The organism is Pantoea dispersa, from assembly GCF_014155765.1.
Taxonomy (GTDB): Bacteria; Pseudomonadota; Gammaproteobacteria; order Enterobacterales; family Enterobacteriaceae; genus Pantoea; species Pantoea dispersa.
In genome coordinates, this window is sequence record NZ_SCKT01000005.1 from 205,075 (window position 1) to 262,745 (window position 57,671).

Here is a 57,671-nt window from a genome sequence, read left to right on the forward strand (position 1 = left end):
AAACAAAAATTATTTACCAGAATTACGAGACAACGTGGCTGAATCGGTGGAGCGCTTGTTACAGGGCGGCGCAAAGCATCAATTTGCTGTAGATGTGCACTGGATGCAGCTAATGCAGCGTGGTCGCTGGCTGGGTATGTATCCCGTTGTGGGTCATCAGCTGCCGGGCAATTCAGATATTGAAGGCCAGTTTAGAAATTATAAATCCCTATTTTATAAGGATATTACTGAAATAAGAGCGGAGCCGCAGCAATGAAAATGCCCAAAATCATGCACATCGTGTGGGTAGGAAATGAATCCCGCATGCCACGTGAAATGATTGAAAGCTGGAGAAGCTTTAATCCGGACTGGAAGGTAAAAGTCTGGGGTAATTCAGAAGTTAAAAGTACACGCTGGATTAACCACAAGCATCTCCACACTATGCTTAAAGCCCGCTATTACTGCGGCGCAGCAGATATCATGCGCTATGAGATTTTGTTCCGGCAGGGCGGTTTTGCTCTTGATGCGGACAGCTTTTGTCTGCGGCCGCTTGAAGATTGGCTATTTGATAGTCAGATATGTGCCAGTATGGAAAACGAACGCGCCAGGCCTGGCATGATCGCTAATGGCTATCTGGCGGCAGAAGCACAAGCGGCGTTACTGGCCGAAATCATCATGGCTATCGGGGCAAAAGAAGATGTTCTTGCCGACCAGCCGTGGAAAATGACCGGGCCGCAACTGCTAACCGATACTATCAACCGTCTGCGTTATAACAATCTCACGTTATGGCCAAGCCACTATTTTATCCCGCGCCATTTCTCCGGCGAAGAGTATTTAGGCAGCGGCCATGTTTTTGGTCACCAGGTGTGGGGAACCACTTACAAAATTAATGATGTACTTTCTGCAACTTACGCGCAGCACCAGGCCATAATTCAGGAAAAAGAATGGTACCGCAAGTTAACCGGCTTCCCTGTGACTAAATCCCGCGAATAAGGTACTATCCTCGCCAAATGACCGCCGGATGACCCGCCGTTGCGGGCCACGAAGTGAGGATGCCAGCTTAATGAGTGAAATGACACAGGATGGCGCAGAGCGTCTTGCCCTGCACAAGTTTACTGAAAACGCGTACCTGAACTACTCCATGTACGTGATCATGGACCGTGCGCTGCCGTACATCGGTGACGGTCTCAAGCCGGTGCAGCGCCGCATTGTTTATGCCATGTCCGAGCTGGGGCTTAACGCCAGCGCAAAATTCAAGAAATCGGCGCGTACCGTGGGTGACGTGCTGGGTAAATACCATCCGCACGGCGACAGCGCCTGCTATGAAGCCATGGTGCTGATGGCGCAGCCGTTCTCCTACCGTTATCCGCTGGTGGATGGTCAGGGCAACTGGGGTGCGCCGGACGATCCAAAATCCTTTGCCGCGATGCGTTACACCGAATCGCGCCTGTCGAAATATGCCGAAGTGCTGCTCAGCGAACTGGGGCAGGGCACGGTGGATTACATCCCGAACTTCGACGGCACGCTGCAGGAGCCGAAAATGCTGCCGGCGCGCCTGCCGAACATTCTGCTCAACGGCACCACCGGCATCGCCGTGGGTATGGCGACCGACATTCCGCCGCACAACCTGCGCGAAGTGGCCGAAGCCGCGGTGCGCCTGATCGACAAACCCAACACCACGCTGGATGAGCTGCTGGAGATCGTGCAGGGGCCGGACTTCCCGACCGAAGCCGAGATCATCACGCCACGCGACGAGATCCGCAAGATCTACCAGAACGGCCGTGGTTCAATCCGCCAGCGTGCGGTGTGGAAAAAAGAGGATGGCGAGGTGGTGATCACCGCGCTGCCGCACCAGGTGTCAGGCGCGCGCGTGCTGGAGCAGATCGCCAGCCAGATGCGCAATAAAAAGCTGCCGATGGTGGAGGATCTGCGCGATGAATCGGATCACGAAAACCCGACGCGGCTGGTGATTGTGCCGCGCTCCAATCGGGTGGATCTCGATCAGGTAATGAACCACCTGTTTGCCACCACCGATCTGGAGAAGAGCTACCGCGTTAACCTCAACATGATCGGGCTGGATAACCGTCCGGCGGTGAAAAACCTGCTGGAGATCCTCTCGGAATGGCTGGTGTACCGCCGCGATACCGTGACACGCCGTCTCAATCATCGCCTGGAACGCGTGCTGCGTCGTCTGCATATCCTCGAAGGTTTGCTGGTGGCGTTCCTTAATATTGATGAGGTGATTCACATCATCCGCAGCGAGGATGAGCCGAAGCCGGTACTGATGTCGCGCTTTGACATCAGCGAAACCCAGGCCGAAGCGATTCTGGAACTGAAACTGCGCCATCTCGCCAAACTGGAAGAGATGAAGATTCGCGGTGAACAGGCCGAGCTGGAAAAAGAGCGCGATCAGCTGCAGGCGATCCTCGCCTCCGATCGCAAAATGAGTAACCTGCTGAAGAAAGAACTGCTGGCCGATAGCCAGACCTACGGCGACGATCGCCGTTCACCGCTGCACGAACGTGAAGAAGCGAAAGCGCTGAGCGAGAACGAGCTGGTGAGCGCTGAGCCGGTCACCATTGTGCTGTCGCAGATGGGCTGGGTGCGCAGCGCCAAAGGTCACGATATCGATCCGGCAGGATTAAGCTACAAAGCGGGCGACAGCTACCGTGCCGCCGCGCGCGGCAAGAGCAACCAGCCGGTGGCGTTTATTGACTCCACCGGCCGCAGCTATACGCTGGATCCGACCTCGCTGCCGTCGGCACGCGGGCAGGGTGAGCCGCTCACCGGCAAGCTGACGCCACCGCCAGGTGCGGTGATTGAGCAGGTGCTGATGGAAGCGGACGATCAGAAGCTGCTGATGGCCTCCGATGCCGGCTACGGCTTCATCTGTACCTTTGCCGATCTGGTGTCGCGCAACCGCGCCGGTAAAGCGCTGCTGACGTTGCCTGAAAACGCCAAAGTGATGACGCCGCTGGCGGTGCACTCTGGCGACGACATGCTGCTGGCCATCACCCAGGCGGGGCGGATGCTGATGTTCCCGGTGGCCGATCTGCCGCAGATGTCGAAAGGCAAGGGCAACAAGATTATCTCGATTCCGTCCGCGGACGCCGCCGCGGGCGTGGACAAGCTGCAGTGGCTGCTGATTCTGCCGCCGGGCAGTTCCATCACTATCTATGTCGGCAAGCGTAAGCTGATCATGCGTGATGAAGATCTGCAGAAAGTGCGTGCTGAGCGCGGCCGTCGCGGTAGCGTATCGCGCGGACTGCAGCGGATCGATAGCGTGGAAGTGAATGCGCCAGCGCGGCCAAAAAGTGACGCGAATAGCGAAGAGTAAGACTGAAAAGGCGAAGGACTGCCACATTTGAGGAAGCTATGTTACTAATTTTACGCACGTTGATCGTTGTGATTTATTCGATTCTGGTTTGTATATTTGGCAGCATCTGGTGTCTGTTTTCACCGCGTAATCCGCGCCACGTGGCGACCTTTGGTCACATGTTTGGTCGTCTGTCGACGGTGTTTGGCGTCAAAGTCGAACTGCGTAAACCGGCGGATGCCGAAAGCTACGGTAACGCGATTTACATCGCTAACCATCAGAACAACTACGACATGATCACCGCCGCCAATATCGTGCAGCCGACCACGGTCACGGTTGGCAAGAAAAGCCTGCTGTGGATCCCGTTCTTTGGCCAGCTCTACTGGCTGACCGGTAACCTGCTGATCGACCGCGATAACCGCGCCAAAGCGCACGGCACCATCGGCGAGCTGGTGGCGCAGTTTAAAAAGAAGAAAATTTCCTTCTGGATGTTCCCGGAAGGGACGCGCAGCCGCGGACGCGGTCTGCTGCCGTTCAAGACCGGCGCGTTCCATGCGGCGGTGGCGGCGGGCGTGCCGATCATCCCGGTGGTGGTCTCTAACACCCACGGCAAAATCAAACTGAATCGCTGGAACAATGGCTTAGTGATCGTGGAAATGCTGCCGCCAGTGGATACCACGCAGTTTGAAACCACGTCGGTACGTAAGCTGGCGACCCACTGCCGTGAATTAATGTCTGCTAAGCTGGAAGAGTTGAACGCTGAAGTCGCCGAACGCGAAAAAAACGGTAAAATCTAGCCGGCAAAAAATGGCTCACCCGCAGCGCGCAATGGCTCGATCTGTCGGGTGCATTGATTTGCTGCGGATCCCGCCATTTGTAGGGTGCGCATTCATGCGCACCGGGTCCCGGATGCGCATTTACCTGACCCGGACACACAGCCGCGCCTTTCGTGCGCTTCACAACACGATTAAAAATAACAACATGGACACGGCGTCTTCACGCCACGCTCAAAAGGTCTGAAGTTTTATGTCTTGCAGCAGACGTCAGTTTATTCAGCTTTCTGCCGGTATGGCGCTGGCTTCCAGCGTTATGCCTTACGCCGCCCGCGCCGCCGCGCCATTGGGCGATGTACCTTTGCCGGTGCCGCCGCTGATCGAATCACGCCGCGGTCAGCCGCTGTTCCTCACGCTGCAGCGCAGCCACTGGTCCTTCAACGGCAACAGCAACAAAGTGCCGGTGTGGGGCATTAACGGCCTGTACCTTGGCCCGACAGTGCGCGTTTACAGCGGCGATGATGTCAAACTGATCTACAGCAACCGCCTCAATGAACCGGTAGCAATGACCGTCAGCGGTTTGCAGGTGCCGGGCGCGCTGATGGGCGGTGCGCCGCGCATGATGTCCGCCGGCGTAGACTGGGCGCCGGTGCTGCCGATTCGTCAGGGCGCAGCCACGCTGTGGTATCACGCCAACACGCCGAATCGCATGGCGCCGCATGTCTATAACGGCCTGGCAGGCATGTGGCTGATCGAAGATGACATCAGCAAAGCGCTGCCACTACCGAAGCATTACGGCGTCGATGATTTCCCGCTGATTATTCAGGACAAGCGCCTCGATAACTTTGCCACGCCGGTTTATAACCCACCGTCGGACGGCGGGTTCCTCGGCGATACGCTGCTGGTTAACGGCGTGCAAAATCCGTATGTCGAAGTGTCGCGCGGCTGGGTGCGTTTGCGCCTGCTGAATGCGGCCAATGCGCGCCGTTTCGATCTCAGCTTTAGCGACAACCGGCCGTTTACGGTGATCGCCAGCGATCAGGGCTTCCTGCCCGCGCCGGTAGCGGTGCAAACGCTGTCGCTCGCACCGGGCGAACGCCGCGAAGTGCTGGTGGACATGTCGCAGGGCGATGAAGTGTCGATCACCGCAGGCACGGCGGCAGGCATTATGGATCGTCTGCGCGGGCTGTTTGAGCCGTCATCGATTCTGACCAATACGCTGGTGCTGACGCTGCGTCCAACCGGCCTGCTGCCGCTGGTGACCGACAACCTGCCGATGCGCCTGCTGGCGGATCAGATTCTGGATGGCGTGGCGGTGCGCACGCGTGAATTCCGCCTCGGCGACGGTACGCCGGGGATTAACGGTGTGCTGTGGGACATGAATCGCATCGATACAACGGTGCAGCAGGGCACCTTTGAGCGCTGGATCATACACGCCGACCGTCCGCAGTCGCTGCATATTCAGGGCGTGATGTTCCTGATTAAAAGCGTCAACGGCGCGCAGTCGATGGGAGAAGATCGCGGCTGGAAAGATACGGTCTGGGTGGATGGCGATGTCGAACTGCTGGTGAGTTTCCCGCAGAGTTCGTCAGAGCATTTCCCGTTTGTCTATTACAGCCAGACGCTGGAGCTCGCCGACCGCGGCACGGCAGGGCAGATGGTGGTGAATCCGGTTGGGTGAGGAGCGTTGCTGTTCCCTCACCCTAACCCTCTCCCGCGCGCGGGAGAGGGAACCGTTTTGAGCCAACTGTAAATTAAGAGATAAACTTAACTTATTAGTTTAAAGGGATTTTAAAGCCATTTAATTGTTTCAGTCTCGCCCGGACAACTCCCTCTCCCGCGTGCGGGAGAGGGTCGGGGTGAGGGGGCAAACCGCACCTTTCACCCATCGCATCCTTAACCCACGTCACCCATTAAACTCTTCCGGATCCGGTCCCAGTCGCTTGCCTTTATCCAGCTTCGCGATCTCGCTCACTTCTGACTTATCCAGCCGGAAATCAAACACCTGGAAGTTCTCCTGAATGCGTGCCGGCGTTACCGACTTCGGAATCACCACCAGGCCGCTGTCCAGATGCCAGCGAATCACAATCTGTGCCGGCGTCTTACTGTACTTCTTCGCCAGCTCGCGAATGATCTCCTGATCAAACACGCCTTCGCCGCCCTGCGCCAGCGGGCTCCACGACTCGGTCTGAATCTGATGCAGCGCGTTCCATGCATGCAGCGTGCGTTGCTGCAGCATCGGATGCAGTTCAATCTGATTTACCACCGGCGACACGCCGGTTTCATCAATCAGCCGCTTGAGGTGCGCTTCATGGAAGTTACACACGCCGATGCTTTTCGCCAGGCCCTGCTGTTGCAGTTCCACCATTTTCTTCCACGCATCGACGTAGTGATCTTTCTGCGGGCACGGCCAGTGCATCAGATAGAGATCCACCTGCTCCAGCTGCAGCTTCTTCAGGCTGGTTTCCATCGCCTGCTCAACGTTCTGCTGGTCATCATTCCACAGTTTGGTGGTGATAAAGATCTCATCGCGCGCCACGTCAGTTTCCTGCAGCGCCTGGCCAATCGCCTCTTCATTTTTATACGCGGCGGCGGTATCAATGGAACGATAGCCGACCTTCAGCGCTTCCAGCACGGCATTGCGCGCTTCATCAATGCTGGCCTGCCAGACGCCAAGGCCGAGTTGCGGCATCATGTTGCCGTCGTGCAGTTTAATCCGGGGTTGCTCTGCCATAGTGACTCCTTATCGGTTGCAGTGACTTACCGTAGAAACGATGTGCTTAAGTCTAGTCAACAAACCTGACCTGAGGATCATTGTGGCAACCGAACGGCACTTTCGCCCGGTGCAATCCTGCAAAAATCTTGCCTGATTCTCCAGCCATCTGGAGCTTTATGCAGCAATGCGGCACACTGCGCTTTTTTGCTGCCCGAGAGAGTGCCATGCCGAACGATGCCCTTTGCCGCCAGCTGGCGCAGCGCGTGATCACGCTGATGCGCGAGCCACAAAAGCCGCTGTGTGCGGTGGAAAACGTACGGTTGATCTACGCGGAGGAACCGCTGCCGCGCACGCCGATGTTGTATCCGGCGGGCATCGTGATCCTGTTTCAGGGACACAAAACCGGCTACCTCGGCAGTACGGTGTTTCGCTACGACGCCACCAAATATCTGATGCTCACCGTCACGCTGCCGGTGGAGTGCGAAACTGACGCCACGCCGCAGCAGCCGCTGGCCGGCATGAGCCTCACCGTGGATCCGGCCAGTTTGCAGGATCTGCTGTTAAGCATTGGCGATGACGAGCAGTTTCAGCCGCAGCCGCAAACCTCCGGCATTCACTCTGCGTTTCTTAGCGAGGAGATGCTGTGCGCCGCGGAAAGGCTGCTGGATGTGATGGATAAACCGCGTGACGCCCGCGTGCTCGGCCCGCAGCTGGTGCGTGAAATCATCTATTACGTACTGACCGGACCGATTGGCGGCGCGCTGCTGTCGCTGGTCAATCGCCAGACGCAGTTCAGCCAGGTGGCCCGGGCGCTGCGCCGCATCGAGAACCACTTTGCCGAAAGCCTGAGCGTGGAAATGCTGGCGGCAGAGGTCAACATGAGCGTCTCGGCGTTTCACCATAACTTTAAGGCGGTGACCCAGACCTCGCCGCTGCAGTATCTCAAGCGTTACCGGCTGCATCAGGCGCGGTTAATGATGCTGCAGGATGGGCTGAAGGCCAGCGCCGCCGCCGTGCGTGTTGGCTATGAAAGCCCGTCACAGTTTTCGCGGGAGTTTAAACGGTACTTTGGCGTGACGCCGGGAGAAGAGGCGAGCCGCGCGCGCCAGACCGGGGCGCTGCAGCCGTTTGACGCCGCCTGAAACGGCGGCGCTTCACAGAGGTCAGGCTTTCTGGCGCCGCTTTTTCCAGATCACCACAATGCTGCCGCCGAGGCCGAGAAACAGCAGCACAATAGGCAGCACCATCAGGATCGCCATCACCTGATCTTCGTGGCGCTTGATAAACGGCACTTGGCTGATGCCGTAGCCCATCGCCACCACAATCCCGACCCACAGTGCGCCGCTCAGCCAGTTGAAGAACTGAAAACGCCCGTTCTGCAAACCCGAAATGCCCGCCATGGTCGGCAGCAGCGTGCGCACGAAGGCCAGAAAGCGGCCAACCAGCAGTGCCATCAGGCCGTGGCGATTGAACAGGTGCCAGGCGCGCTGATGGTACTGCGCTGGCAAATGCATCAGCCAGCTTTTGACGATTTTAGTATTACCAAGCCAGCGCCCCTGCAGATAGCTCAGCCAGCAGCCGAGACTGGCGGCGGTGGTCAGAATCACCATGGTCGGCACAAAATCCATCACGCCTTTGGCGATCATCGCCCCTGCCAGCAGCAGCAGGCTGTCGCCGGGCAGGAACGAGGCAGGCAGCAAACCGTTTTCCAGGAACAGCGTCAGAAACATCACGCCGTAGACAATCCACACCACATCCGGATTGGCCAGCGCGGCAAAATCCTGATGCCACAGCGCCTGGACAATCTCATGTAAAACACCCATCAGCTATCCCATCGAGTCACAAGGCTTGTATTTTAACCGTCCGGGACGGCGTAATCGTTGATCTCCGCTACGCCGCACCGGATGGTTTAAGTTTGGTTTATCTTTTTACGCATGCAGGCGGGCAAAGCCGGCTTTCAGGTCATCCAGCAGATCGTCAACGTGCTCGAGACCGATATGCAGACGCACCAGCGTGCCGTCAAAATCCACGCCGCCCGCCGGACGAATTGCCGCCAGTTCTTCCGGCTGGTTCGCCAGAATCAGCGATTCAAAGCCGCCCCACGAGTAGGCCATACTGAAATGGTGGAAGCGATCGAGATAATTTGCCAGCTGCGCCGGGGTGAGTTTTTCATGCAGGATGAATGAGAACAGCCCGCTGCTGCCGCTGAAGTCGCGTCGCCAGAACTCGTGGCCTTTGCACTGCGCCAGCGCCGGATGGTTGACGCGCGCCACTTCCGGTTGCGCCGCCAGCCATTCGGCCACGCGCAGACCGCTTTCTTCGTGCTGACGCAGACGCGTAGCCAGCGTGCGCAGGCCGCGGCTGGCCATGTACGCGGTGTCTGCATCCACCATCTGACCCATCAGGTAGGAGTTTTCGCGCAGCTGCGCCCAGCAGCGTTCGTTGGCGACCGCAGTGCCGATCATCGCATCGCTGTGGCCGATGATGTATTTAGTGCCGGCCTGGATAGAAATGTCGATACCATGCTCCAGCGCGTTAAACAGCACGCCCGCCGCCCAGGTATTATCAATCATGATCACCGCGTCTGGTGCTTTGGCGCGCACCGCCGCGACAATTGCCGGAATGTCCTGCACTTCCATGGTGATGGACGCCGGCGATTCGAGGAACACCACGCGGGTGTTTGGCTGCACCAGCTCGCCGATTTCACTGCCGATGCAGTGATCAAACCAGGTGGTGGTGACGTTAAGCTTCGCGAGAATTTTGGTGCAGAAATCCTGGGTGGGTTCGTACACCGCGCCGCTGACCAGAATGTGATCGCCGCTGGTGACAAACGCGAGGATGGCATTGGCGACCGCGGCCGCACCGCACGGATAGAGCACGCAGCCGGCGCCGCCTTCCAGTTCGGTCATCGCATCCTGGAAGGAAAAATGGGTGAGGGTGCCGCGCCGGCCATAAAACAGTTCACCGCTGGCGCGTCCGGCGGTGGCGCGTTGTTTGTCCGCGACGGAGTCAAAAACCAGTGAGGATGCGCGCTGAATGACGCTGTTAACCGAGCCCTGAGTGTAACGTTTGCTGCGTCCCGCGGTGACAAGCCGGGTATCAATTTTTTTCGTTGCCATCACTGCCTTTCCTGACACGTCTCACAAAGCATCCAACTTACCACGAATCGCGGCGCGGGGTTGAGCCCGTTTGCCGAATATCAGAGTGACGCCAGCACAATCGCGGAAAGAGGCTGGATGCGGCTTTTATTACGCGGCGTAAAAACAAAGCGCAATAAATTGCGCCGCTACGACCCGTGCGGTGTTTTTGCTCAATGCCACAAGCCGCACCCAACCATAGCGGCGCGATTCATCGCGCAACTATGCCTGTTGCTCAATTCCACAAACCGCACCCAACCGTAGCGGCGCGATTCATCGCGCAACTGTGTCTGTTGCTCCATTCCGCAAATCGCACCGAACCGTAGCGGCGCGATTTATCGCGCTAAACATTGCGCCGCATCAATTCAGCGGGTTACAGCTTTGTAAATAGTAATGAGAACCACTATCACTTCGGTCGGTTTTTTTGCTATGATCCGCGCTTCAATCGTGAACGGTGCAACAGAAGTCGGAGACGCAGCGTGGTAGCCAGTGACTTGATGCAAACGGACCTCTCCGTTTGGGGCATGTATCAGCATGCCGATATCGTGGTAAAAATTGTGATGATCGGCCTGTTGCTGGCCTCGGTCGTCACCTGGGCGATTTTCTTTGGCAAATACGCGGAGCTGAGCGGGGCGAAACGTCGCCTGAAGCGCGAACAGCTGGCGCTGGGCGAAGCGCGCTCACTGAATGACGCGTATCGCGCGGCCGAAAACTTCAAAGCCAACAGCCACAGCGCCGTGCTGCTCGCCGACACGCGTAACGAACTGGAACTCTCTGCTGGCAGCGAAGACCTCGACGGTATTAAAGAGCGCACCAGCTTCCGCCTTGAGCGTCGCGTTGCAGGCTTTAGCCGCCACGCCGGCCGCGGTAACGGCTTCCTCGCCACCATCGGTTCCGTCGCGCCGTTTATCGGTCTGTTCGGCACCGTGTGGGGCATCATGAACAGCTTTATCGGTATCGCGAAAACCCAGACCTCTAACCTCGCGGTGGTGGCACCAGGCATCGCGGAAGCGCTGCTGGCGACGGCGATTGGCCTGGTGGCAGCAATCCCGGCGGTGGTGATCTACAACGTCTTCGCTCGCATGATTGCCAGCTACAAAGCTTCGCTCGGCGACGTGGCGGCGCAGGTACTGCTGCTGCAGAGCCGCGATCTGGACCTCGGCAACGTCGATACCGCAAAAGAAGTTAACCGTCCGGCGGCGGCCCAGAAACTGCGCGTAGGATAAGTATTATGGCGATGCGTTTAAACGATGATGCGGTCGGCGATGGCGAAATGCACGAAATCAACGTGACGCCGTTTATCGACGTCATGCTGGTGCTGCTGATCATCTTCATGGTCGCCGCGCCGCTCGCCACGGTGGATGTGCGCGTCAATCTGCCTGCCTCGACCAGCGCGCCGCAGCCGCGTCCGGAGAAGCCGGTTTATCTGTCGATCAAAGCAGATAAACAGATCTACATCGGTAACGATGCAGTGACCAAAGAGACGCTGGTGAATGCGCTCACCGCGCAAACCCAAGGCAATAAAGAGACCACCATCTTCTTCCAGGCGGACAAATCAGTCGATTATGAAACGCTGATGTCGGTGATGGATCAGTTGCGTGAAGCGGGTTATCTGAAGATTGGTTTGATGGGCATGGAGACGGTGAAGAAATAGTTTCACCGGCGTAATACCAGCACCATATCTGTAGGGTCGTCATTCATGACGACCTTTTTTATTGTGGCGGCCCGAGCAGGCCGCCATGTCATTATGCGGTGGCGAACCGCGGTTAAACCAGATTCACCGTTACGCCGTCCTGCACCAGCAGTTCCGCGTCAAAAGCCTGGTGATGGAACACCTGATAATGCTGACCACCCAGGGTTATGTTACCGGACTCTTTCACCCAATTTCCAAGATCCTGATCTTTAAATAAATGATCTAGCGTGACCACATCGTTATCGCCTTTGACCATTACCTGTAGCCTGCCATCACTTACGAAAATATTTTTTTGGCCCAGCTCCAAAATATCATTAATATTCAGGTTCAAAGTATTTTTGACTGTATCGTTACCGCCATTTATATCGAAAATTTCCACGGATGAAAGTCGACCAACGCTAACTATTTTACTTACATCCAATAATGAGCCAGAAGTAGTAGTAGTTATCTGCAGTGTATCAATCCCATCGCCACCATTAATGTTGATGTCTTTCTCATTGAGCACTGTAGGGTCTGACAGTTTAAAGATGTTATTTTTCTCATCACCAAAATAAGTGTAGTCATCATATTGAGCGGTGATAGTCTGTATAGTATCCGGTGAATATATGGTCTTCTCCGATAATCCTTTTAATTGTATATCATCTAAAGCTGTCACTGGATTTTGGCTAGGATATCTTGTTGAATCACTAATTTGAATTTTATTGAACTTAAGGCCATCAGGCATATCAACATCAATTCTTGCTCCAACAATATTCCATGTGCTATGCCCAGGGACTATATGTTTTTTGGTATAAACAACGGCGCCATTTATATCAATGAATTGAATAGTGAATGTTTCACCATATCCGCGAGCATATAATTGAAATGTAATCCCGGAAGCTTCTTTTTCGTTAAGATCTAGTTCTATTAAATTGTTACCATCATTCGCCCCTCCCATGACAATCATATCTGAAGGAGTGACCCAGTTGTTAATCCAAGTGTCTCCATATTGGTAATCATAACGAGTTCCTGCTTTAACAAGTCCATACTCCCAACCTCCTGCATGACTTCTACTGCCAACCTTCAACGTAAAGTCACCAAAATCTTTATTTTTAATTTCACTATAGGATAACTTGTTCATCCCATTAAAGTTAGTCGCGCTGTTACCTAATATATTAACTTGTAAATAATTTGAGCTATTTCCTATTTGATCAGTTAGAGCTGCTGAAACTTTAGTGTGTACCGAACCTAAAGCTATAACGGCTTTACCTGAGTCGATTTCTGCCTGAGTTAGAATGTGACCAATATGATTGTTACCAGCGATGACATTCAGCTTGTCGCCAGCAATTACTCCGCTGCCTTTTAAATCAATAGTTGCGTTGCTGCCGCTCAAAATAATATCAGCAGGTAAGCCAGGTGCACTTTTATCTATCACTACATGTTGCTGAATCTGCTCGCCCGCGCCTTTCTCGTTACTAACAACAGCCGAATAATCCCAGCTATTATCGTGAGCAGCATCATCAATAAATGTCCAGCGATTACCAATTACCTTCGCTTCTTTCCATTCAACACCATTATAGATTTTAAGTGTCTCACCTGCTTTTAGCGGTTCGCTTAGTGTGCCGCTGACAACACGCCCTGCGCTGCCATCATTTGTGCGCCAATCGTAAGGATTTCCGCTGTCGCGCGTCATATCATCAAATCGGACTGTGGTTGTGGGCGGTGCCTCAGGACGTGTTTCTACAATAATTTCAATAATCTCCGACGTTTCGCCCCAACGCTCTTTCTTAGCAAATTCTTCTTTTGCTACAAGTGTAAGGTTGTGCTTACCGTCGTTTAAATCGCGCTCAGGCTCTATCGTCCACATACCGTCTTGATCTGTCTGGGCGCTACCAATGATGATATCGCCATCCTTTAAGTAGACGACGGTGTTCTTCTGGGCAATGCCCGTTAACGTAGGGCGACGATCATCAGTTGTGTCACCTGACTTGATCATGCCAGTTTGTTGTCCTTCATCGTCATAGACATACACCAGCTTTGGCGCTGCTGGCGGCGTGGTATCAACAATCAGCGTACGCAGACTTGGCGTACTGACGTTACCGGCCTTATCAACCGACTGGAAAGACATGTTGTAGTAACCATCCTCCAGCGGCGTGGGCGGCGTCCAGCTCCAGCTGCCGTCGGCGGGGTTGATATCCACCGAGACAGTTTTATCGCCCACGGTAATCAGCATCTGACCGCCTTTGCCAATTTCTGACGGTACGGTGCCGGAAAAGGTTGGGGTGTTGGTATCTCGCTCGAGGTACTTAGCCTCTTTAAAATCGAATAGATTCATGGAGATTATTCCTGTGTTTTTTTACGTCGGGTCCACTGCAGCGAGGGCCGCTGCGCCTTGTTACAGAGTGCGCATTTTGTAATAGATGATGTAACACGCCGTATGAGACACGTCCCGAAGGGAGATAATCCGAACGGATTCAAAACAGAGGAAAAGGAGAAGATGATGCCGTGCTGCACGCACGGCATCGGGGGATTACACCAGCTCGATTTTCACGCCGTCCTGCACCAGCAGTTCCGCGTCGCCGTGGCTGAAAACGTGGTACTGGCTGCCGGCGATGGTCACGGTGCCGGCCTGCTGCGTCCAGCCGCTGACCGCTTCGCCTTCCGGCAGGATGTCGCTGAGCTGCACGCTGTCGGCCTCCACCAGCGCGCCGCAGCTGCGTCCGGAGGAGCCGGTTTATGTGTCGATCAAAGAGCTACATTGGTAACAACGCGGTGACCAGGGAGACGCTGGTGAACGCACTCACTGCGCAAACAGAAGGCAACAAAGAGACCACCATCTTTTTCCCGGTGGACAAATCTGTAGATTATGAACCGCTAATGTCGGTGATGGACCAACTGCGTGAAGTGGATTATCTGAAGATTGGTTTGATGGACAAGGAGATGGTGGAGAAATAGCGAATATGCTTTTCTGCATTAATAAATATTCAAAGGGCCACCGTTAAGGTGGCCCTTTTCCATTACATATTGAAACAGCGTCAACAATATCAGTTAATTATTCAATGTTGTTAATAGCTTTATCCTGAATGAGCGTTTCCTCTCCTGATACAGAGTGAATAAATACCTGATAGCCATTGCTGTTTTTGCTCGCTTCTTCTGTCTCTTGACCCCATTGATTGATATTTTCGCTCTTAACGATATCTTCCAGTTTTAAAGTAATTGACTGATGTTGGATCTCACTTTGTTGACTAAACAACTCCTCATTTGCCGCAACCAGAAGCTCAGCGGAAGGAAGTTGCTTGTTGATAGACGTCACAGTTGTTGGATCACTGCCCACGTTAAATTCAGTAACGTTAGTTTCTTCTCCGTTAAGCATCAGTAATGATGTACTGGAAAGTTCAAAATCAATATCCGGCGCATCCGGCGGAATGGTATCAACAATTATACTCCAGGAATTAGAGCTACCGCTGGTATTACCGGTCTGATCTTTTGCCTGAGCAGTAAAGGTATGCGTACCATCTGCCAGTTCACGAGGTGGTATGAAACTCCACTCACCGCTGGCGTTAGCCTTAACGGAGCCAATGATGATAGCACCATCAAAAATGGTAACGATGCTATCTGCTTTGGCTGTACCCCAAAGTTCAGGCCGGTTGTCATCAGTATAATCACCGCTATTCAGGTCTCCCCGAATGCTACCGATGTCATCACGAATGCCTTTAATGACCGGAGCTGCAATAGTCGTATCAACCTCAATATCCCAGCTGTCGCTTTTGCCGCTGGAGTTGCCAGCGTCGTCGGTGGCGATGATGTGGAACTGGTGCTTCCCGTCGCTGAGGTCAGTGCCCGGGGTGAAGGTCCATTTGCCGTTGCCGTCGGCGATAACGGAGCCGCGTGGCACATTATCAATGTAGACGGTGACGACGCTGTCCCTTTCGGCGGTGCCGCTGAGGGTCGGGCGTCTGTCGTCGGTGACGCCGTCTTTACCGATGCTTCCGGTGACAGCACCGACGTCATCCCTCACGTCGGTGATGGCCGGCTTGCCCGGGGCAACGGTGTCCACGGTGATGGCCCAGCTGTCGCTTTTCGCGCTGGCGTTACCGGCGGCGTCGGTGGCGATGATGTGGAACTGGTGCTTCCCGTCGGCGAGGTCGGTGCCCGGGGTAAAGGTCCATTTGCCGTTGCCGTCGGCGATAACGGAGCCGCGTGGCACATTATCAATGTAGACGGTAACGACGCTGTCCCTTTCGGCGGTGCCGCTGAGGGCCGGACGCTTGTCGTCGGTGACGCCGTCTTTGGCGACCGGCCCCTGGATGGCGCCGGCGTCATCGTTCACGCCGGTGATGACCGGCTTGTCCGGGGCAGCGGTGTCGAGGTTCAGGTAAAACTTGCCCGTCCAGGCGCTCTGCTTCACGCCGTTTGTTGAACGGGCACGGTACTCATAGCGGCCGTCGGTCGTCAGGGCCGGTGATTCGAGGCGCCAGTTTCCGCTGGCATCCACCACCGCTGAGCCTGCTGCCTGCCATGAGCCAGTGCTCAGCCCGAACTGCACTTCAATAATTGCGCCCGGCACGCCCTTGCCGTGCAGCACGGGGGTTTTATCATCGGTATATTCATTGCTTTTTACGGGGCCCGTTACGGCACCGGCGTCGTCCATGACGTGGGTGATTTCCGGCACGGCGTCTGCTGTGGCGTAAACTTTCAGCGTAAAGGTGTTTGACCAGTCGCTCATTTTGGCACCGTTAATACTACGCGCCGCAAAAGAAACGCTGCCGTCGGTTTTCAGGTCCGGGGATGTCAGGTGCCAGTTGCCGCTGGCATCCACCACCGCTGAGCCTGCCACGACCCACTCGCCGCCGGCCTTGCTGTATTTCACCTCAATTACCGCACCCGGTACGCCCTTGCCGTGCAGCGTCGGCGTTTTATCGTCGGTGATGCCGCCGTGCTTCACGTCACCCTGCACCGCGCCCGAGTTGTCCACCGCATGAGTGATTTCCGGTGCTTTGTCGGCGCTGGCATACACTTTTACCGTGAAGTAGCCTGTCCGGTCGCTCACCTTCGCACCGTTTACGGATCGCGCAATAAAGTGAACGGTGCCGTCGGTCTTCAGGTCCGGGGATGTAAAGTGCCAGTTGCCGCTGGCGTCAACCACCGCTGACCCCGCATCAATCCACCCGCTGGTGCCGGCCTTATTATATTGCACCGCAATTACTGCGCCCGGCACGCCCTTGCCGTGCAGCGTCGGGGTCCTGTCGTCCGTGATGTCACCGTTCTTCAGATTACCCTGCACCGCACCAGCGTCGTCTACCGCGTGGGTGATTTCCGGCGCTTTGTCGGCCTCGGTGCTGACGTTAAGGACGAACTTGCTGCTCCACGGGCTGTGGTTTGCGCCGTTAAAGGCGCGGGCCTGATACTCCCACGCGCCGTCGGCGCTGAGGGCCGGCGGAGTGAGCGTCCAGTTACCGTTTTCGTCAACAGTGGCGGTGCCGGCGGCCTGCCATGTCTTTCCGGCGGCGCAGAACTGCACCTCAATAATGGTGCCCGGTACGCCCTTGCCGTGCAGGGTCGGGGTTTTATCATCGGTGATGCCGCCGTTTTTAACGCTGCCGGTCACGCTGCCGGCGTCGTCAAGAATGCTTTCAATCGTCGGCGCGACGGGCATTTTGGTGTCAACGGTGATGCCCCAGCTGTCGCTCTGCGCGCTGGCGTTGCCGGCGGCGTCGGTGGCGATGATGTGGAACTGGTGCTTTCCGTCGGCGAGGTCGGTGCCCGGGGTAAAGGTCCATTTGCCGTTGCCGTCGGCGATAACGGAGCCGCGTGGCACATTATCAATGTAGATGGTGACGGTGCTGTTCTTTTCAGCGGTGCCGCTGAGGGCCGGACGCTTGTCGTCGGTGACGCCGTCTTTGGCGACCGGACCCTGAATGGCGCCGGCGTCATCGCTTACACCGGTGATGACCGGCTTGTCCGGGGCGGTAGTATCAACAGTCAGCGTAAAGTCTGTCGATTCTTCTCCCCAGCGTTCTTTTTTATTAAACGTTTCCTTTGCGATCAGGGTGAGTTTATGTATGCCGTCGGTCAAAGCTACTTCTGGTTCGATTGTCCAGATGCCATCCTGATCCGCAAGCGCACTGCCAATTATTTTTCCACTATCTTTCAAATAGACGATAGTGTTCTTTTGCGCAACGCCAGTGAGAGTCGGGACTTTGTCATCAGAGATCCCGCCATTTTCGATCATGCCAATCTGGCTACCCTGATCGTCATACATCAGAAGTAATTTCGGCGCGACAGGAGGAGTCGTATCCACTTTCAAGGTAAAAAGGGAAGGCAGGCTGATGTTCCCGGCCTTATCAACTGACTGGAAGGCGAGGCTATATTCACCATCAGCAAAGGATTGAGGTGGAGTAAAACTCCAGTTCCCTTCTTTATCAATCTCGGTGGTGTAAGTCACCTTCCCTATGGTGATTATCATTGAACCACCACGGCCTTTCTCAGAAGGGCTGTTACCCTGGAATGTTGGCGTTGCGGTGTCTCTCTCCAGATACTGAACGGTTTTCACCACTTTATCTGACAGAGTGGCGCTCTCTTCATTTGAAATAATATTCGCAGGCTGAGTAATTGCTTTGCCTGTTTCGAACTGCGTTGACTTACTGATAGTCCCGATCTTTAAATCAATGACTTCAGACTCAGCACCCAGGCGTTCAGTTTTATTAAAGGTCTCTTTGGCCACTAATGTAAGTTTGTGATCTCCGTTGCTAAGATCTTTTTCCGGTTCAATCACCCACACGCCATTTTCATCGGTCTTTGCGCTACCAATAATCGTGCCACCATCTTTGAGGTAGACAAGGGTGTTTTTCTGAGCAAATCCCGTCAGCGTTGGGCGGCGATCATCAGTGGTTTCGCCAGGGTTCACTATGCCGGTCTCATTACCCTGATCGTCATAGATGAACAGAAGCTTGGGTGCTGCGGGAGGCGTAGTATCTACAACTAGCGTAATTAACGTAGGTGGGCTAGGGTTACCCGCTTTATCAATGGTTTGAAAGAAAACGCTGTATTCACCATCTTTCAGTGCTTCCGGTGCCGTCCAGCTCCAGCGGCCAGTCTCAGGATTGATGTCAACACGGTATTCCGTGTCGCCAATGACGATTCTCATCGTACCGCCAAGCCCAATCTCAGTATTGGCCGAGCCGCTAAAGGTTGGATTTGCTGTGGTACGCTCATGGATTATAACTTCTTTATAATCAAGGATTTCCATTTAAAATTCCCTTTGAAAAGAATAGTGCGGTAACGGAGGCCGCAACAAAATGAGCCTGCATTCTTAACAAGTTTTTTAATGAGCTGTATGAGAAGCGTCTCGAACGCTCAATTAAGTAATATAAAAATAATTAGCCTGTTATATTAATTCAGTGATTTCCTTCAGGTTGACTGAAGGTCATAGTTAAAATGGTTCCATTATTAGTGTTGTGAATTAAAACGGTTAATCGTTCATGAGGTCGCCTTCAGACATAAAATTTGAATTAAAATAATAACGGTGCGAGCTGCTCTTTGACTTGAGGGTGAGATTAAAAGGTGGGATTTGATTTTTTTAAATTATAATAAAATAACAAATGACATGGCAGGATAAAATATCTGGAGACTTAATACAGTTACGATTGTTATCGCCGGTGGCATGAAATTCCTGTGGCACCATCCATCACGTAATATATACGCTAAGAAAATAAAATGCCGTGCTACGCGCACGGCATCGGGGAGTTACACCAGTTGTAGTTGTACGCCGTCCTGCACCAGCAGTTCGGCGTCGCCGTGGCTCCAGACGTGATATTGCGTACCGGCGATGGTCAGGGTGCCGGTCTGCTGCGTCCAGCCATCAACCGCTTCGCCTGCCGGCAGGATATCCTGCAGCTGTACGCTGTCGCCCGGCTTGCCGTTCACCAGCAGCTGGGTGCTGTCATCCTCAATGAACAGCCCTTTGCCACCTTCGCTCAGCAGTTGGTGCAGCGTCAGCGCATCCGGCTGGGCTTCATCCTGCTGCCCGAACGCGGCATCAGGGCTGACGTCGAGCACGAATTTGCTGCTCCAGTTGCTCTTCATCTCGCCGGTTGAGGCGCGCGCCTGATATTCCCACACGCCAGGCTGATGCAGATAGGGTGAGGTGAAGCTCCACTTGCCGTCGGCATCGACCTGCACGCTGCCAGCGTGGCGCAGGCCTTCACCCTGCACGCCATATTCGATCTCAATCACCTGGCCCGGCGTGCCGCTGCCGTGCAGCGTTGGCGTGGTGTCATCGGTTGAGTCGTGCTGATAAACCGGCCCCTGCAGCGGGCCCGCGTTGTCCCAGGCGTAGTCGATGGTCGGCTCCAGCGGCGCACCGGGGATCACCAGCAGCTCAAACTTATCGCTCCACGCGCTGGCTTTGCCATCGGCTACGCCGCGCGAGCGGAAACCCCATTCGCCAAAATAGGTCAGTTCAAAGCCGGCGAACTGCCAGTTGCCCTGCGCATCGACCGTCACGCTGCCCGCGCTGTGCCAGCCGCTGTTACTCAGGTTGTACTCAATCTCAACGATGCTGCCCGGCGCACCACGACCTTCCAGCACCGGCGTTTTATCGTCGGTGGTGCCGCGATGGTACACCTGGCCGGTATGGGCGCCGGTATCGTCACGCGCGCAGTCGATAGCCGGACGCAGATTTTCCAGCGCCGACATATTAAGGCTGAAATCCGGGCGGTAGTCGTCTTTGCTGTTCTCGTAGGAAGCGTAGAAGGTGTAGATGCCGTCACCGCTGATCATCGCGCGTGACTGAATCACCCAGTCACCGTTGGCATCGGTTTTAACGCTGCCTTTATAGCCGATGCCGCCGTGATCGTTCTGCGCGAACAGATAAACGATGCTGTTCGGCTCCGCGCGGCCCACGATCAGCGGCGAGAAGTCGTCGGTGGTGGAACCGCTGGCGAGCTGGCCCTGTACGGTGCCGACATCGTCAATGGCGTAGCTGATGGTCGGCGGCACCGGTCCGCTTTCAACCACAGTGATGTCGAAATGTTCAGAAGGTTCGCTGACACGGCCAAACTCGTCGGTCGCGGTGACGGTTAGCTGATGGCCGCCCGCGCCCAGCAGCGGCTCCAGCGACCATTCGCCGCTTTTACTGGCCACGGTGCTGCCAATCAGTCTGTCGTGATCGTACAGCCGCACCGTGCTGCCCGGCAGCGCATAGCCCTGCACTTTGGGCGTGGTGTCATCAATGGTGTGTCCGCGTCCGACCGGGCCGGTTTCGCTGCCGACATCGTCAAACAGCGCGGTGATCGCCGGTTTGTCCGGCACCGAGAGCGCGACGTCAACAGAGAACGGATGCGGTTCGCCGCTGTCGCCGATGCGCGCCATCATGTCGTGGCTGCCTTCGCTCAGCGAGAACGGCGGCTGAAATGACCAGCTGCCGTCGGCGGCAATCGGCGTGCTGTAGTGGTGATCATTGATAATGAATTCAATGATTTCACCGGCCTGCGCCGGCAGGCTGCCGCTCAGCAGCGGATAAGGTGTGCCCACTCGCAAGGTATTGGATGAAAAGGGGTCAAAGCTGAGAGGTGTTAGCATAAGTATTCTCCACCAAAATCAACAACGGCGTGATTACCGTTGCCTGCCCAGCATAAAGGGGGAGGGGATGGCGGCATGTACCAGAATCGTCTCGTTTCTAAGACTGATCTTAATAAGTTCTGCTAATGAAAAAGGCATTAAAAAGAGTGGGATATGGCTCATGATATTGTTTGTTGGGGATTGATATCGCTGAATTTATGCTACTGGTAAGGTCGATAGTCTGTGCTGCACCTGCCACCTGGAAAGCCCAGAATTATTAACTTTCCTCATAAGCTGATCGGACCGGCTGTGTTAACTATTTGTTACCTTTGTTTGTACTTTTGTAAAGTGCAATGGTGAACAGGATCACATCTATTCGCGCGCCGGCAGGCTAAAACAGGAGAAAAACCAGGAAGGACGATATGAGCTCAAGTCACGCTTTACAAAAGTCATCGCAGGGCGGTGCCAAAACCATCTTTAGCGTTACCAGCGGTAACTTTCTTGAGATGTACGATTTTATGGTGTTTGGCTACTACGCCACCGCCATTGCAAAAACCTTTTTCCCGGGCGACGATCCGTTCGCCTCGCTGATGCTGACGCTGATGACCTTTGGCGCCGGCTTCCTGATGCGTCCGCTCGGGGCGATTATACTGGGGGCCTACATTGACCATCACGGCCGGCGTAAAGGGCTGCTGCTGACGCTCGGCCTGATGGCGCTCGGTACGCTGACTATCGCGCTGGTACCAGGCTACGCCACGCTGGGCGCGGCGGCACCGATTCTGATTCTGCTGGGTCGCCTGCTGCAGGGCTTCTCGGCGGGCGTGGAGCTGGGCGGCGTCTCAGTTTATCTGTCTGAAGTGGCTCCCAAAGGCCGTAAAGGCTTTTACGTCAGCTGGCAGTCAGGCAGCCAGCAGGTAGCGGTAATCTTTGCCGCGCTGCTGGGGCTGGGGCTTAATCATCTGCTGGCGAAGGACGCGGTGACCGAATGGGGCTGGCGTATTCCGTTTGTGGTTGGCTGTCTGATTGTGCCGTTCCTGTTCTGGATTCGCCGCATGCTGGAAGAGACCGAAGCGTTCAGCCAGCGTAAATCGCACCCGTCGATGGGCCAGATTGTGCGTTCAGTGGGACAGAACTGGGCGCTGGTGCTGGCCGGCATGCTGATGGTGGTCACCACCACGGTGATGTTCTACATGATCACCGCATTCACCCCGACCTTTGGTAAAACCGTGCTGATGATGAGTGACAAACAGAGCTTCCTCGTGACGCTGTTTGTCGGCATCTCCAACCTGTTCTGGCTGCCGGTGATGGGCGCGCTATCGGACCGCGTCGGAAGGCGACCGCTGCTGATTACTTTTACCGTGTTGATGATCCTGACGACCTGGCCGGTGCTGCACGGGCTGGTAGGATCGCCGACCTTCGCGCACCTGGTGGAAGCGGAGCTGTGGTTATCGTTTCTGTACGCCAGCTATAACGGCGCGATGGTGGTGTATCTGGCGGAGATCATGCCGGCTGAAGTGCGTGCTTCGGGCTTTTCGCTGGCCTACAGCCTGGCGACCGCTCTGTTTGGTGGTTTTACGCCGGCGATTTCGAGCTATCTGATTCATGCTACTGGCGATAAAGCGATGCCGGGCGTCTGGCTGTCGTTCGCCGCGGTGTGCGGCCTGGTAGGCACGCTGCTGATCGGCCGTATGGTGAAACAGTATCAGGCGCGGCACAGCGCAACAGTAGTGGGCGCGTCGCTGTAGTTCGAGTGCGCGCGCGCTGGACTCACCCTGACTTTCTCTCACTGGCCCTCACCCTAACCCTCTCCCGCACGCGGGAGAGGGAACCGCTCGGTGCGGTTTCGCAGACCTGCACTTCACCTCAACACTCGCTTGGTTGGCTCCTTCTCCCGCTGGCCCTCACCCTGACCCTCTCCCGCACGCGGGAGAGGGAACCGTTCAGTGCGGTTTCGCAGACCTGCGCTTCACCTCAACCCCCGCTCAATCGGCCCCTTCTCCCGCGTGCGGGAGAAGGCGGGGGATGAGGGGGCCAGCCTGCTCCTGCTCTGCGCGCTGGCCCTCACCCTGACCCTCTCCCGCACGCGTGAGAGGGAAACCGTTCAGTGCGGTTTCGCAGACCTGCACTTCACCTCAACGCCCGCGCGGTCGGCCCCTTCTCCCGCCAGCGGGAGAAGGCGGGGGATGAGGGTGCCAGCCTGCTCCCGTCTGCCTGCTGGCCCTCACCCTGACCCTCTCCCGCACGCGGGAGAGGGAACCGTTCAGTGCGGTTTGCAGACCTGCGCTTTACCTCAACCCCCGCTCAATCGGTCCCTTCTCCCGCCAGTGGGAGAAGGCGGGGGATGAGGGGGCCAGCCAGCTCCTGCTCTGCCTGCTGGCCCTCACCCTGACCCTCTCCCGCACGCGGGAGAGGGAACCGTTCGGTGCGGTTTCACAGACCTGCGCTTCACCTCAACATCCGCGCGATCGGCCCCTTCTCCCGCTGGCGGGAGAAGGCGGGGGATGAGGGTGCCAGCCAGCTCCCGTCCCACCCCGCTAAAACGCCACATCCACCACCACGCTATCGCTGTAATTGCCCGCTGCGGGCGTATTCTGCGTAGTCAGAATCTGCGCCGTATAGGTAAAGTTGCGCGTCACGGTATCCGCGTTGAGCGATGTCGAGGTCGCGCTGCTCCAGCGGTCGCTGCCGCTCGGGCCCCAGCGATTAGTGGTGGTGGTGCCTTTATAAATATCGTACGCCAGCCGGTTGGTGCCGCTCGCCATCTGGCGCGTGGTGCCGCTGAAATAGCTGCCATTACTCAGTCCCACCGTATACGTGCTGCCCTTTGAACACACCACGTTAATCGTCTGCTGCACGGTAGAAAAACTGCCGACCAGCGGCGCACTGCCGAAGCTGACGTTCGGCGCCGTAATCGTAGTGCAGTCGTTGGTGATCACCATATTCACGGTGATCGGCATCGCCGTCCCGCTGCTGCTCTGCACCGTACCAACGCACACGCCGGCCACGTTCAACCCGGCGCACACGTTATAACTCACCGTCAGCGTGATGGTGGTGGTGTAACTGCCGGCGGCAATCACCTGGCCGGGCACGGTGCGGAAATAGAGTGGAATGACAAAATTGAGGCTGTTGCCGAGCGCCAGCAGCGCGGAAGAGTTCCAGCGATAGCTGCCGCCCTGGCGCAGTTCGGTGGCACAGGCGCTGTCGATGCACAGCTGAATCGGCACGTTATCGGTGCCGCTGGCCGATGCCTTCATGGTGGCGCGCGTGCCGCTCAGGTAGTTGGCGGTGGTAAACGCATAGGCGACGTAATCGCTGCCCAGCAGGTTGAGCGTGCCGGTGCCGCAGTTAACGTTGGTGTTACTGGAGGTATTGACCGCCGTCGACTGCACGTAAAACGTGGTTTGCGTGCCAAAGCTGGCGCTGGGAGCCGAAAGCGAACAGAGCGCGTAGCTGCTGGCCGGCAGCAGCCACAGCAGCAAGAACAGAAATTTCCTCATGGCGAGATCCCTGACTGTGAGTTGTTGGCGGCATTCACTGCCATACCGGGCGCGGCAGGTGGCAGCGGGCAGGTGAGTGGACCGTAAGTCTGCAGCGCTTTAGGCTGGCCCTCAGCGATAGCCAGCGTGGTCTCGCACTGGCGGCCGTCCGGCGTCACCACGCGCATCGGGTTGCTGGCGCTGAGATCTTCCATCCACACGATGCCGTCCCAGCCGACATATTCGGTGGCGCGATCGCGGCGCAACACCTGGCTGGAGACCGGCAGCGGCTGGCCGTTGCTGTCGTGCAGGATCACGCTGGCGGCGCGCAGGCGCTCCACCGGGAAATTCAGCAGATAGCCACTTTTGCGCTTCACCGCGAAGCGCTGCTCCACTCTCGGCGCGGTCATGTCAGCCGGCAGATCGAGGGTATCGATATCGTACTTCGCGCCGTAATAGCTGCTGATGGACGGCACCAGCAAATAGCCAGCGTCATCGGTGCGGCCCATCGTCTGGTTTTCGTAGCGCACCGTCACGTCCGGATAGCGGGTTTTCACCACCACAAAGGCATCGTTGATGTTGTTGGCGGCGAACACATGGTTGTCCATCAGCACCAGCGAGCCGGTGAAATCGGCCCATTGCGTGGTGTTGTCATCGTCGCCGTAAAAGCCGGCGGAAGTATCGATCTTGTTATTGCGATAGCGCAGGCTGCCCTGACGATAATCGCCGCTGTCGCCGCCCTGATGCGCCCATGATGCATCGTAAGCAAAACCGCCGTCGCTCGGCATGGCGCGCGACACGTACAGGCGCTGATTGCTTTGTCCCTGCTGATCGCGCTCGACGCTGATCGATGCGCTGCTCTGTTCGCCAAACGGAATCACCAGCGAAATCGCGCCGCTCCAGTCGCCCTGTTGCTGGTCGCGGCTGGCGGAGATGTACAGGCTGCTGTTGCCCCACAGGTTTTTACTCCACGATAAATTCCACAGGCGGGTGCGATCGCCGCTGCCGCCGGCGATGTCCAGATACGCCAGACCGAGGCTGCCGTACTGGCTGAGCGACAGGCTGGCGGTGTACTGCGCGCTGCGTCTGGCGAGCGAATAGCTGGTGTTGGCGCTATCGCCGCGGCTGCCGACCAGCGCCAGGTTGCCGAAATCCTCGCTGCGCAGCGTGTGCTGGGTGCCGAGGCTGAACCAGCTGTTGTTGTACTGGTAACCCCAGCTGTACTGGGTACCGGATCTGCCGTCCAGCTGGCTCTGCGCCAGCGCGGCATTGATGACGCCCAGGCTGCCCAGTTTCACCAGCGCGCCGGCACCGCCCATCGCCACGTCGCTGCTGCCTTCGGCGTGCGATTCCAGCGTCAGCCAGTCGCGCAGGCCGTAGCGATAGGAACCGCTGGCCGCCGCTGCGCCGTAATCAAAGTTTTTGATGCCGTAGTTCTCGCGAATCGCCCCGGCGGAGAAGGCGTAATCGGACAGGCCGGTTTTCAGCAGGCTGCTGGAGACGTAGAACGGCAGCGTCGTCGTCACCTGACGACCGACCGCGTCGGTGGTGGTGATCACCGCATCGCCCGCCCCATTAACGAACGGCACATTGGTCAGCGACCACGGCCCCGGCTGCACGTTGGCCTGCGCGCTGCGGTAACCATTGATAAACAGATCGACTGACGACGGCACCGCCGCCTGGCCGCTAAAGGCCGGCAGCGGATAAGTGACCAGATCCGGCCGCACGCTGAAGTCACGCGCGATCTGCACGCCGCCAAGGCGCACGCTGTTGCTCCAGCCCAGCGCATCCGTAATCAAATCCCCGGCGCGCCAGCTCAGCGCGGCGCTCTCGTTCTCGTTGCTGTACCAGGTGTCGTAGCGAATGTAACCCTGCTGCTGGCCGCTGGTGTCGCCCGCAAGTTGCTGGATATAGACACCGTTGCTGGAGAACTGGCCGGCCGGGCCGAACAGGCGCAGCTCGTTCCAGCTGGAGAGACGCGAACCGGCGTTGTCGGTGCGCGTGGCGTAGAGGTCGTAGTTGAGCAGCGCGCCGTTGCTGGCCTGGCCGGGGTAGCGCGGGCCGTTTTGCGGCTGACCAAGCGTCTGCTCCGGCAGCCAGGCGGGCGGTACCGTCAGCAGCAGGCGCTGACGGCGTTCATCGTATTCCACTTTAACCTCACCCAACTGACCGGGAGCGACCTGTTCGCCAGCCAGCTTCGCCGCCGGAATGCCGGCGCGCTGCAGATCGCCGCTGCGCAGCCAGAACTCACCGTCGCGCCGCTCGACCGGCACAATCTCGCCCCGTTCGCGCTGGTTTACCACCAGTTCCAGCATGTATTGCTGGCCGCTGGCGCTGTGGCTGACGGCAGGCGGTGGTGGCAGCTCAGAGAAAGTCTCTGCGCTGCTCAGCGGGGAAAAGCACAGCACGCTGGTCACCGCCAGCGCGCAGGGAGGCGGTGTCAGCTTCATCAGCGCGCGGCAGCGCTGCGCCAGTGATTCTTATTCACCTCGGCCGCGAGTTCACCGCTCACCGGGCTGTTCAGCGGCCAGCGGTGGCTGCTGTGAGCCAGCACATAGCCAAACAGGCCGTTGCCGAGCGCGCGACCGCCGACGGTGACGTTGCTCAGACGCGCGTGGCCGTTGCCGCGATTGGTCAGCTCCAGCCAGCGTTTGCCGTCGCGGCTGACCTGACGCCAGCTGAGATCGGCTTTGGCGCTGTCGCGCGTCAGGCCATCGCCATAGACAAACAGCGGCACCGAGTAGCGCATCTGAAAGGTCAGCCCGGCCTGATTCTCGCCCGGCGAGCGCGGCGTCGGGATCTCATCCAGCACCACGCGATAGGCTTGCTCCACGCCCGCAGGCGGCGCGCTCTGGCGAATCAGGCGCACCAGTTGTTTCTGCCCCGGTTCCAGCCGCACCATCGGCGGGCTGGCGACCACCTGCTGCTGCGTTTGATACTGTTCCTGGCCGTCAATCTGCTGCCAGTTGAAGATGCGCACCTGCATGATGGTGGTGGCGTTACCGCGATTCTCCAGCCACAGTTCGCTGGCTTTTTCCTGCGGATTGATGGCGGGATCGATCGGCCAGATCATCAGCGAGTTGGCGGCGAAGCTGGCGGGCGACAGGGCCAGAAGAAACCACAGAAGCAGGGCGCGCAGGCTCATCATCTTTCATCCTTTTTTATGCTGCCGTCACCAGCTCAGGGTGACGGTTAACGTATCGGTATAGGTCCCGGCGCGCGTCGGGCCGGGCAGGGTTAACAGGCCATAAATTGGCAGCACGATGTTATTGGCGTTGCTGTAACTCAGCGCCACCGGCGAGTTAACCGGAATCGCCGTGGTGTGCGCTGCGTTGGTATACAGGCTGTACGCCACGGTATCGGTGTTACTGGTGTGTTTGAGATTGCGGCTGCTGGTGTAATTGCTGCCGCCATTGATACTCATGCTGAGGGCGGTACCCGGCGTGCAGGCGAGGGTGAGGGTGGTGCTTTGCACGTAGCTGGCGCTGACGCTGCTGCTCGCCACGCCCGACTGGGTGCCAAAATTCAGCGTGCCAAACACGCCGGTATTGGTACCGGAAATCACGCAGCCTGCCACCACTGACGCAGAGACCTGGAAGGTGGCCGTCGGCAAACCCCAGGCCGGGACGCTCCCTATCAGCAGGGCCAGGCTGCCAGCACGCAGCAGCCATACCATCCTTCTTACCCCACCGCTGGCGTCAGTAGTTCACCGCCACGTTAATAGTATCGGTGTAGGTACCGGCCGGAATCAGTGGGTTAAAGCCGCCGCCGACTACCCGACCGTAAATGGCATAGTTGGTGCCGAGCGTCGGATCGGTGGTGCCGCTGGCGGCAATGTTGGTGTTGTTGGCGATGGCGGTGGTAAACGCGGCGTCGCTGTACAGCGTGTAAGCAATGCCCTGCGTATTGTTGGAGCCGAGGATCAGGTAACGCGGCTGGCCGCTCACCGTACCGTAAATGGTGGCCGGTGCCGGATTACTGCTGGTGACCTGCACATTGAAGGTTTGGCCGGTGGTGCAGCGGACAAAAATGCCGTTCCCGGATGCGCCCACCAGGGTGGCGTTTAAGGTATCAAAGGTTGCAGCGCTGCTACCGAAGTTCAGGGTACCGAAGTTAACCCCGCTGGTGGCGGACTGACCGTTCACCAGACAGCCGGTGGTGAGCGTCAATGTGGCATTGATGGTTCCCGTTGTGGTGGCAGCAAAAACCGTTGCAGGGGCGAGCGCGGCGCTCAGGCTGGTAGCCAAAAGAAAAAGCTTGAGTTTCATAATCAATCCTTACTGATTATCCAATGTCAGTGCTTTTTCGCCTGGTGATTTATTAATGAAACGAACCCGTAAATAACAAGACGCCGCGATCGGCAAACGAACTTAATGCCCTGCCACCTAAGAAAATTCTTAAAGGCTGAGTTAGTGATTTATATCAGTTTTATTTACTATAGAACACCCTTTTGCCGCTTGTACAACGCACCGGAGAATTTTCGCTAATCAATTTCTCCTTTTCCCCGGTAATGCAGTCATAACAAGGGCTGGCAGGCCGTTAAAAAAACCAAACGGCAAGTGATTCCCCCCTCTACCGCGACTTCAGGTTCAATGCTATGTTCATGCATTAATCAGATATCATTACTTTTCCCGGCCGCGACAGACGATGAGAATAAAAAATAGCCGTGCAATACCTCCAGTTATTTCTGGATCTGTTTTTGTGTTGCCGCATCGCTGGTGGTCATTACCTGCCTCACATTGATGTTTTCACTTTTTCTGTTGTTAATTGACGATACCGCACCTGCGCCGCCGCGGGTTGAGTTGAGGAGCGCACATGTTGCTGGTTACCTGGGATAGCGTTCTGGTTGCCGTTTCGCTGATTGTGGCGTTTATCGCGGCGTTTACGGCGCTGGATACCGCCGGGCGCGTCGCCGTGTCGCGCGGCCTGCTGGCGAAGCTGTGGCTGGTGGCCGGCGGTACGGCGATGGGGATTGGCATCTGGGCGATGCACTTCATTGGCATGCTGGCGATGATGATGCCGATGACCATGCGCTATGACATTCCGCTCACCGCCTTCTCGCTGCTGCTGGCGATTCTCACCAGCATCTTCGCCTTTGCGCAGGGTCTGCAGGGCAGCCATCTGACGCGCCGCCGGCTGCTGCGAGGCACGGTGATCCTCGGCAGCGGCGTGGTTGCCATGCACTATCTCGGCATGCTGGCGCTGCTGATTGAACCCGCCATTCACTGGGATTTGCGCCTGGTGGCGTTGTCGGTACTGATTGCCTACGGCGCATCCGGTGCCGCGCTGTGGCTGGCATTCCATCTGCGCCATGGCGAGAGCCTGCTGCTGATGCGCGCCTGCGCGGCGCTGGCGATGGGGGTGGCGATTGCCGGCATGCACTACACCGGCATGGCGGCCGCGCAGTTCAGCGCACCGGGCAGCATGCAGCACCACGGCATGGGACAGGAGGGGCTGGCGGTGTGGGTAACCATCATCACGCTCACCATTCTCAGTCTGACGCTGCTGATCTCGATGCTGGACGCCCAGCTACGCGCGGCGCGTCTTGCCGCCCGGCTGCGGCGCGCCAACAGCGAGCTGCGCCAGCTGGCGCTGCACGATACTCTCACCGCACTGCCCAATCGCGTCATGCTGGACCAGCAGCTCAGCACGCAAATCAAACAGGCGACGCTGGATGACCAGCCCTTTGCCCTGATGTTTATGGATCTCGACGGCTTCAAAGCGGTGAACGATACCTGGGGGCATCACGTCGGCGATCGTTTACTGGTCGCAGTGGCGGAACGGCTGCGCACCCAGCTGGATGCGGACATTTTGCTGGCGCGCCTCGGCGGCGATGAGTTTGTCATGCTGTGTCCGCAGTACGCGGCAACCCAGGCTGAAGCGCTGGCGCAGCGGCTGGTGCACAGCATTGATGCACCGTTTGAGCTGGATCGCTACTCGCTGCGCGTCTCGCTCAGCATCGGCATTGTGATCTTCCCGCAGCATGGCCGCAGCCCGCAGGAGATGATGTTCAACGCTGACTCGGCCATGTACCACACCAAGCACAGCGGGCGTAACGGCTGGAGCCTGTTTGAGCCGGTGATGAGCGCGGTGGCACAGCATCAGCTGGCGCTGGCCAACGATTTATGGAACGCGCTGGAGTGCCAGGAGATGCGCCTGTTCTACCAGCCGAAGTTTCGCGCGGGCGGGACCATTCTGATGGGTTTTGAGGCATTACTGCGCTGGCAGCATCCGCGCCGCGGCTTGCTGATGCCGGATATGTTTCTGGCGCGCGCCGAGAAAACCGGCCAGATCGTGGCGCTCGGCAATTGGGTGATCAACGAAGCCTGCCGCCAGCTGCGGCAGTGGCTGGACGAGGGCAACCGTGACTGGAGCGTCTCGGTTAACCTGTCCGCACTGCAGTTTCATCAGCGCGATCTGATCGACACGCTGCGCCAGACGCTGCAGCGCTATCAGCTGCCGGAAGGCGCGCTGATGCTGGAAATCACGGAAAACATCGCCATGCGCGATCCGCAGTTCAGCCAGCAGCGCATCACCGAACTGCAGCGGCTTGGCGTCAAAGTGGCCATCGACAACTTCGGCATTGGCTACGCCAATCTGCTGCACCTCAAGCATCTTGAGGCCAGCGAGCTGAAAATTGATCGTGCCTTTATTAATAGCCTGCGTGCCGACAGCGAGGATGCAACCGTGGTAACCGCCATGCTGACGCTGGCGCAAAGCCTTAACCTGCGCATGGTAGCGGAGGGCGTGGAGACCGAAGAGCAGCAGCGCCTGCTGACCGGTCTCGGCTTTGACACGCTGCAGGGGTATCTGCTGGGCAAACCGACGCCGGCGGAGCGCATCGGCGAATTCACCGCGTCAACGCCGATTGCGCCGCACTTTCCTGATAACGTGCTGCCGCTCACCGGCGCCTGACCAGCAATTTTTGTTCTCCTTCACATCGGAAGCTTTCATCGTTCAGTGACTCATATCGGCAGCCGGTCTGCCGATAATTTCAATTATAAAACCAACATTTTCTTTTTCATTTCAACAACACCATAGCTGACTTAACACAGCTTTTTTATATGGGAAATCACTATGTTAGTGACTTCGTACGATGCGTTTACCGTTATCGTTTCGATACTGGTAGCGATGCTGGCCTCGTTTACCGCGCTGGATATGGCGGGGCGCGTCGCTTCCTCGACCGGCCGGGTGGCGCTGGTCTGGCTGCTGGGCGGCGGCTTCGCCATGGGCGTGGGCATCTGGGCCATGCACTTTATCGGCATGCTGTCGATGAGCCTGGATATGGTGATGAGCTACGATCCGCTGCTTACCGCCGCCTCAATGGTGGTGGCGATTCTTGCCTCCATCTTTGCCCTGTGGCTGGTGTGCTCGTCCGGCGACTTGCCGTGGCGACGGCTGCTGGGCGGCGCGCTGGTACTGGGTTCCGGCGTGGTGGCGATGCACTACACCGGCATGGCGGCGCTGATGTTTGAGCCGGGCATCAGCTGGAACTGGGGCTGGATTGCGGTTTCGGTGCTGATTGCGCTGGTGGCTTCCGGTGCCGCGCTGTGGCTGGCGTTCAACCTGCGCGAAGGGCATGGCCGCGTCACGCTACTGCGCGTCGGGGCGGCCGTGGTAATGGGCTGCGCCATTGCCGGCATGCACTATACCGGCATGGCGGCGGCGAACTTCCCGATGCACAGTCACGCCACCCATCACGGCGTGAACAGCGACTGGCTGGCGATGCTGGTCACAGTAGTGACGCTGGCGATCCTCGGCATTACGCTGCTGGTTTCGATGCTCGACGCGCGTATGCAGGCGCGCACTTCGATCCTCGCGCGCTCGCTGGCGGAGGCCAACCGCGAGCTGGCCCAGCTGGCGCTGCACGATAACCTGACGCGACTGCCGAACCGCATCCTGCTGGAGGATCGCCTCGAGCAGGCGATCAACAAGGCCAACCGCGAGCGCTCGCAGTTTGCGCTGATGTTTATGGATCTCGACGGCTTCAAAGCGGTCAACGATGCTTTTGGTCACCACGTCGGCGATAACCTGCTGATTGCGGTAACCGAACGCATGACCGACCAGATGAAAGGGCACTACACGCTGGCGCGACTGGGCGGTGACGAGTTTGTACTGCTGATTGAGATCGGCGATCCCAACGATGCCGCAGCGGTGGCGGATGCGCTGGTAAAAGCCGTGGATCGCCCGTTTAGCGTGTCACGCTACGAACTGATGGTGTCGCTGAGTATCGGCATCGCCGTTTATCCCGGTGACGGCAAGGACGAGCGCGAGCTGATGTTTAACGCCGACGCCGCGATGTATCACACCAAGAACAACGGCCGCAACGGCTACAACTTCTTCCAGCCGTCCATGAACACGCTGGCGCAGTCGCAGCTGCAGCTTAATAACGATCTGTGGCAGGCGCTGGATAGCAACGAGCTGCGTTTGTTCTATCAGCCTAAGTACTGCGCGCCGAGCGGGCCGATCATTGGCTTCGAAGCGCTGCTGCGCTGGCAGCACCCGACGCGCGGCCTGCTGACGCCGGACAAGTTTTTGCCGATTGCCGAGAAGACCGGCATGATCATTAATATCGGCAACTGGGTGATCAACGAAGCCTGCCGCCAGCTGCACATCTGGCATCAGCAGGGCCATCCGCACTGGTCGGTGGCGGTGAACCTCTCTGCCTTGCAGTTTGAGCAGTGCAACCTGGTCGACACCGTGACGCAGGCGCTGGAACAGCACCAGATCCCGGCGGAGCTGCTGACGCTGGAAGTCACCGAAACCACGGCGATGCGCGATCCGGAAGAGAGCGTGCGCATCCTCACCGAGCTGACCAGCATGGGGGTAAAAGCCTCGATTGATGACTTCGGCACCGGCTACTCAAGCCTGCTGTATCTCAAGCGCTTACCGGCCAGCGAGCTGAAAATCGACCGCGCCTTTGTTAACGAGCTGCAGGCGAAATCGGAAGACGCCACCATCGTCTCCGCCATCGTCGCGCTGGCGCAGTCGCTGGATCTCAAAGTGGTGGCCGAAGGCGTGGAAACCCAGGATCAGCAGGCGTTCCTCACCGGGCTCGGCTGCGACACTCTGCAGGGTTTCCTGCTGGGCAAACCGCTACCGCCAGAGCGCATCAGCGAGCTACCGGATTTTGTGAAGGACAAACCCGCGGCGCTGACGGCGGAGTAGGGGCATAGTGGCAGATCATTCCCCCTCTCCCGCATGCGGGAGAGGGCCGGGGTGAGGGCCAGACCGCACCCAACCCAACAAAAAACCGCAGTATCCACGACACCTTCGCTCAGCTTCCAGTCGTACGGTGCAACATCAGTCCTGAATGTCCCTGAGGACGCGATATCCTCTTCGAACCAATCCATGTAAACTGGCGCGCGACATTTCCGCAGCGGAGGCGCCATGGCCAAATACCAGCAGCTGGTAGATCAGCTACGTACGCAAATCGAAGCACGCATCTGGCCGCCGGGTGAAAAGCTGCCGTCGCTGCGCCAGCAGGCGGAGCAGAGCGGGTTGAGCCTGATGACTGTGATGCACGCTTACGAAGTGCTGGAGAGCCAGGGCTGGATTGTGTCGAAGCCGCAGTCGGGCTACTACGTGGCACCGCGCGCGGCGGAGAGCCGTCCGCGTTTGCCAACCCAGGCAATCGCTAAAACCGATCAGGCCGATACCAACAGCTTCGTGTTTGATGTGCTGCAGGCGACGCGCGATCCGGCCATCATGCCGTTTGGTTCTGCCTTTCCCGATCCGGAACTGTTTCCCCAGCGCCAGCTGATGCGCTCGCTGGTGAAGGTCTCGCACAATCTTAAACCCACCGATGCCCTGAATAATCTGCCGCCCGGTAATGAAGCGCTGCGAAAAATCCTCGCCCAGCGTTATGCGCAGCAGGGCATTACGCTGTCGCCGGATGACATCGTCATTACCAACGGTGCGATGGAAGCACTGAACCTCAGCCTGCAGGCGGTGACCGAACCGGGCGACTGGGTGGTGATTGAGAACCCTTCCTTCTATGGCGCGTTGCAGGCGATTGAACGGCTTAAGCTGAACGCGATTGCTATCGCCAGCGATGTGGAGCAGGGCATCGATCTGGATGAGCTGGAGCAGGCGCTGCAGCGCTGGCCGGTGAAAGCCTGCTGGCTGATGACCAACCGGCAGAATCCGCTCGGCTTTACGCTCAGCGCCGAGCGCAAACAGCAGCTGGTGGCACTGCTGACGCGTTATCGGGTGGCGATGATAGAGGATGATGTTTATAGCGACCTGTATCACGGCCACGATAAGCCATTGCCGGCCAGAGCGTTCGACCGCGAGGGTTACGTGCTGCACTGCGGCAGCTTTTCGAAAAATCTGGTGGCGGGATTTCGCGTGGGCTGGGTCGCGGCGGGGCGCTATGCGCAGCGCGTGCAGCGCATTCAGATGATGAGTACGCTCTCGACCAGCGCGCCGATGCAGCTGGCGCTGGCGGATTTTCTCAGTACCCGCAGTTATGACACGCATTTGAAAAAGCTAAGACAGACGCTGGCGAAGCGCAAACAGCTGGCACAGCAGGCGCTGCGCCGCGTGCTGCCCGCCGAGGCGCACATCAGCGATACGCCCGGTGGCTACTTTTTGTGGATTACCTTGCCGGAGCAGATCAACGCCACGCAGCTGTATCATCTGGCGCTGCAGCAGGGCATCAGTATTGCGCCGGGCCAGCTGTTTTCCAGCAGCGAGAGTTTTAGCCACTGCTTCCGCTTCAACACCGCCTGGCCGTGGGATGCACGCGCTGAGGCGGCGGTGGAGACGCTGGGGACGTTGATTGGTCAGCTGGCGCAGAGTGTTGCGGTAAAGAAGTGAGTGGTTTTTCCCTCACAACACCCGCAGCATTCTCACTTCGCAATCCACGTGGCCGGTACAGCCCATCGCGTCCGCAATCTGTTCAAAGCCCAGCGACTGGTAGAGTTTAATGGCGCGCGTCAGGCTGCCGGTGGTCTCCAGGTAGCAGCGCCGGAACCCGCGCTGGCGGGCAAAATCCATTGCGCGCAGCGCCAGTTCGCGCGCTAAACCCAGCCCGCGCACCGACGGCAGGAAATACATCTTCTGCAACTCACAGATATCCGGTGCGCTGCAGGCGAGCGGTGCCACGCCGCCGCCGCCGACCACCTGACCTTCATGCTCCACGATCCAATAGGCGCTGTCCGCCGCACTGTACAGCTCAAACAACCGATCGAGCTGCGGGTCGGACACGGTATAACCTTTATCCGCCGTCAGGCCAAACTCGGCGGAGACATCGCGGATCACCTGCGCAATCCGCGGATTATCGGCGGCGATAATCGGGCGCACCTGCAGGTTAAGTGGCGTGGCGGTGGTCATCATAATCTTCCGATAGAAAAAAGCCGGGCAGTGCCCGGCTTCGATTAAGCGTCAGGACTGAAGCGCTTACAATGCCGCAATCACGCCCTGCTGTTCAATCAGTTTTGCTTTTGATTGCTCCAGCTCGGCTACGCGCTCGCGCTCTTTCGCCACCACCGCTTCCGGTGCGCGCGATACAAAGCCTTCGTTAGCCAGTTTGGTCTGAATCTTCTCGATCTCAACATCCAGCTTCACCAGCTCTTTCGCCAGACGCTCCAGCTCGGCTTCCTTGTTGACCAGGTCTGCCATCGGGATCAGCAGCTCTGCGCCATCAACAATCTTGGTCACCGAGACCGGACCTTTCTCGCCGGCTGGCAGAATGGTCAGGCTCTCCAGACGCGCCAGGCGCGACAGGAAGTTGCGGTTCTCTTCAACACGACGCTGCGCCGCCGGCGAGCAGTCGCGCAGCAGCACGTCGAGCGGCTTGCTCGGCGCGATGTTCATTTCGGCACGGATATTACGCACCGCCACAATCGCCTGCTTCATCCACTCGATATCGGCCTTCGCTTCCGCGTCTTCCTTCGCCGCGTCATACTGCGGGAACGGCTGCAGCATGATGGTATCGTGGTCGATGTTCTTCAGCACTTTCACGCGCTGCCAGATGGTCTCGGTAATGAACGGGATGATCGGATGCGCCAGGCGCAGCAACGCTTCCAGCACCGTCACCAGCGTGTTGCGCGTGCCGCGCAGCTCCGCTTCGCTGCCGCTGTTCATCACCGGCTTGGTCAGCTCCAGATACCAGTCACAGAACTGGTTCCAGGTGAAGTCGTACAGAATGTTGGCAGCGATATCAAAGCGATAGCTATCCAGCGCTTCACGGTACGCTTTCACGGTGCTGTTGAATTCCGTCAGGATCCAGCGATCCGCCAGTGACAGCTTCAGCTCGCCGCCGTTCTGGCCGCAATCCTGATCTTCGGTGTTCATCAGCACGAAGCGGCTGGCGTTCCACAGCTTGTTACAGAAGTTGCGGTAGCCTTCCAGGCGCTTCATATCCCAGTTGATGTCACGACCGGTGGACGCCAGCGCGGCGAGGGTGAAGCGCAGCGCATCGGTGCCGGAAGGCACGATACCGTCCGGGAACTGCTTCTCGGTGCGTTTGCGAATCTTCTCAGCCAGCTGCGGCTGCATCATGTTGCCGGTGCGTTTCTCCAGCAGATCTTCCAGCGAAATGCCGTCTACCATATCCAGCGGATCGATGACGTTGCCTTTCGACTTGGACATCTTCTGGCCTTCTTCATCGCGGATTAAACCAGTCATGTAAACGGTTTTAAACGGTACCTGTGGCTTGCCGTTTTCATCTTTGATGAAGTGCATGGTCAGCATGATCATGCGCGCAATCCAGAAGAAGATGATGTCGAAGCCGCTCACCAGCACGCTGGTAGGATGGAAGGTGCGCAGCGCTTCGGTATTCTCCGGCCAGCCCAGCGTAGAGAATGTCCACAGGCCGGAAGAGAACCAGGTATCAAGCACGTCGTCATCCTGGCGCAGCGTCACGTCGGCGGCCAGATTATTTTCCTGACGCACTTCTTCTTCGCTGCGGCCAACATAGACGTTACCGTTGTTGTCGTACCAGGCCGGAATGCGGTGGCCCCACCACAGCTGACGCGAGATGCACCAGTCCTGGATGTCGCGCATCCATGAGAAGTACATGTTTTCATACTGCTTCGGCACAAACTGGATATCGCCGTTTTCTACCGCTTCCACCGCGACTTTCGCCAGCGGGGCCGTGCGTACGTACCACTGATCGGTCAGCATCGGCTCGATCACCACGCCGCCGCGGTCGCCGTAGGGCACCGTCAGATCGTGTGGTTTGATTTCGTCGAGCAGGCCGAGCTCGTCAACGGCGGCGACAATCGCTTTACGCGCGGCGAAACGCTCCATCTTCTGGAACTGCGGCGGAATTTCATCGGAACAGGCATCGCTGACTTCACCGTTGGTGTCGAACACTTCCGCACGCTCGCGGATGTCGCCATCAAAGGTCAGGATGTTGATCATCGGCAGCTTGTGACGACGGCCCACTTCGTAGTCGTTGAAGTCGTGCGCCGGGGTGATCTTCACGCAGCCGGTGCCTTTCTCCATATCGGCGTGTTCGTCGCCGACGATCGGAATACGACGGTTCACCAGCGGCAGGATCACCTCTTTGCCGATCAGATCTTTATAACGTGGATCTTCCGGGTTGACCGCCACGCCGGTATCGCCCAGCAGGGTTTCCGGACGGGTGGTGGCCACCACCAGATAATCTTTGTCTTCGGCAGTTTTCACGCCGTCCGCCAGCGGATAGCGAATGTGCCACATTGAGCCTTTGCTCTCGCGGTTTTCCACTTCGAGGTCAGAGATCGCCGTGCGCAGTTTCGGGTCCCAGTTCACCAGGCGCTTGCCACGGTAAATCAGGTTTTCTTTGTACAGACGGACGAAGACTTCTTTCACCGCGTTGGACAGGCCTTCATCCATGGTGAAGCGCTCGCGCTCCCAGTCAACCGAGTTGCCGAGGCGACGCATCTGGCGGGTGATGGTGCCGCCGGATTCAGCCTTCCACTGCCAGATTTTTTCGATAAAGGCGTCACGACCGTAATCCTGACGCGTTTTGCCCTCTTCAGCGGCGATCTTGCGCTCAACCACCATCTGCGTGGCGATACCGGCGTGGTCCGTACCTGCCTGCCACAGGGTGTTTTTACCCTGCATGCGCTGGTAGCGGATCATGGTATCCATGATGGTTTGCTGGAAGGCGTGACCCATATGCAAGCTACCGGTGACGTTCGGCGGCGGGATCATGATGCAAAAGCTTTCCTGGCTGGTATCGCCATTCGGTTTGAAGTAGCCCTGCTGTTCCCAGTGCTCGTAGAGCGGCTGCTCGATATCTTGCGGGTTATATGTCTTTTCCATATCTGCTATGTCGTTTGCGGCGGGGGTGGCGTCGCCGTATTCAATTGGAAACCAACGCTGCGATACGCTTTATAGCGGTCGCGCGCCAGTTGTTTCAGGGATTCTTCATAAGGTACGAAGTCTATCACTTCATGGAAACCGGTAGCAAAATCTGCGAACTGCGGCAGCAGGCTGATCAGCAGATCGCGCGGCGCACTGCCGCGTCGCTGCGGCCAGGCCAGCTCAACCGGCGCGCCGTAGCGCGGGCCTTCGCCGGCCAGGTTGTGCGGCACAAAGGCGTTGGCCGGACGCTGCCACAGTGCTTCATCCAGCCGATTGGCCTGCTGTTCATCTTCGCAGGCAATCAGGATGCGCTTACCGTCTCGCCAGCGGCTGGCGGCCAAATCGCACACCAGCGCTTCGATGGCGCTTAAGCCGTCGCTGGCGCTTTCAGACTCCATGACGAAGAAGGTGGCGTTTTTCATGGCAGGTTATTTCCATCAATGACAGTGGGGCGCATTGTGCGACAGTAAGATTGCGGCGTCCAATAATAAGGTCGCCGTGAACGGCGACCCTGTAAACCGTGCGGCGGATAATCAGGTCGCCATGAATGGCGACCCTACACCGTAGGGTGCGCATTCATGCGCACCGTTTCAATGGCCGCACGGTGTCAAACGCATTCATGCGCACCGTATCAATGGCCGCAGGGTGTCAAACGCATTCATGCGCACCGTATCAATGGCCGCACGGTATTTAACGTATTATACGCACCATCACACCCGTAGGGTGCGCATTCATGCGCACCGTTCCAATGGCCGCACGCTTTCAAACGCATTCATGCGCACCGTTGCAGCATTCGCCCCGGCTCTTAATCGTCGCCGTTCAGGCCAGCGCGGTTCAGCAGGAACTGCGACAGCAGCGGCACCGGACGGCCGGTCGCGCCTTTGGCTTTGCCGGAGCGCCAGGCGGTGCCGGCGATATCCAGGTGCGCCCAGTTAAACTTGCGCGCGAAGCGTGCCAGGAAGCAGGCGGCGGTAATCGCGCCGCCCGGACGGCCACCGATGTTGGCCATATCGGCAAAGTTGGACTCCAGCTGCTCCTGATACTCGTCGGCCATCGGCAGACGCCACGCGCGGTCGCCCGACTGCTCTGATGCGCTGATCAGCTCGTGCGCCAGCGGATTGTGGTTCGACATCAACCCGCTGACGTGATGGCCCAGCGCGATCACGCAGGCGCCGGTCAGGGTAGCGACGTCAATCACCACTTCCGGATCGAAGCGCTCAACGTAGGTCAGCGCATCGCACAGCACCAGGCGGCCCTCGGCGTCGGTATTCAGCACTTCAACCGTCTGGCCGGACATGGTGGTCAGCACGTCGCCCGGACGCATCGCACGCCCGTCCGGCATGTTCTCACAGCCCACCAGCACGCCGACCACGTTCAGCGGCAGATTCAGCTCCGCCACCATGCGCATCACGCCGTACACCGACGCCGCGCCGCACATGTCATATTTCATCTCATCCATCGCCTCGGCAGGCTTGATGGAGATGCCGCCGGAGTCAAAGGTCAGCCCTTTACCTACCAGCACGATAGGGCGCGCATCGGCGTCGCTGCTGCCTTTGTACTCAATCACCGACATCAGCGACTCATTGTGCGAACCGGCACCGACCGCCAGATAGGCGTTCATGCCCAGCTCTTTCATCTGCTGTTCGCCAATCACGCGGGTGGTAACGTTTTTGCTGTACGCATCGGCCAGCTGACGTGCCTGCGATGCCAGATACGCGGCGTTACAAATATTCGGCGGCATATTGCTCAGGTCTTTCGCCGCTTTGACGCCGGCGGCAACGGCCAGACCGTGCTGAATAGCGCGCTCACCGCTGGTCAGCTCACGACGGGTCGGCACGTTGAACACCAGCTTGCGCAGCGGACGGCGCGGCTCAACTTTGTTGCTTTTCAGCTGGTCGAAGTTGTACAGCGCCTCTTTAGAGGTTTCTACCGCCTGGCGCACTTTCCAGTAGGTATTGCGCCCTTTAACGTGCAGTTCGGTCAGGAAGCACACCGCTTCCATTGAACCGGTGTCGTTCAGGGTATTGATGGTTTTCTGAATCACCTGTTTGTACTGGCGCTCATCCAGCTCGCGCTCTTTACCACAGCCGATCAGCAGGATACGTTCGGACAGGATATTTGGCACATGGTGCAGCAGCAGCGTCTGGCCCACTTTGCCCTCCAGCTCACCGCGGCGCAGCAGCGCGCTGATGTAGCCATCGCTGATCTTATCCAGCTGCTCGGCAATCGGTGACAGACGACGCGGTTCGAAAACGCCAACCACAATGCAGGCGCTGCGCTGTTTTTCCGGGCTACCGCTTTTTACACTGAACTCCATGCACTCTCCTGAATCTTAAAGACAACGGCCTTAGCTGTCGTTAGAATGTAGCGCGTTCGTAACCCATTAATTTGTTGCGACGCCATGACAATTTAACGCCGGCGGCCATAATGAGTGGGGTGACAATGTGTTGTTTTTTCACCACCCTAACGCGTTCGTCATACTATTTTAGCTACCATGACGGCCATTGATGAAGAAAAATGGCTGATAAGCGTTGAAACTAGCGATTTTCCTGCAAAAAGACAAGTTTTCACAGGCGTACTAAGCGTGATCATCATTAGATATCTGGTTCGGGAAACGCTCAAAAGCCAGCTGGCTATCCTGTTCATCCTGCTACTTATCTTCTTTTGCCAGAAGTTAGTCAGGATTTTGGGTGCGGCGGTGGATGGCGAAATCCCAACAAATCTGGTTCTGACATTGTTAGGACTTGGCGTGCCTGAAATGGCACAACTTATCCTGCCCCTAAGCTTGTTTCTGGCGATTTTAATGACCCTTGGGCGGCTGTACACCGAAAGTGAAATTACGGTGATGCACGCCTGCGGGCTGGGTAAAGGCGTCCTGATTAAAGCGGCGATGATCCTGATGCTGTTCACCTCGCTGGTGGCGGCGGTCAACGTGATCTGGCTTGGCCCGTGGTCCTCGCGTTATCAGGATGAAGTGACACAAAATGCCAAAGCCAACCCGGGCGCGGCAGCGCTGGCGGCGGGGCAGTTCCAGACCTCCAGCGACGGCAATACCGTGCTGTTCGTCGAAGACGTGAAAGGCAACAAGTTCGGCAGCGTATTCCTGGCGCAACTGCGGCCGAAGGGCAATGCACGGCCATCGGTGGTGCTGGCCGACAGCGGTCACATGGAGCAGCACAAAGATGGCTCGCAGACCGTGACGCTGGACAAAGGCACACGCTTTGAAGGCACGGCGCTGCTGCGTGACTTCCGTATTACCGACTTCGTCAATTATCAGGCGCTGGTGGGATACAAAGAGGCGGTGCTCGATCCTAACGATGCCGATCAGGCCGATATCAGCACGCTGATAAAAACCAAAACGCCGCAGTTCCAGGCGGAGCTGCACTGGCGTCTGACGCTGGTGTTCGCTGTGCTGGTGATGGCGCTGATGGTGGTGCCGCTCAGCGTGGTTAACCCGCGCCAGGGCCGCGTGCTGTCGATGTTGCCGGCAATGCTGCTCTACCTGATCTTCTTCCTGCTGCAGAGCTCACTGCGCTCCAACGCGGCGAAAGGCCGGTTTGATCCGGCGATCTGGATGTGGGTGGTCAACCTGGCGTATCTGGCGCTGGCGGTGGCGCTCAACGTATGGGATACCGTGCCGATGCGCCGTTTCCGCGCGCGCTTTAGCCGTGGAGGATCCGTGTGATGTTTAAGGTCCTTGACCGCTATATCGGCAAAACTATCTTCAACACCATCATGATGACGCTGTTCATGCTGGTGTCGCTGTCGGGCATCATTAAGTTCGTTGATCAGCTGCGTAAAACCGGGCAGGGCGCGTATACCGCGCTGGATGCCGGTTACTACACGCTGCTCAGCGTACCGAAAGATATCGAGATCTTCTTCCCGATGGCGGCGCTGCTGGGCGCGCTGCTGGGGCTGGGCACGCTGGCGCAGCGCAGCGAGCTGGTGGTGATGCAGGCCTCCGGCTTTACCCGTCTGCAGGTGGCGCTGGCGGTAATGAAAACCGCGATTCCGCTGGTGCTGCTGACCATGGCGGTGGGCGAATTTGTCGCCCCGCAGGGCGAGCAGATGGCGCGTAACTACCGGGCGCAGCAGCTGTACGGCGGCTCGCTGGTTTCGACGCAAAACGGCCTGTGGGCGAAAGACGGCAACGACTTTATCTACATTGAGCGCATTAAAGGCGACAACGAGATCGACGGCGTCAGTATCTATCGCTTTACCGACCAGCGGCGTCTGCTGAGCGTGCGCTATGCCGCCACCGCGGTCTGGAATAAAGATCGCAAACTGTGGGAGCTGTCGCAGGTGGATGAGTCGGACCTGAAAGATCCGAAGCAGATTACCGGTTCACAGAGCCTGAGCGGCGAATGGAAAACCAATCTGACGCCAGACAAGCTGGGCGTGGTGGCGCTGGACCCGGACGCGCTGTCGATCAGCGGTCTGTATAACTACAGTAAATATCTCAAACAGAGCGGCCAGGAATCCGGGCGCTATCTGCTGAATATGTGGGGCAAAATCTTCCAGCCGCTGTCGGTGGCGGTGATGATGCTGATGGCGCTGTCGTTTATCTTTGGTCCGCTGAGAAGCGTATCGATGGGCGTGCGCGTGGTCACCGGCATCAGCTTTGGCTTCCTGTTCTACGTGCTGGATCAGATCTTCGGGCCACTGAGTCTGGTGTACGGTTTACCGCCGGTGCTGGGCGCGATTCTGCCAAGCGGCGCGTTCTTCGCCATCAGTTTGTACCTGTTGCTGAAACGGCGGTAGTGAGGGTTGCAGGGGCGCGATTCAGGACGCCCCTGTCATTCCCGCACCGTTACCGTAAGGTCGCCATTCATGGCGACCTTTTTTATACATGGCAACCAGGTCGATGCCCGCACCGTTAGCGCAACGTCTGCACCCAGCCCGGCAGCTGCGACAGCAAAAACAGTACCAGGCCAATGGTACCGCCCACCAGCGTGCCGTTGATGCGGATAAACTGCAAATCACGGCCAATGTTCAGCTCAATCTGTTGCGACATCTCGCGCGCATCCCAGCTCTTCACCGTATCGCTGATGTGACGGGTGAGAAACGCCGCAAACTCCGGCGCGACGCTGCGCGCAGCGTCTTCCAGATGCTGATTCATTGAGGTACGCAGTGCTTCATCGGCGGCCAGCGTTTCGCCCAGCCACAGCGCCGCCAGCCGCACCCGCTCCTGCACGCGCGAATCGTCACTGTTGAGGTCGCTCTTCAGCCAGCGGCGCAGGTCGTGCCACAGCTCGCCGATATAACGGTTAAACGACTCATCCTCTTTCAGCCAGTGTTTGATGCTCTCAGCCCGTTCGGCCATCTCCGGATCGCTTTTCAGTCGCTCTATCAGGCGCTGTACCGCACGGTTAAAACCGAGGCGAAATTCGTGGCCCTGGTCGCGCGCCACTTCATCGAGAATCGAATCCACCGCGTTGGCGACCAGCTCGGCGCTGTGTTCGCCCAGCCATTCGGTCGGCAGCACTTTGGCTTTGATCGGATGTTCGCGTTTCAGCCAGCGCACAATCTGCAGCGCGATAAATTCGCGCGTGCCGGGTTTGTGCAGCAGACGCAGCAGCTGTTGCACCGCAGCGTCCAGCAGTTCCTGATGACGATTGTTTTTGGTCAGGCTGTCCAGCAGCAGCGTGCTGGACTGGGTCAGATCGACCTTATCCAGTGCGCGATGCACCGCGCGGCGCAAAAAGCGCTGAATACGCTGATCGTCGGTGAGATCGAGGAAACCGCGCATCACCTGCAGCAGGTGGCGACCAATGCGATCGGCGTTGCCCGGCGTATTGAGCCACTGCGCCAGCAGCTGTGACGGATCGTGGCGGCGAATCAGTGCCAGCAGCGAATCGGTATCGAGAAACTTCTCCTGCACGAAGCGGCCAAGATTCTCGCCGATGCGATCTTTATTGCGTGGAATGATTGCCGTATGGCGCGAGATGAACGGCACCGGCACGCGACGAAACAGCGCCACCACCGCAAACCAGTCGGCCAGCGCGCCGACCATCGCCGCTTCGGCAATCGCCTTCAGCCCCAGCACCCAGAACGTGGGCGGCAGAAACAGCGTCACGACAAAGGTCGCGGCGGCAATCAGCAGCAGCGACAGGGCCAGACGCTTGCTCCGTTTTAATTGTTGATATTTATCCATACCACGATCATAGCAGAGGGCGATTAACGGCGGCGTCCACCGAGCAGACTGCCCAGCACGCCGCGGATGATCTGATTGGTCACCTGGCGCGCCGCGCTTTTCGCCACGCTCTGTACCACGCCGTCGCGCTTGCCGCCGCGCGGCCCGGTGCTGCCGAACAGAATCTCTTTCAGTCCACCCAGAATGCCGTCATCCACCGCCACGCTATTGCCTTTGCTGGGCGGCGCATCGGCCTGCTGCGGCGCGGCCTGTACGCCCTGCTGCAACATTTCGAACGCCGATTCGCGATCGACGGCACTGTCGTATTTGCCGTACAGCGGCGAATGGTTGATCAGGCTGTTGCGTTCATCAGGAGTGGCCGGCCCCATGCGCGAGCCCGGCGCGATCACCATGGCACGCTGCACCATCGACGGACTGCCTTTCTCATCGAGGAAGGAGATTAGCGCCTCGCCGGTGCCCAGCGCCTGAATCGCCTCCACAGTATTAAACGCCGGGTTGGCGCGCATCGTTTCGGCGGCGCTTTTCACCGCTTTCTGGTCTTTCGGCGTGAAGGCACGCAGCGCATGCTGCACGCGGTTACCCAACTGACCGAGCACATTATCCGGAATGTCCGCCGGATTCTGCGTGACAAAGTACACGCCAACGCCTTTCGAGCGAATCAGGCGAATTACCTGTTCCACTTTCTCCAGCAGCACCGGCGGCGCGTCGTTAAACAGCAGATGTGCTTCGTCAAAGAAGAACACCATCTTTGGTTTGTCCAGATCGCCGGCTTCCGGCAGCTGTTCATACAGTTCCGCCAGCAGCCACAGCAGGCTGGTGGCGTAGAGTTTCGGCTGCTGATAAAGCTTTTCCGCTGCCAGGATATTGATGAAGCCTTTGCCGTCAGCGTCGCAGCGCATCCAGTCACGGATATCCAGCATCGGTTCACCAAAGAAGTGTTCGGCACCTTGCTGCTCCAGCGCCAGCAGGCCGCGCTGAATGGCGCCCACCGAGGCGCTGCTGATATTGCCGTACTGCGTCTGAAACGCTTTGGCGTTATCACCGATGTATTGCGTCATGGCGCGCAAATCTTTGAAATCCAGCAGCAGCAGGCCCTGATCGTCGGCGATACGGAAGATAATTTGCAGCACGCCGGACTGCACCTCATTGAGGCTGAGCAGTCGCGCCAGCAGCAGCGGGCCGAGATCGGACACCGTTGCGCGCACCGGATGGCCCTGCTGGCCGAAGATATCCCACAGCATCACCGGATTTTTCTGCGCCTGCCAGTCTGTGACACCAATCTTCGCCAGCCGCGCCAGCAGCTTTTCCGAGCCGTCGCCCGCGGCCGCAATGCCGGAAAGATCGCCTTTGACATCGGCCATAAACACCGGCACGCCGATGGCGGAGAAGGATTCAGCCAGCTTTTGCAGCGTCACGGTTTTACCGGTGCCGGTCGCGCCGGTTATCAGTCCGTGACGGTTAGCCATGGCGGGCAGCAGATGCAGTTGAAGGTCAGGCGTCTGGGCGATCAGCAGTGGGGTAGTCATGATGTTTGCGCTCTCCGGCATTGCGTAATGACTCAAAGAATAGCAAGCGGTGCGCGGGAGAGAGAGGGATATTTGGGTGAAAAATAAGGGGAGTTCCGGTTGCTGCCCGCGCGATCGGCCCTTCTCCCGCGGGCGGGAGAAGGCTGGAATGAGGGGCAGCGCGTACCGACCTACCTCTTCTCTACCGCATCGAAAAACAGCAGGCTCACGCCGATGCCCTGCTGCACGTGGCTGACGTTATTGCGCACCGCCACCTGCTGCGCGCCCTGTAGCATCACCACGAATGGAGAATCCTGCTGTACGCGCTGTTGCAGTGCGGTATACAGCGCGCGGCGCTGGCTGGCGTCGCTCTCACCGGCTGCGGTGCGCGTCTGCGCGCTCAGTTCGGGAATCTCCCAGCCGACGCGCCATGCAAGCGTTTTAGAACCGCCCGGCACGTTATAGGCAAAGGCGCTGGCGTTGGTATTCGGATCCACATAGTCCGCACCCCAGTAAATAAAGATCGACTGGAAATCACGGCCGCGCATTTTGCCCCACAGTTCCGATTCCGCCACCGGCTGCAGCTCAATCTGCACGTCGGCTTTGGCAAAGCTGGCCTGCAGCGCCTGCGCCACGTCGATGTACGGCGGCTGGTTGATCACCGTCAGCGAGAACTTGCTGCCGGGCCTGATACCGCCCTGCGCCAGAATCGCTTTGGCTTTGGCTACATCGTAATGGAACGGCTGATTCTCCAGCGCGCCATCAAAGCCTTGCGGCAGGAAGCTCTGGTGAATACGGTACTGGCCTTTCAGCAGATCGCGTGAAATGGCGTTGTAATCCACCAGCCAGCGCGCCGCCTGCCACAGCGCCGGGTTACCCAGCGCCGGCTGCGCTTTGTTTTGCGTATTAAACGCCAGGTAATAGACCAGGCTCGACGGGAATGCCTCGATGCGCAACTGCTTGTCGTTTTTCAGCGCATCGATCTGGTCCGGGCCCAGCTGGTACGCCACATCGACATCGCCCTGCTGAATCAGCAGGCGGCGTGCACCGGCATCGGCGACGCCTTTCAGCAGGATGCGTTTCAGCTGCGGCTGCGGGCTGGCGTGCGGATTTGCGCTCAGCACCAGCGCCTGCTGCGGCACATATTGCTGGATGCTGAATGCGCCGCTGCCCGCGGAGTGAGTGTGCAGCCAGCCGTTGCCGCTGTCGTTGGCGGTGATGTGCTGCTGCACGGTTTTGCTGTCCACCACCGAGGCCACCGGCGCGGTCAGCAGGCGCAGCGCCAGATCCTGACCAATCTGCGCTGGCCACTGAATCTCCAGCTGATGATCGTTCACAACCCGCAGCTGGCTGGCGATGTTGTCCGCCGTCCAGCCAAACTCAGCGAGAATAAACGACGGGGCTTTGTTGAGCTGCACCGCGCGCGTCAGCGAAAACACCACGTCCTGCGCGGTCACCGGGTTACCGCTAACGAAATGCGCATCCGGTTTCAGATTGAACACCAGGCTGTGCGGTGTGCTGCCGGGCTGCCATGAGGTGGCGAGCAGCGGCGCGAGTTTTTGTGGCGCATCGCGATCGGCCTCTACCAGCGTCTGATAAATGTTGCGCTGCACGCTGTTACTGACGGTCTCAAAACTTTCTGCCGGGTCGAAGCTGATAATGCCGTCGAGCGGCACGGCCACCACCAGCGTGTCTTTTGGCGTGGCGGCCTGCAGGGCAAAGGCGCTGCTGAATAAGGTGAAGAACAATAAGAGTGCTCGCATCATGATTATCCTGAGTAATTGATGCGACGACTTTATCGCTGTCGCGCTGCTGGCTAAATGCCGGTTTGTTCTGAGCTGTGCCGGAAATAACAATTAATACCGGCAATTAACTAATCGGTTATTTTGTGCGCGCGCTGCCATATTCAGGAAATAAACCGCTCAGACGTTGCGCATTGAGCCAATAAGCGGTTATTGATCAGAATAAGCTCTGGTATGGAAGTATGATTTTTTCTGATTAATTAAGCTGAGCGACTATTTCTCACGCCGATTTGTTTCAGTCATTTGCCCAGTCTCTGGCGCTAATCTCCTGGCATTTGTACGGTTAAAAGCGCAATTCCCGCTGCGAAAGCGCGTCCACAGCGCCTGGCGACTTTTCGTCAGGTTGATGGTTTCTCATCAAAACACATTTCTAATTTAATGCTTACATCCTGAAATATCTGTATCCATAAGATTGCCAGCTTGTTTGCCGATTTATAAATCTATTAACAAAAATAATTCCCTTTCTTAGCAAGTGAGAGTCGTCGCGCCATGCTTTTAGAAAAACCGACCACCAGACGTAAGTTTTTACTTGGGTCGTTGCTGGCTTTGCCATTAAGCGACCTGGTTTTAAAAGGACTGACTGCAGCCCAGGCTGCGGAAATGGCAGCACCGGACCTTGCCGACTATAAACCGATCTTTTTTAGCGCTGAGGAGTGGCAATTTATTCTGGCCGCGACCGATCGCCTGATCCCTGCCGGTGGCAACGGCAAAGCGCCGGGTGCGCTGGAAACCAATGTGCCGATCTTCATTGACCAGCAGCTGCACAGCCCGGAGTTCGGCGCAGAGATCTACCTGCAGGGGCCGTTTGACGTGCACGCGCCCGCCACCATGGGCTATCAGATCCCGTTCACGCCGCAGCAGATGTATCGCACCGGCATCAAACTGGTGGAGCAGTGGACGCAGAGCACCTACCACAAAGCGTTCTCGCAGCTGACGCTGGCAGAGAAAGACGCGGTGCTGACCAAAGTGAATAAAAACGACGGTATCGACTTCGCCGCGCTGGGCGAACCGAACCTGAAAGCCTCGCAGTTCTTCAGCCAGCTGCTTTCCGATACCAAACACGGCTACCTCGCTGACCCGATGTACGGCGGCAACAAAGGCATGAAAGCCTGGATCGCCATCGGCTTCCCGGGGGCACGCGCCAGCTTCACCGAGTGGGTGAAGCAGCATAACGTGCCGTATCCGCTCGGACCGGTCAGCCTGATGGGCGAACGCGCCTGAATCCCCGTATTTGGTATGTGAGACAGAAAAACATGGCACAGATTACAAAGAAAGAAGTCGACGTCGTGGTGTGCGGCCTCGGCTGGGCCGGCTCGCTGATGAGTATCGAGCTGGCAATGGCCGGTCTGGACGTGCGCGCCCTTGAGCGCGGTGGCGAGCGCGACTACCCGGATTTCGCTTACCCGAAACCGGCCGATGAGTACGCCTATAACGTGCGCAACAAAGTGTTCGCCACGCCAAAAGAAGTGGCGGTCACCGTGCGTTACAACATGGACCAGACGGCGCTGCCGACTCGTAAATGGGGGGCGTTTGCTCCAGGTACCGGCGTCGGCGGCGCGGGCATGCACTGGACAGCGGTACTGATTCGCCCCACGCCCACCGATATCAAACTGAAAACCTACGTCGATCAGGCGTATAAGCCCGGCATCCTGCAGGATGACATGCGCGTGATGGATTTCCCGTTCACCTGGGATGAGATCGAGCCGTATTTCTACAAATTTGAGCTGATTTGCGGCCAGTCTGGCACCACTGGCAATCTGCGCGGGCAAATTCTGGAAGGTGGCGATCCGTTTGAAGGCCCGCGTTCTGAGCCGTATCCGCTACCGGCGCTGGACGACACGCTGAATAACGTGATGTTCAAAGAGGCAGCAAAGAAGCTGGGCTATCATCCGTTCCCGAACCCGTCAGCCTGCGTCTCGCGCGCGTGGAAAAACCCGTACGGCAACCAAATCGCTCCCTGCAACTACTGTGGCTACTGCTCGAAATATCCTTGCCTGAACTACTCAAAAGCCTCGCCGCAGACGGCGGTGATGGACGCGCTGAAGCGCATGCCGAACTTCTCCTATGAAGTGCATGCGGAAGTGTACAAAGTGGTACTGCACGACGACGGCAAAACCGCGAAAGGCGTGCTCTATTTCGACGCTGATGGCAACGAAGTGTTCCAGCCGGCGAAGATTGTGGTGCTCTCCAGCTTCCAGCTGTACAACGTGCGCCTGATGCTGCTGTCCGGCATCGGTAAGCCCTACAACCCGATCACCGAAGAGGGTGTCGTCGGGCGTAACTATGCGTTTCTCTCCAACGGCGGCGCCACGCTGTTCTTCAAAGACAAGAACTTCAACGCCTTCGCCACCGCTGGCGCGACCGGTCAGATGTTTAACGACATCTCGCCTGGCAACTTCGACGGTCCGGGACTCGGCTTCCTCGGCGGCGCCAAAATCCACAGTTCGCAGGCGACCGGTACGCCGATTGGCACTGCGCTGCCGAAAGGCACACCGAGCTGGGGCATGGGGTACAAAGAGGGGCTGGAGCAGTGGTACAACCATTCGATGAAGATCAGTATTACCACCACCTGCCAGTCGTACCGCGATATCTATCTGGATCTGGATCCGCACTACACCGACCATCGCGGTCAGCCGCTGCTGCGCATGACCTTTAACTGGAAACAGAACGAGCTCAAGCTGCAGCAGCACCTGAAAGGCATCGTTGGCGACATCGCCAAAGAGCTGAATCCGGACAGCATGAGCATGAGTTTCCTGCCGATGGGCGCTGACTTTGACCTGACCAAATACGTCTCTACCCACAACGTGGGCGGCGCGGTGATGGGCGACAACCCGAAAACCTCGGCGCTGAACAAGTACCTGCAAAGCTGGGATGTGCACAACGTGTTTGTGCCGGGCGGTAACGCCTTCCCGCAGAACTTCCAGGCGAACCCGACCGACACCATCGGCGCGATTACCCTGATGGCGGCGCAGGCTATCAAAGAGCACTATTTGCAGAATCCCGGCCCACTGGTACAGGCATAAGCACATGAAATTAAAATCATTGTTAATCGCTCACGCGGTGCTGCTGGGCAGCTGTGCGGTGCAGGCGCAGGCAGCAGATGACGCATCACTGATTAAAAAGGGCGAGTATCTGGCGCGCCTCGGCGACTGTATGGCGTGCCATACCGTGGCGGGCAAAGCGGATTACGCCGGCGGACTGGCGATTGAGTCGAACCTCGGCACCATTTACTCCACCAACATCACGCCGGATAAACAGCACGGCATCGGCAACTACAGCGAGCAGCAGTTCTCGGATGCGGTGCGCAAAGGCGTGCTGCCGGACGGATCGCGCCTCTACCCGGCGATGCCGTACCCGGATTACGCCAAAATCAGCGATGAAGACCTGCACGCGCTGTACGTCTATTTCATGCAGGGCGTGAAGCCGGACAGCGAACAGCCGCCGGAAACAAAGCTGAGCTTCCCGTTCAGCCAGCGCTGGGGCATGCGTTTCTGGAACTGGGCGTTTACTTCGGACAAACCGTTCCAGCCGATTGGCGGCGCGTCAGCGGAGGTTAATCGCGGTGCTTACATCGTGGAAAGCCTCGGCCACTGCGGCAGCTGCCACACGCCGCGCGGCATCGGCATGAACGAGAAGGCGCTGGACAGCAGCGACGATCGCTTCCTCGCCGGCGGCAGCCTGAATAACTGGGAGGTGCCGTCGCTGCGCGGTGTGCCACGCTGGAGCGAGCAGGAGATTGTCGATTATCTGCAAACCGGACGTAACGATAAAGCCGCGGTGGGCGGCGAGATGACGTCGGTGGTGGAGCACTCCAGCTCGCACATGACGGATGCCGATCTGCAAGCGATTGCCGCTTACCTCAAGTTCCTCGGCGGCAATCCACCGCTGCAGGCGTACGACGTGCAGGCGCAGCAGAAGACCGAAGCGAAGCTGACAGCGGCGAAGAATCTGTCCGAAGGCGAGCGTCTGTATCTCGACAACTGCGGTGCCTGTCACTTTGTCACCGGCAAAGGCGCGCCGGGGATCTTCCCGGAGCTGGATCAGGCCACTATCGTTAATGCGCAGGACCCCAGCGGGTTGATTCACACCATTCTGGCCGGTGCGCAGCAGCCCTCAACGGAGAAAGCACCGTCGACGCTGGCGATGCCGCCGTTTGCGTATCGTCTGACCGATGATGAAGTGGCGCAGCTGGCCACCTTTATTCGTCAGGGCTGGAGCAACCACGCGCCGGCAGTGACGAAAGAACAGGTGGCGGATGTGCGGAAAACGCTGCACTAAAACGTAGCGGCGCGAACTGGCGCGCTGTCCTGATGGCAATGCCCGGCGTCGCGAGATGGCGGGCATTGCGCGATGAATCGCACCGCTAGCGTACGGTGCGATTTTTTATTGTTTAATGAAAGGTGTGCGCCACTTCCAGCACGCCGTTGATGACAAACTGCACGCCCATACACACCAGTAAAAACCCCATCAGGCGCGAAATCGCTTCGATGCCGCCTTTGCCGACCAGCTTCATGATGGCGCCGGAGCTGCGCAGCGAAATCCATAAAATCACTGCCACCGCCAGGAACGTCAGCACCGGCGCGATGGCCACCACCCACGCGGGGAAATCGACGCCGGCTTTCACCGTCGAGGCTGAACTGATGATCATCGCTATGGTGCCCGGTCCGGCGGTGCTCGGCATTGCCAGCGGCACAAAGGCGATATTCACCGTTTCGCGCGGATCGTCGCTGGCGTCGAGTTCATCCAGCTTGTGTTTGGCCTCCACCGAATGCCCGACCGGTTTGGCGGGAAACAGCATGCGAAAGCCGATAAAGGCGACAATCAGCCCGCCGGCCATGCGCAGGCCGGGAATCGAGATGCCAAAGGTGTGCAGCACCGCGTTACCGGCGTACCAGGCGACCATCATAATCAGGAACACGTAGATCGACGCCTGCAGCGCCTGGCGATTGCGTTCCTGAAAGTTCATGTCACCCGCGAGGCCGAGAAACAGCGCCACGGTGGTTAACGGGTTAGCAAGCGGCAAAATCACCACCAGGCCGAGCCCAATGGCTTTGAACAGTTCCAGCATGATTTATTCCCTGGTTAATATCAGGCGCGCAGCTGCCAGCGCAACGGTCGCCATGAATGGCGACCCTACAGTATCCTGTGCACCGATTTTTTCGTAGGGTGCGCATTTATGCGCGCAGCTGCCAGCGCAACGGTCGCCATGAATGGCGACCCTACAGTATCCTGTGCACCGTTTTTTTCGTAGGGTGCGCATTTATGCGCGCAGCTGCCAGCGCAACGGTCGCCATGAATGGCGACCCTACAGTATCCTGTGCACCGATTTTTTCGTAGGGTGCGCATTTATGCGCGCAGCTGCCAGCACAACGGTCGCCATGAATGGCGACCCTACAGTATCCTGTGCACCGATTTTTTTCGTAGGGTGCGCATTTATGCGCACCTGGACAGCATCAATGCTTCGGCGTTTCCATCGCTTCCAGCAGCTCGGGGAAAAAATCTTCCAGCAGATCCGGCGTCATCAGCTCGGGGTAATGAATCAAATGCTCGCGAATGCGTTCATTCACGTCTGGCAACAGGCGCTGGGCGGCGTCGCTGGCGCTGATTTTCTTCTGCTTCATCAGGCGCAGCACGTTATCCGGCAGGTTATCCTCATCTTCCTCGCTCTCTACGCCTTCCAGATCGTCCAGCTCATCCAGCAACTCCATCAGCGCTTCAATCTGCGGCGTGCGTGACTGATACTCTGCCGGCTTCTCATTCTCCAGATAGCGCAGCAGCGCGCGCACCGGCGAGCCGTCCGGCGTGGCGGGCGGTTCACTGGCGAACCAGCTAAGCAGCGCATGCTGGCTCACCTGATGTACGTGATAACCGTTGTCCACCAGCTCATCGGCGAGGATATCGGCGGTGTCGTGCTCAATCAGGCAAATGTGGGTGCGACCCGGCGTGAACTGCTCCAGCCACTGATAAATCTCCTCAATCACGCTGTCGGCGTAATGAAACGTCTGGCTGAGGTAGCTGTCATCCGGCTGGTGAACGCAGATGCGAATCAGGTCGGGATCGAAGTAAATCGCAATGTTGATGCCTTTCATGCGCGGTGTCCTGTGTGGTGCAAAACTTCACTATAGCGTCAGGGCGCGCAGAAAAACATGCTATCGCCAGCAGCCGCAGCCACTGGCGATAAAAATTACCGCAAATCAGCACGATCCAGCCCGTAAGCGCTGTCGAGCGCGCCGGGTGCCATCTGCGACAGGATCATCAGCCGGTTCCAGGTATTGATCACCGCGATCTTAAAGGTCAGCTCGCTGATCTCCACCTCGGAGAAGTGCGCGCGCAGCTCGCCGTACAGCGCTTCGTCAACGCCGTGCTCGCCAATGCGCGTCAGCGCTTCGGTCAGAGCAAAGGCGGTTTTCTCGCGCGCGCTGAACAGCGGCGATTCACGCCAGATCGCCACATGGTGCAGCCGCAGCTCGTGCTCGCCGTCAATCGCCGCCTGCTTGATGTGCATATCGAGGCAGAACGCGCAGTGGTTGAGCTGCGAGGCGCGGATATCCACCAGATGCCTGAGCGACTTCTCCAGCGACGTGCTGGCGACGCTATTCGACAAATCCGACATCGCTTTGGCCAGCGCCGGGGTGGTTTTGAAATGGTTAACGCGTTGAGTCATGATTTTCCTCCGTCAGAACAGACGTTCAATGGTTTCAAGTGCTTCGGGTAACGCGCGGGCACGGCTGAGCGGGTCGTGCGTGCCGTCGACGCGGATAAACTGCACATCGCTGATGCCGATGTACGCCAGCGCCGCGCGCACGTACGGCGTGAACTGGTCATCCTGCATAAAGGGCCCGTGGGCAAACACGCTGCCGCTGGCCATCACGCAGTAAACTTTTTTGCCGCTCACCAGCCCGACTTTGGTGCCTTCAGGCGTAAAGGCGAAGGTGCGGCCGGCGCGGGTAATATGGTCGAACCAGGCTTTCAGTACCGACGGCAGCCCGAGGTTCCACATCGGCGATGAGATAACCAGGGTGTCGCAGGCAAGCAGCTGATCCACCAGCCGTTCCGAGGTGCGAATGGCGTTACGCTGCGCTTCATCACGCGCCTCCGGTGGGGTAAAAAAAGCCCTGATGGTGAAAGCATCGAGATGCGGCAGCGGCTGTTGCGCCAGATCCAGCACCGTCTCGTGCAGATCGTGATGGCGGCTGCGCAGCTTTTCGATCAGACGCGCCGAGGCGATGCGCGACGTCGATCCCGCCAGATCCGGGCTGACTTTAATGTGCAGCACATTCATGCAGAGATTCCTCATACGATAGAGTGATAAAAATGCAGGCCGAGCGCCTGATAGCCGCAGCGCTGATAAAACGCCTGCGCCCGGGTATTACTGATTGCGGTATCCAGCACCATACGGTGGCAGCCGTACTCACGCGCCAGCACCGCTAAGCCGTCGAGCAGCGCGGCGCCGAAGCCCTGACCGCGCAGCGCGGGATCGCTCACCAGGTCATCGACGTAGCAGAAGCTGCCGTGGATAAAATTCTCCAGCAGGCGATAACCGGCCAGTACCGCCGGCTGTCCCTGATGTTCGATACTGGCGAGGCGATAACCCTGCGCCTGCTGACGCTGCGCCTGGGCGATAAACTGCGCCTCATCCACCAGCCGCCCGCGCAGCGCACGCATCAGCGGGTAGCAGCGCGCGAGTTGTTCTGCGGTGGCGTAATGCACAATCTTCATGGCTCTCATCCGTATTGCGGGGGGAATGCCTGCATCTTAAACTGCTATGTCTGAGCGAACAGGGCCATTACGCGTGAAAACAGGTAGGACATAGCGCAGTGGCAGGGAAAGGAGTGACGCGTGGGTTACAAAGAGATTTACCAGCGCTTCCGGCAGCAGATTCTTGCCGGACTGCTCCGGCCGGGCGACCGCGTACCGGCGATCCGCATGCTGGCGGGTGAGCTGCAGGTGGCGCGTAAAACGGTGGAGGCCGCCTATGAAATCCTCATCGGCGAAGGCTATTTTGTCAGCCAGGGCGCGAAGGGCACGCGCGTCAATCCGCAGCTGAAGCTGGCGAGCGCAGCCACGCCACCGCGCGCACCGGCGACGACGCCCGCGCTGCTGCCGGTGACCGAGGGCAAAGGCGAGCTGCGGCTCGGCATCCCGGCGCTGGACGAGTTTCCGCACAAGAAGTGGCGGCTGATGTCGGCGAAAGCGGCGCGCAGCCTGCGGCCGGACGAGATGATGATACCGCCGGTGATGGGGTATGCGCCGCTGCGGGCGGCCATCGCCAGCTACCTGAACATTTCGCGCGGCCTCAACTGCCAGCCGGAGCAGATCTTCATCACCAGCGGCTACCGCGCTAACCTGCGACTGATTCTGGCGGTGCTGGCGCAGCCGGGCGACAAAGTGCTGTTCGAAGATCCCGGCTACTTCTTCGGCCAGCAGCTGCTGAAGCGCATCGCACCCAACCTGCACTATGTGCCGGTGGATGGGCAGGGCGTCGACGTGGAGTATCTTCTGCGCTATCACGCCGACGCGCGCTTTGCGGTGGTAACGCCAACGCACCAGAGCCCGCTGGCGGTCAGCCTGTCGCTGCCGCGCAAACATCAGCTGCTGGCGTGGGCGCAGCAGCATGACAGCTGGATCATTGAGGATGATTACGACGGCGAATTTCACTACACGCGTAAGGTGATTCCGGCGCTGAAAAGCCTGGATGTGCACGACCGGGTGATCTACACCGGCACCTTCAGTAAAACCATGATGCCGGCGATGCGCATCGGCTATCTGGTGATGCCGCAGCACACGCTGGCGCAGTTCGGCGAGCTGGGCGAGATTCTGGAAACCGGCCTGCCGCTGCTGCCGCAGAAAATCCTAGCGCAGTTCCTCAGCGAAGGGCATTTTTATCGCCACATCAAGAAGATGCGCATCCTGTATCAGCAGCGCCGCCGCATGATGCTGGAGGCCATCGAAGCCAGCTTTCCGGGGCTGTTTACCTTTGAGCTGACCGACGGCGGTATGCACATCGTGGCATTTCTGCGGCGCGGCACGCAGGACGTGGCGCTGGCGACGCTGTGGGCGCAGCAGGCGTTGTACGTGCGGCCGCTGTCGGGCTGGTACGCGCAGACGCAAAAGCGCTATGGCCTGGTGATTGGCTACACCAATATTCAGTCGTTTGAACAGGCGAGGACGCTGCTGGCGCGCGTGGCGGATGCGACGCTGACGTTGTTGAGGGCTTAGCGGCTACGTGGCGAGAGAAGAGGGCGCGGGGGACAGCCCGCGCCGGCTGGCATAAGGTGA

General features: G+C 58.1%; 42 protein-coding genes and 1 pseudogene (1 of these 43 running past the window's edge). 19 read left to right on the forward strand and 24 right to left on the reverse strand.

Annotated elements, in window-relative coordinates; translation table 11 throughout:
* The 5 genes from H7K56_RS15885 to ftsP all read left to right on the forward strand — a co-directional run.
* On the forward strand, positions 1-256 hold the end of the coding sequence (locus tag H7K56_RS15885; RefSeq protein ID WP_150360406.1) for a glycosyltransferase family 25 protein. The gene continues 419 nt to the left of window position 1, outside the view; only the last 256 of its 675 coding nucleotides appear in the window; its start codon lies off the left edge, out of view; the stop codon is at positions 254-256.
* A complete protein-coding gene (locus tag H7K56_RS15890) occupies positions 253-972 on the forward strand; it encodes a glycosyltransferase family 32 protein (protein WP_150360407.1) in 720 nt (239 codons plus the stop codon). The genes H7K56_RS15885 and H7K56_RS15890 overlap by 4 nt, the downstream gene beginning before the upstream one ends.
* 70 nt (positions 973-1,042) lie before the next feature.
* Positions 1,043-3,316, forward strand: a complete 2,274-nt coding sequence (gene parC, locus H7K56_RS15895) for a DNA topoisomerase IV subunit A (protein ID WP_021509596.1) — start codon at positions 1,043-1,045, stop codon at positions 3,314-3,316.
* A 38-nt stretch (positions 3,317-3,354) separates the two neighbouring features.
* Positions 3,355-4,092 carry a 1-acylglycerol-3-phosphate O-acyltransferase gene (locus H7K56_RS15900; RefSeq protein ID WP_021509595.1) on the forward strand — a complete coding sequence of 246 codons (738 nt, stop codon included), beginning with the start codon at positions 3,355-3,357 and terminating at the stop codon, positions 4,090-4,092.
* 229 nt (positions 4,093-4,321) lie between these two features.
* Positions 4,322-5,749, forward strand: coding sequence for a cell division protein FtsP (ftsP, locus tag H7K56_RS15905; protein ID WP_031280127.1), 1,428 nt, complete (start codon positions 4,322-4,324; stop codon positions 5,747-5,749).
* A gap of 225 nt (positions 5,750-5,974) precedes the next feature.
* Here ftsP and dkgA read toward each other — a convergent pair whose 3' ends face one another.
* Positions 5,975-6,802, reverse strand: a complete 828-nt coding sequence (dkgA, locus tag H7K56_RS15910) for a 2,5-didehydrogluconate reductase DkgA (RefSeq protein WP_021509593.1) — start codon at positions 6,800-6,802, stop codon at positions 5,975-5,977.
* Between the two features lie 206 nt (positions 6,803-7,008).
* Here dkgA and H7K56_RS15915 point away from each other — a divergent pair, with 206 nt between their 5' ends.
* Positions 7,009-7,926 carry an AraC family transcriptional regulator gene (locus tag H7K56_RS15915; protein WP_058771382.1) on the forward strand — a complete coding sequence of 306 codons (918 nt, stop codon included), beginning with the start codon at positions 7,009-7,011 and terminating at the stop codon, positions 7,924-7,926.
* A 21-nt stretch (positions 7,927-7,947) separates the two neighbouring features.
* Here H7K56_RS15915 and H7K56_RS15920 read toward each other — a convergent pair whose 3' ends face one another.
* Together H7K56_RS15920 and metC are read right to left on the reverse strand one after the other, a co-directional pair.
* Positions 7,948-8,607, reverse strand: a complete 660-nt coding sequence (locus tag H7K56_RS15920; protein WP_021509591.1) for a DedA family protein — start codon at positions 8,605-8,607, stop codon at positions 7,948-7,950.
* A 105-nt stretch (positions 8,608-8,712) separates the two neighbouring features.
* Positions 8,713-9,903 carry a cystathionine beta-lyase gene (metC, locus tag H7K56_RS15925; RefSeq protein WP_150360408.1) on the reverse strand — a complete coding sequence of 397 codons (1,191 nt, stop codon included), beginning with the start codon at positions 9,901-9,903 and terminating at the stop codon, positions 8,713-8,715.
* A gap of 515 nt (positions 9,904-10,418) precedes the next feature.
* Here metC and exbB point away from each other — a divergent pair.
* Positions 10,419-11,147, forward strand: coding sequence for a tol-pal system-associated acyl-CoA thioesterase (gene exbB / locus H7K56_RS15930; RefSeq protein WP_182689032.1), 729 nt, complete (start codon positions 10,419-10,421; stop codon positions 11,145-11,147).
* A gap of 5 nt (positions 11,148-11,152) precedes the next feature.
* Complete coding sequence (gene exbD / locus H7K56_RS15935) at positions 11,153-11,575, forward strand: TonB system transport protein ExbD (RefSeq protein ID WP_150360410.1); 423 nt, start codon at positions 11,153-11,155, stop codon at positions 11,573-11,575.
* A gap of 112 nt (positions 11,576-11,687) precedes the next feature.
* Here the strand turns inward: exbD and H7K56_RS15940 are convergent, their stop codons facing one another.
* Both H7K56_RS15940 and H7K56_RS23415 read right to left on the reverse strand, forming a co-directional pair.
* On the reverse strand, positions 11,688-13,928 hold the full coding sequence (locus H7K56_RS15940) for an Ig-like domain-containing protein (protein WP_150360411.1): 2,241 nt from the start codon (positions 13,926-13,928) through the stop codon (positions 11,688-11,690).
* 195 nt (positions 13,929-14,123) lie between these two features.
* Complete coding sequence (locus H7K56_RS23415) at positions 14,124-14,294, reverse strand: hypothetical protein (RefSeq protein WP_249042709.1); 171 nt, start codon at positions 14,292-14,294, stop codon at positions 14,124-14,126.
* Here H7K56_RS23415 and H7K56_RS15945 point away from each other — a divergent pair.
* Positions 14,281-14,548: pseudogene (locus H7K56_RS15945) on the forward strand (biopolymer transporter ExbD); the annotation flags it as partial. The gene H7K56_RS23415 and the pseudogene H7K56_RS15945 overlap by 14 nt on opposite strands.
* Before the next feature lie 97 nt (positions 14,549-14,645).
* Here H7K56_RS15945 and H7K56_RS15950 read toward each other — a convergent pair.
* On the reverse strand, positions 14,646-18,842 hold the full coding sequence (locus H7K56_RS15950; RefSeq protein WP_150360412.1) for an Ig-like domain-containing protein: 4,197 nt from the start codon (positions 18,840-18,842) through the stop codon (positions 14,646-14,648).
* A 497-nt stretch (positions 18,843-19,339) separates the two neighbouring features.
* Positions 19,340-21,175: an Ig-like domain-containing protein gene (locus H7K56_RS15955; protein ID WP_220496603.1), complete on the reverse strand. Its 1,836-nt coding sequence runs from the start codon at positions 21,173-21,175 to the stop codon at positions 19,340-19,342.
* A 401-nt stretch (positions 21,176-21,576) separates the two neighbouring features.
* Between H7K56_RS15955 and H7K56_RS15960 the strand changes: the two genes are divergently transcribed.
* Positions 21,577-22,899 carry an MFS transporter gene (locus H7K56_RS15960; RefSeq protein WP_021509584.1) on the forward strand — a complete coding sequence of 441 codons (1,323 nt, stop codon included), beginning with the start codon at positions 21,577-21,579 and terminating at the stop codon, positions 22,897-22,899.
* 789 nt (positions 22,900-23,688) lie between these two features.
* On the opposite strand, the gene H7K56_RS15965 is transcribed toward H7K56_RS15960, so the two are convergent.
* The 5 genes from H7K56_RS15965 to H7K56_RS15985 are packed head-to-tail and all read right to left on the reverse strand — an operon-like array spanning position 23,689 to position 28,898.
* Positions 23,689-24,651 carry a Csu type fimbrial protein gene (locus H7K56_RS15965; RefSeq protein WP_059012047.1) on the reverse strand — a complete coding sequence of 321 codons (963 nt, stop codon included), beginning with the start codon at positions 24,649-24,651 and terminating at the stop codon, positions 23,689-23,691.
* A complete protein-coding gene (locus H7K56_RS15970; protein WP_150360413.1) occupies positions 24,648-27,080 on the reverse strand; it encodes a fimbria/pilus outer membrane usher protein in 2,433 nt (810 codons plus the stop codon). Before H7K56_RS15970 ends, H7K56_RS15965 begins: the two co-directional genes overlap by 4 nt.
* Entirely contained in the window at positions 27,080-27,778 is a 699-nt protein-coding gene (locus tag H7K56_RS15975; RefSeq protein WP_375140416.1) for a fimbrial biogenesis chaperone, read from the reverse strand. The genes H7K56_RS15970 and H7K56_RS15975 overlap by 1 nt, the downstream gene beginning before the upstream one ends.
* Positions 27,779-27,802: 24 nt before the next feature.
* The gene (locus H7K56_RS15980; RefSeq protein ID WP_088518017.1) at positions 27,803-28,306 is read right to left on the reverse strand and encodes a Csu type fimbrial protein; all 504 of its coding nucleotides are present in this window, start codon (positions 28,304-28,306) and stop codon (positions 27,803-27,805) included.
* Between the two features lie 22 nt (positions 28,307-28,328).
* The gene (locus H7K56_RS15985; RefSeq protein WP_021509578.1) at positions 28,329-28,898 is read right to left on the reverse strand and encodes a spore coat protein U domain-containing protein; all 570 of its coding nucleotides are present in this window, start codon (positions 28,896-28,898) and stop codon (positions 28,329-28,331) included.
* Positions 28,899-29,445: 547 nt separating this feature from the next.
* On the opposite strand from H7K56_RS15985, the gene H7K56_RS15990 reads away from it, so the two are divergent.
* From H7K56_RS15990 to H7K56_RS16000, 3 genes are all read left to right on the forward strand, one after another.
* Positions 29,446-31,545, forward strand: coding sequence for a putative bifunctional diguanylate cyclase/phosphodiesterase (locus tag H7K56_RS15990; protein WP_150360414.1), 2,100 nt, complete (start codon positions 29,446-29,448; stop codon positions 31,543-31,545).
* Positions 31,546-31,707: 162 nt separating this feature from the next.
* Positions 31,708-33,798: a putative bifunctional diguanylate cyclase/phosphodiesterase gene (locus tag H7K56_RS15995; protein WP_150360415.1), complete on the forward strand. Its 2,091-nt coding sequence runs from the start codon at positions 31,708-31,710 to the stop codon at positions 33,796-33,798.
* A 222-nt stretch (positions 33,799-34,020) separates the two neighbouring features.
* Positions 34,021-35,451, forward strand: a complete 1,431-nt coding sequence (locus H7K56_RS16000; RefSeq protein ID WP_150360416.1) for an aminotransferase-like domain-containing protein — start codon at positions 34,021-34,023, stop codon at positions 35,449-35,451.
* Between the two features lie 12 nt (positions 35,452-35,463).
* Here the strand turns inward: H7K56_RS16000 and H7K56_RS16005 are convergent, their stop codons facing one another.
* The 4 genes from H7K56_RS16005 to pepA form a co-directional block, all read right to left on the reverse strand.
* Positions 35,464-35,970: a GNAT family N-acetyltransferase gene (locus H7K56_RS16005; protein ID WP_370445700.1), complete on the reverse strand. Its 507-nt coding sequence runs from the start codon at positions 35,968-35,970 to the stop codon at positions 35,464-35,466.
* A 63-nt stretch (positions 35,971-36,033) separates the two neighbouring features.
* The gene (locus tag H7K56_RS16010; RefSeq protein ID WP_150360417.1) at positions 36,034-38,889 is read right to left on the reverse strand and encodes a valine--tRNA ligase; all 2,856 of its coding nucleotides are present in this window, start codon (positions 38,887-38,889) and stop codon (positions 36,034-36,036) included.
* Between the two features lie 5 nt (positions 38,890-38,894).
* Positions 38,895-39,353 (reverse strand): DNA polymerase III subunit chi, encoded by a 459-nt coding sequence (locus H7K56_RS16015; RefSeq protein ID WP_021506718.1) that lies wholly within the window; start codon positions 39,351-39,353, stop codon positions 38,895-38,897.
* 383 nt (positions 39,354-39,736) lie between these two features.
* Positions 39,737-41,248, reverse strand: a complete 1,512-nt coding sequence (gene pepA / locus H7K56_RS16020; RefSeq protein ID WP_021506719.1) for a leucyl aminopeptidase — start codon at positions 41,246-41,248, stop codon at positions 39,737-39,739.
* Between the two features lie 267 nt (positions 41,249-41,515).
* On the opposite strand from pepA, the gene lptF reads away from it, so the two are divergent.
* A complete protein-coding gene (gene lptF, locus H7K56_RS16025) occupies positions 41,516-42,616 on the forward strand; it encodes an LPS export ABC transporter permease LptF (RefSeq protein ID WP_031279533.1) in 1,101 nt (366 codons plus the stop codon).
* Positions 42,616-43,692: an LPS export ABC transporter permease LptG gene (lptG, locus tag H7K56_RS16030; protein ID WP_021506721.1), complete on the forward strand. Its 1,077-nt coding sequence runs from the start codon at positions 42,616-42,618 to the stop codon at positions 43,690-43,692. Before lptF ends, lptG begins: the two co-directional genes overlap by 1 nt.
* Before the next feature lie 115 nt (positions 43,693-43,807).
* Here the strand turns inward: lptG and H7K56_RS16035 are convergent, their stop codons facing one another.
* The 3 genes from H7K56_RS16035 to H7K56_RS16045 all read right to left on the reverse strand — a co-directional run bounded on the left by H7K56_RS16035 (position 43,808) and on the right by H7K56_RS16045 (position 48,356).
* Entirely contained in the window at positions 43,808-45,085 is a 1,278-nt protein-coding gene (locus tag H7K56_RS16035) for a DUF445 domain-containing protein (protein ID WP_150360418.1), read from the reverse strand.
* Positions 45,086-45,108: 23 nt separating this feature from the next.
* Positions 45,109-46,611, reverse strand: a complete 1,503-nt coding sequence (locus H7K56_RS16040) for a helicase HerA-like C-terminal domain-containing protein (RefSeq protein ID WP_058776585.1) — start codon at positions 46,609-46,611, stop codon at positions 45,109-45,111.
* Between the two features lie 170 nt (positions 46,612-46,781).
* Positions 46,782-48,356 (reverse strand): ABC transporter substrate-binding protein, encoded by a 1,575-nt coding sequence (locus H7K56_RS16045; RefSeq protein ID WP_375140417.1) that lies wholly within the window; start codon positions 48,354-48,356, stop codon positions 46,782-46,784.
* Between the two features lie 525 nt (positions 48,357-48,881).
* On the opposite strand from H7K56_RS16045, the gene H7K56_RS16050 reads away from it, so the two are divergent.
* Genes H7K56_RS16050 through H7K56_RS16060 form a run of 3 tightly spaced genes read left to right on the forward strand, consistent with a single transcriptional unit; the run spans position 48,882 to position 52,670 of the window.
* Complete coding sequence (locus tag H7K56_RS16050) at positions 48,882-49,613, forward strand: gluconate 2-dehydrogenase subunit 3 family protein (RefSeq protein ID WP_031279537.1); 732 nt, start codon at positions 48,882-48,884, stop codon at positions 49,611-49,613.
* Positions 49,614-49,645: 32 nt separating this feature from the next.
* On the forward strand, positions 49,646-51,415 hold the full coding sequence (locus H7K56_RS16055) for a GMC family oxidoreductase (protein ID WP_021506726.1): 1,770 nt from the start codon (positions 49,646-49,648) through the stop codon (positions 51,413-51,415).
* A gap of 4 nt (positions 51,416-51,419) precedes the next feature.
* Positions 51,420-52,670, forward strand: a complete 1,251-nt coding sequence (locus tag H7K56_RS16060) for a c-type cytochrome (RefSeq protein WP_021506727.1) — start codon at positions 51,420-51,422, stop codon at positions 52,668-52,670.
* Positions 52,671-52,782: 112 nt separating this feature from the next.
* Here the strand turns inward: H7K56_RS16060 and H7K56_RS16065 are convergent, their stop codons facing one another.
* The 5 genes from H7K56_RS16065 to H7K56_RS16085 all read right to left on the reverse strand — a co-directional run bounded on the left by H7K56_RS16065 (position 52,783) and on the right by H7K56_RS16085 (position 56,111).
* The gene (locus H7K56_RS16065; protein ID WP_021506728.1) at positions 52,783-53,460 is read right to left on the reverse strand and encodes a MarC family NAAT transporter; all 678 of its coding nucleotides are present in this window, start codon (positions 53,458-53,460) and stop codon (positions 52,783-52,785) included.
* A gap of 385 nt (positions 53,461-53,845) precedes the next feature.
* Positions 53,846-54,481, reverse strand: coding sequence for a hypothetical protein (locus H7K56_RS16070; RefSeq protein ID WP_021506729.1), 636 nt, complete (start codon positions 54,479-54,481; stop codon positions 53,846-53,848).
* Between the two features lie 95 nt (positions 54,482-54,576).
* Entirely contained in the window at positions 54,577-55,056 is a 480-nt protein-coding gene (locus H7K56_RS16075) for a carboxymuconolactone decarboxylase family protein (RefSeq protein ID WP_058781936.1), read from the reverse strand.
* 12 nt (positions 55,057-55,068) lie between these two features.
* Positions 55,069-55,674, reverse strand: coding sequence for an FMN-dependent NADH-azoreductase (locus H7K56_RS16080; protein ID WP_150360419.1), 606 nt, complete (start codon positions 55,672-55,674; stop codon positions 55,069-55,071).
* 11 nt (positions 55,675-55,685) lie between these two features.
* A complete protein-coding gene (locus H7K56_RS16085; protein WP_150360420.1) occupies positions 55,686-56,111 on the reverse strand; it encodes a GNAT family N-acetyltransferase in 426 nt (141 codons plus the stop codon).
* A gap of 120 nt (positions 56,112-56,231) precedes the next feature.
* Here H7K56_RS16085 and pdxR point away from each other — a divergent pair, with 120 nt between their 5' ends.
* Complete coding sequence (pdxR, locus tag H7K56_RS16090; RefSeq protein ID WP_150360421.1) at positions 56,232-57,611, forward strand: MocR-like pyridoxine biosynthesis transcription factor PdxR; 1,380 nt, start codon at positions 56,232-56,234, stop codon at positions 57,609-57,611.
* Positions 57,612-57,671 lie beyond the last annotated feature (60 nt).

What these genes read in the sequence shown, in the direction of transcription:
- H7K56_RS15890 (WP_150360407.1), top strand. Translation starts at nt 253, where the DNA reads ATGAAAATGCCCAAAATCATGCACATCGTGTGGGTAGGAAATGAATCC.
- parC (WP_021509596.1), top strand. Translation starts at nt 1,043, where the DNA reads ATGAGTGAAATGACACAGGATGGCGCAGAGCGTCTTGCCCTGCACAAG.
- H7K56_RS15900 (WP_021509595.1), top strand. Translation starts at nt 3,355, where the DNA reads ATGTTACTAATTTTACGCACGTTGATCGTTGTGATTTATTCGATTCTG.
- ftsP (WP_031280127.1), top strand. Translation starts at nt 4,322, where the DNA reads ATGTCTTGCAGCAGACGTCAGTTTATTCAGCTTTCTGCCGGTATGGCG.
- dkgA (WP_021509593.1), bottom strand. Translation starts at nt 6,802, where the DNA reads ATGGCAGAGCAACCCCGGATTAAACTGCACGACGGCAACATGATGCCG.
- H7K56_RS15915 (WP_058771382.1), top strand. Translation starts at nt 7,009, where the DNA reads ATGCCGAACGATGCCCTTTGCCGCCAGCTGGCGCAGCGCGTGATCACG.
- H7K56_RS15920 (WP_021509591.1), bottom strand. Translation starts at nt 8,607, where the DNA reads ATGGGTGTTTTACATGAGATTGTCCAGGCGCTGTGGCATCAGGATTTT.
- metC (WP_150360408.1), bottom strand. Translation starts at nt 9,903, where the DNA reads ATGGCAACGAAAAAAATTGATACCCGGCTTGTCACCGCGGGACGCAGC.
- exbB (WP_182689032.1), top strand. Translation starts at nt 10,419, where the DNA reads ATGCAAACGGACCTCTCCGTTTGGGGCATGTATCAGCATGCCGATATC.
- exbD (WP_150360410.1), top strand. Translation starts at nt 11,153, where the DNA reads ATGGCGATGCGTTTAAACGATGATGCGGTCGGCGATGGCGAAATGCAC.
- H7K56_RS15940 (WP_150360411.1), bottom strand. Translation starts at nt 13,928, where the DNA reads ATGAATCTATTCGATTTTAAAGAGGCTAAGTACCTCGAGCGAGATACC.
- H7K56_RS15950 (WP_150360412.1), bottom strand. Translation starts at nt 18,842, where the DNA reads ATGGAAATCCTTGATTATAAAGAAGTTATAATCCATGAGCGTACCACA.
- H7K56_RS15955 (WP_220496603.1), bottom strand. Translation starts at nt 21,175, where the DNA reads ATGCTAACACCTCTCAGCTTTGACCCCTTTTCATCCAATACCTTGCGA.
- H7K56_RS15960 (WP_021509584.1), top strand. Translation starts at nt 21,577, where the DNA reads ATGAGCTCAAGTCACGCTTTACAAAAGTCATCGCAGGGCGGTGCCAAA.
- H7K56_RS15965 (WP_059012047.1), bottom strand. Translation starts at nt 24,651, where the DNA reads ATGAGGAAATTTCTGTTCTTGCTGCTGTGGCTGCTGCCGGCCAGCAGC.
- H7K56_RS15970 (WP_150360413.1), bottom strand. Translation starts at nt 27,080, where the DNA reads ATGAAGCTGACACCGCCTCCCTGCGCGCTGGCGGTGACCAGCGTGCTG.
- H7K56_RS15975 (WP_375140416.1), bottom strand. Translation starts at nt 27,778, where the DNA reads ATGATGAGCCTGCGCGCCCTGCTTCTGTGGTTTCTTCTGGCCCTGTCG.
- H7K56_RS15980 (WP_088518017.1), bottom strand. Translation starts at nt 28,306, where the DNA reads ATGGTATGGCTGCTGCGTGCTGGCAGCCTGGCCCTGCTGATAGGGAGC.
- H7K56_RS15985 (WP_021509578.1), bottom strand. Translation starts at nt 28,898, where the DNA reads ATGAAACTCAAGCTTTTTCTTTTGGCTACCAGCCTGAGCGCCGCGCTC.
- H7K56_RS15990 (WP_150360414.1), top strand. Translation starts at nt 29,446, where the DNA reads ATGTTGCTGGTTACCTGGGATAGCGTTCTGGTTGCCGTTTCGCTGATT.
- H7K56_RS15995 (WP_150360415.1), top strand. Translation starts at nt 31,708, where the DNA reads ATGTTAGTGACTTCGTACGATGCGTTTACCGTTATCGTTTCGATACTG.
- H7K56_RS16000 (WP_150360416.1), top strand. Translation starts at nt 34,021, where the DNA reads ATGGCCAAATACCAGCAGCTGGTAGATCAGCTACGTACGCAAATCGAA.
- H7K56_RS16005 (WP_370445700.1), bottom strand. Translation starts at nt 35,970, where the DNA reads ATGATGACCACCGCCACGCCACTTAACCTGCAGGTGCGCCCGATTATC.
- H7K56_RS16010 (WP_150360417.1), bottom strand. Translation starts at nt 38,889, where the DNA reads ATGGAAAAGACATATAACCCGCAAGATATCGAGCAGCCGCTCTACGAG.
- H7K56_RS16015 (WP_021506718.1), bottom strand. Translation starts at nt 39,353, where the DNA reads ATGAAAAACGCCACCTTCTTCGTCATGGAGTCTGAAAGCGCCAGCGAC.
- pepA (WP_021506719.1), bottom strand. Translation starts at nt 41,248, where the DNA reads ATGGAGTTCAGTGTAAAAAGCGGTAGCCCGGAAAAACAGCGCAGCGCC.
- lptG (WP_021506721.1), top strand. Translation starts at nt 42,616, where the DNA reads ATGTTTAAGGTCCTTGACCGCTATATCGGCAAAACTATCTTCAACACC.
- H7K56_RS16035 (WP_150360418.1), bottom strand. Translation starts at nt 45,085, where the DNA reads ATGGATAAATATCAACAATTAAAACGGAGCAAGCGTCTGGCCCTGTCG.
- H7K56_RS16040 (WP_058776585.1), bottom strand. Translation starts at nt 46,611, where the DNA reads ATGACTACCCCACTGCTGATCGCCCAGACGCCTGACCTTCAACTGCAT.
- H7K56_RS16045 (WP_375140417.1), bottom strand. Translation starts at nt 48,356, where the DNA reads ATGATGCGAGCACTCTTATTGTTCTTCACCTTATTCAGCAGCGCCTTT.
- H7K56_RS16050 (WP_031279537.1), top strand. Translation starts at nt 48,882, where the DNA reads ATGCTTTTAGAAAAACCGACCACCAGACGTAAGTTTTTACTTGGGTCG.
- H7K56_RS16055 (WP_021506726.1), top strand. Translation starts at nt 49,646, where the DNA reads ATGGCACAGATTACAAAGAAAGAAGTCGACGTCGTGGTGTGCGGCCTC.
- H7K56_RS16060 (WP_021506727.1), top strand. Translation starts at nt 51,420, where the DNA reads ATGAAATTAAAATCATTGTTAATCGCTCACGCGGTGCTGCTGGGCAGC.
- H7K56_RS16065 (WP_021506728.1), bottom strand. Translation starts at nt 53,460, where the DNA reads ATGCTGGAACTGTTCAAAGCCATTGGGCTCGGCCTGGTGGTGATTTTG.
- H7K56_RS16070 (WP_021506729.1), bottom strand. Translation starts at nt 54,481, where the DNA reads ATGAAAGGCATCAACATTGCGATTTACTTCGATCCCGACCTGATTCGC.
- H7K56_RS16075 (WP_058781936.1), bottom strand. Translation starts at nt 55,056, where the DNA reads ATGACTCAACGCGTTAACCATTTCAAAACCACCCCGGCGCTGGCCAAA.
- H7K56_RS16080 (WP_150360419.1), bottom strand. Translation starts at nt 55,674, where the DNA reads ATGAATGTGCTGCACATTAAAGTCAGCCCGGATCTGGCGGGATCGACG.
- H7K56_RS16085 (WP_150360420.1), bottom strand. Translation starts at nt 56,111, where the DNA reads ATGAAGATTGTGCATTACGCCACCGCAGAACAACTCGCGCGCTGCTAC.